The sequence below is a fragment of the Paenibacillus enshidis genome, assembly GCF_042136365.1.
GTDB lineage: Bacteria > Bacillota > Bacilli > Paenibacillales > Paenibacillaceae > Paenibacillus > Paenibacillus enshidis.
On record NZ_JBHHMI010000029.1, the window covers coordinates 1 to 53,728 of the forward strand.

The window sequence follows — 53,728 nt, forward strand, 5'->3', positions numbered from 1 at the left end:
GCAGATACATTCTATATACTACCTTGGATCGGCAGCAAGGGGATGAGAACACTTGAACGAATATTGCGAATGCGATTAGCCAACCAAATGAACCTTGGAAAAATAGCTATGTTATCGCCATACTGGATCAAGGTGTCGGGTAGATTTGAACCAGAAGAACTCTTGGGGCAGATCCGCTCATCCTGTGAGCAACTGCAGGACCCGCTGTCCCTAATTGGAGAGCATGAGATTCTTACGGTGGGGAAGTACGATGAATTCGTCGCACCCAGCCTCTTGAGGCAGGCCTACGCCATCGATGCGCTTGATATGTCCGAGTTGCTGTTACTTAACTGAAGGCTGCATGATTAGATGGAATCACGAAATAAGACCGGCTTCACAAAGGGATCCGTCCCATACATAATTTCCATACTATTGTCATGTGTACTCCAATAATCAAACGCCATCAATAGCGAAGTGCAGAATACCCGAAAGTTATGCTTTCCTTATATAATGCCTTATAATAATTAATAATTTCCAGTGCTAATTGAAAGAAGGGAATCATATGACCAAAATGAGAGTTTACCCAACATGCTTAATTTGTGACAAGCTGGATTCTACCATGACCTCTTGTGCAATCTACGGCCTTTTGTCACCGGGGCAAATAAATGATACTTCGATAGGGAAAAGTTGCAGTGAACAAGGAGACTATATTCGCAGGCTGCATGCTACGCCGAATGAGTTTAATTATCAGACTGGAGCAAAAGAAGAGGAGAGTCTACTTGTATTCAACATTGAAGATGAGGCGCAAAAATTCAGAACTGAACACGGCATAACGATTGAGGAATGGATACAACAAACTTTTAGCCAGCAGCAATCTAACAAGGAGTGATAAAGTTGGTATTATAAAATACCAGTGATAATCGGATTCATGACTTTGATTGGTATAGGTGTTCTATATCTAATCTACTAGTAAATGAGGAAGAAGATGCAGAGGACGAGGAAGAAAAAACTCGTGGTTTTATTAACCAAAGAAATCAAAGTAAGGTTGGTACATTGATGGAAAATGCATTTATATATTAGTAGATTGTGATTATCCGCTTGTTCGTGAATTTGATGACCATGATGACGATTATGACCCATGGGGAGGAAGAAACCATGATTTATTATGTCAAGAGAGAATACGCGCCTAACGTGCTCCTAACGCCAAGCGATAATCTATTTGAAGTTCTGGACCATCTGGTGGCGGCCAGTCATGCCGTTGTCCCACCTTCTGTTGGGGTGAAAAGTTTTTTTGGGTTGAAAGAGCTGCAGTTATTCATGAGAGTATATGCTGATAATCCAAAATATAAGTGTTTCGAGGTAACTCCTTATGGCATAGTCGAAGTGAATGCTCCCACCGCCTGAAGAGACGGGGGATTCTTGTTTCGACGATCGCTGCCTTTCTGTAGGAAAGGTTTGACTGGATCTCCACAAGCGTTCGATGTGGCACGTATCCCGTTCGGGGAAAGCCCTTCCTACGGTATTCGGTCCATCACGCTACGATCTGGACAATGGAAAGAAACGTTTGCCGCCATGGACAAGGGCTTGTCGTACCATGCTTGTGCCACACAGTTTCCAGATCTAAGCAAGTACATCCTTGGTTGAAAATAACAGATAGTTTTGCCCTACAATCGGCTGTTCGGCACGTAGCCGATAGGAATGTCTAATTTCAATCCGTCGGACAGACTCCTAGGTTCCTGTGACGAGTCTCACCCCCCGTACGGAGCTAGGAGCGTGCTGGGCGGAATCGGGGAGGCCTCGCCACATCATGTCCGCTGTGCGTTACTGCGCTTAAGCGGCCTTTCAGGAATCCATTGGCGCGCATCATCGTGCCAGGGGATAGAATCGAAAAAGGAAGGAGAGAACCGGCCAAAAGCCGGTTCTCTTGATGCAAAGCATTTTTCCCTTTGGGGACTCAAGCCAGCATTCGACTTTCGAGCTACCGATGTGTAGCCCTTGCCGAACGCAATGACTCACAAGCATAAAATCGCGTATCTCCGTGCAGTTATGAAAAGAGGCTATAACCGCTCGCAACGGTTATAGCCTCTAAATCGAAACCCTAAATAATTTAAACTGAAGGGGGGTAAGGGGGATGCTTTCTCAACCCTTACACCTCCAGATTATAACATATATTGGATCAAGTCAAGCAGACGTAACGGGAACCTATGCAGTTTGACTGGAAACGACTGAAAGAAATACAGCCATTCGCGATGGCAAACTGCAGGTAAGATGTAGCTTGGTGGTGCCCGCAGCGCCCCGAAAACTTGCTAGTAATATACTTGTTAGCAAGCATATCTACCTGCCTTGGTGCCACTGCTGCAGCTTATCGGCTCATTCACGATATTATCTGCAGTTCTGCCACTGGTTTCTTGCGTTTTTACTCCATACGACGATCACCTGCAGCTCATCCTGAACCTATCGAGAGGGACTTCCCATTTTTCCGAGGGGTTTTTCGCGATCTCACTCTCTCCCACCCAATCTAATTCTGCTACTTGATCCGTGTTAAGTTGCAGAGTACAGTTTTTCTACTGGGTCCGTACTCAGCATAAGAATAGATACGTGTTTAGGTAGAAGAATATTATACATGTTACTAGGAACGTGTTTACAGTGCTGCAGCTTAATTGGAAAAAGGGAGGGATAGAGGATCGTAGCGGCAGTATCGTATATCTTATGCTTGTTAACAAGTGTATTGCTTGCAAGTGTGTGCTATACTTAGAGTAGCAAGAGGCGCTAGGTGACGTTGTTGCTCTCTACGCAACGTAACGCAGCGTTAATTTTCACTGGAGGAGTTGGTCTGGTTGGCCAGGAATGAGTATCCCATTGCTAAAGAGGAATCACTAGGAAATTTGGTTAAGGTTCAACAAATCATTGATGTTATTGTACTGGCCGAGCTGCAGCAGGCCCAGCGCTATGGAAATGAGCTTGAACAGATCATCATCCAGCGACTTGGTGGGTTCACTACTCGAACCGTCGGAGTCAACAACGGCTACCTCTCCACTCGCCTCACCAAACTGGCTGAAGCTGGTCATGTTTTTCGAGCCTGGGAGGGGGATAACCGGTATAACCGTTACTATAAGATCACTGACCAAGGTCTCCTTTATTTCGAGCAACTGATCCGTGAGCTGCCAGAACGTATTGACTTGGTCCTCAGCATTTATACCGGGTTCAAGAAATATCTTGGTACGTTTGATCATCTTCGATAGAAAGGAGGACGAACCTTGGACTACTCAGATATCGTGAAACAACTCAAGGCAAATTTCCCACACGGTACTGTACAATTCAATCACGCTGCAAGGCCCTATATTCCGAATCAGGTTTACACGAATCGAATGGAGACGGTTACTGACAGCTCCTGGAGTTTTGAAATTCGTGAACTTGATATTAATCCAGCTGCCGGCTACATTAAAGCAATCGTCCGTGTCCAGATCGGTAGCATCTACAGAGATGGATATGGAGTCGAAGGTCTAAAAATCAATAGCGAAGGAATTCCGGAGAAGGTTTCAACCAAAGCAGACCAGGTTATCAACGCAGCTTACATCAACGCGCTTGATACCTGGGAGATGGGATGGAAAGACCTTGCTCCACACAAAAAAGAAGATTGGGGAGGGAACCCTGCACTAGCCCACCTGCTGAATCACGTTCCACCAGAACAAAGCGATGCATCCTTCGAAGGTAACAAGAAAATAGATCGTAAGTGTCTGGTATGTAACCAATACCTTACTGCAATCGAGTGGGAGCTGCTTGGCCATATTCCATCACTCAACAGAGAGGTAATGATATACTGCTTTACTCATTTACCCAATCATCTAAGCCGTCGGTTAGATCCGGATGAATATAATCGCTATAAAGAGCGAATTCTTCAGAACTAGGGTCTGTTCGTTAACGTGTTATTCTGCTAATATTCTAATTAGTTATTTAATTTATTGGCGTATTAATACTAAATTATAGGAGGCAAGTTTCCTATGATGGGCAGAACCCATCTTTGTATTGGAATAGGGGTGCAGCCACGTTTTAATAGACCAGGGAGATCAGGGGGATACTGATTGAAGCTTTTACAAGTGAAATTTATAGGATCGTTTGCGATCCACTTTCTATTTTCAGTCTGGATGTTACTCAAAGTGGTATTCTTTGGCCTTACTGAAATCTCAGGAATCTTGAATGTATTGCTTATGGTTTCTACTGCATTGATAGTTGTGGTGTTTCCGCTGGGTATGGTCGCTTATGAAAAAATATCTGGGAGTCATGATAAGAGGTTACTGAGCATCTATTCACGAGCTGCTTTTGCTGCTGTTTGTTAGGAGTAACCTTCTATCTTTTTTTAACTGGTAGTTTGTTTGACTTCCTCATTGAATTAAGGGAGGGAGTAAGAATCGAATAGGGGATCAGAAAGAGCATATTGAGAAACCTGACATTGGCTTTTAAAGTGATTTTGATCTATGGCCAGCTCCTGCAGCTGGCTTGTATTTGTTTGAAAAGCTAACATTAATTGAGGACTATCGTCATAGCCGTCCTCTTTTTGCTTCTACCGGGTATGGCGGTATTCTAGTACTGTTCGTTAACTTGCCCTTCTGCTAATATTCTAACTAGTTATATATTCAATTGGCCTATTAACACTAAATTATAGGAGGTAAATTGCCTATGATGGGCAGAACTCATCTTTGCATTGGAACAGGGGTAGTACTTTCAATAGCTGCGAGCACAGATACCCCCATCACGCTCCCCTTAATTGTTGCTACAGTGATCGGTTCACTGCTCCCAGACATAGACGAGCCCAACTCACTAATCGTCTCAAGATCCTTACCTAAGCCACTCTTAAATAGCATAAGGCTCCTATTAGTCGCTCTTGCAGCTATAATCTATTTCAGTAATTCGATTCCAGCTCCTTTGGCTACACTATTACCCTTAGCGGTCGGTGCAATAGCTTTTATTCCCGCCAGATCACTGCGGAACATATCAATGATCCTCATAGGAGTGGGGTTGCTTGTAACCGGACAGCTTTCAAATTCCTGGGCAACAATTATTGGAGCATGCTTATTGATCTGTGCAGTGGTTCCGCATCGAGGACTCACTCACACCGTATATGGACTGGTTGTTTGGAGCGCTCTTTTGTATTACGCTACATATCAAACATTGGGTCACATGATTTGGATTGCCGGCGGAACTGCTTACCTTCTGCACCTATTAGCCGATGCAGTTACAGACCATGGAATCCGGCCACTGCCTCCGCTTAAGTACAGGCTCCGGTTCAGGTTGATGAGCACTGGTACTCGTAGCGGATCAATAATAGAGGGTGTATGCATACTTATGACTCTAGCATTAGTGGTTTTCGCCTTTTTCATGTGATAAATCGGCTTAAGCGCCGCTTTTACATTGGATGCCGGGCGGCATAGCCCGGACCAACTGGGAATTCAACTTCTGTTGTTTCAACGGTCGGAATGAATTGAGGGAAGTATTCTGCTTGAAATTGAAATTGTATTCGCCAAAGAAATTGATGTGCTCCCATCCGAGTGGAGAAATGTTCGGCATGTAACGGCTTCGGATCGGTTCGTTACAAATTCACTTCGAAATCAATCACGACGAGAAAGTGGTTTACATACGCGATATCGATTCACGCGACGGTACTTACAAATGATGTGAAGGGAGAGAAATAGTTAATGAATTGGCTTGCATTTAATCCATTTACTTACCAAGCGTCTTGGTGGGATATTGCTTTTGGCATTATATTTCTGATAATATTTTGTGGCATAGCATGGAGAATGTGTGTGTTATTATTATTTCTGATTAAAATTCAGTTCTTCGTAATAAGTGAATTTTTTCGGGTATTGATAAAACCGTTATTTTCACGAGAGGAGAAGATGATATGATTCGGCTAATTGTTTTTCTACTCCTTCTACTTAATGTCCAATTAACTGATAGTGGTTGGTTAAAGCTTACTCTTTTAGCAGGGGCGTTCATTCTCTACATAAAGGAAATTGCAATGGTATTAAGTGGGGCGGCGGCAGCTATTTCCTCAATTGTAGGTAAAATCTTGGGGATCGGCATTGTGATCGGAATCTTTGGAATTATTCTATTGCCACTGGCTGCAATCATCAAATATGGTGGAGGGTTGTTCAGATTAAACGTAGCATGGTCTGATGCTTACGCAAACTCCTTTGCAATATTTATTATAGGTTCTTTTGTATGGTTGGCATGGAGCAGCATAAAACGTCACAATAAAATTCAATCTTTATTTCCACTGGAGCAAGCTCCAACAAAGGATGATATTAAGTGGATTCGCTCTGATCTAGATAGAAAGGAACGGAACCTTAAAGAAGCAGTTGAAAGCCATTTAATCAACGGTAGCCGCTACGCGAGTGAATATCGTGACTTGATGGACGCTCTAAGATTCCTAGACGAAACAATCCAGAAGTTTAAAAACCATGATTTAGATGATGATTTATTGAATAGACTGAATGAGATTTATCTGTATGACCGAAAAAAATATGACACCAAGTTACGTATAAGTCTCATCTAATAAAAAGTCGGTTAATCCTTATAGTAGGAAAAACCGGCTTTTCGTTAAAATGTTGGCGGGACCCCATAAAGGAACATCAATGTAATTTATGACTCTAGCGTTAGTGGTTTTCGTCTTTTTTTATGTGATAGATCGGCTAAAACGCCGCCGCTACGGGTGATTGTAATGTAGATTTTCTCCCGAGGTATTTGACAAATTTGAATCATCACGAGAAAAAGAAAGTATTATAATGAATAGAGTGGTGTAATATCTATGAAACACTTTGAATAGGAATGTATATTTATTTGGAGGTTGGAACAGTATGACGGACGAGCAAAGGAAAAAGGTAAACACTGAACGAACAACTGCTAATATGCGACGACAGCAAAAAGCCAAAGAGGAACGTAAGAAGGCCAAAGCACGGCAGGAATTAAATGCTATAAATAACATAGTGGCGCCAAACTCCGCGACTACAACCAAGAAGGAATCCGCACAGAAGGAACGGACTCGCAAAAGCGAAAACGCGAAGTGGAAACATAAGCGATATGAACGTTACCAAAAACGCGTCTGGCCGGGTTGGAGGACGTCGGCAGCACCAGGAAAAATTGTAAAATACAACATCAATGATGCGTCGCCAAACAGGATCGATGAAGAAACTCTATGAAAAGGAGCGTTCTTATGCTACATAAGTAAAGTTCATAACCTCCCCGACCAGCACATCTGGGCGGTGCAGCCGTTACTTTCTCTTCCGGAACGTTCGCGGTATCCAGGAGCACCGCTGCCGCGGCCATGAGTTGAAGGTGAGCAACCGACACGCTGCGCTTCCTCCGATCCGGACAAGATCTACACTAAAAGATATATATTGAATAGGAGAGTGTATTCAAATGAATGATAAGATGAATGATTTGGTAGAAAAGCTCGGAGGTAGAATATTCGAAATTGACCCAAGCAAAAGTACAAAGTTTAATCCTTTCGAGATATCGGCAGATCATCAAATAACTATAAAAGATGTTCTGGATGAAAATGGGGAATTGAAGGCTTTTGAGATCCTGTCAGATGAAATAGGGCTAAGCATGGATATGTATATAAAGGCTGAAGAGATTCTAAGTTTGCTACGCGAAAGCGGCGTGTCTATTAAAGCATTGTAAAGGATAATAGTACCCTGAGGGCGGACTTTATCCTTTTTTTATTTGCTTAGGATTACAGCAGAACGACTAAACCATACTACCGACCGCCTGCAGCTTCCGCCGTAATCGGCGGCGGCAGAATGGTCAGCGCTCTGGGTGGAATCGATCAGTCCGGTCTCCTGGTGTTTGCCTGCGGCTCCAATGATGACACTAGCATGACTGGCCATCCACCCGGTTGCCGCAGCATACGCTTCTCGGAACTCCACGTCGGCTCTTCGACCCTCCTCCAAAGAAACGCCTCTGCGGACCATCTGCCGGATGGCTAGGGGAATCAGCCGTTCCGTCCGGATGAGCTGGCTGCGGTGATAACCGAGCGGAGTAGTCAGGCTTCCAGCGGTACACCTGGATGACCCGGTGCCGGGCACTTTTGACGGCTTGTACGAATCGTCTGGTCGTAGCGGACGGGACGAGATCCGGTCTGTTCGCAGGGTCACCGCCGTCAGCTCATCCGGTCGCCGCCGCCGATGCCCCCATCCTTCCAAAACGTACAGGCACCCAGGAGCGTAGCTGGTGGCCCGGCACACAAGTATTTCTAGAGCATGATCCTGGAGCTTTCTTCGCGCTCTTACCTCCTGGCTGCCGCTAGGTCTGTCATAAGATCCTACTGCAGTTGTCCGTTGTTTTCCAGCTGGACCAACCATTCGTCATCATGCTGGTATAAGCTGCTTCCGAGCTGAAGGGGGTTGCCTGGGAGATGGAAGTGCCGGTACGAAGATCCTGAGTGTAGTCCCCACTCTTTCAGTGTATGGCGGTCACGGAGCTGAAGACGGCAATCCGAAAAACGAGGACGCCTGGTACGTCAGCGTAGTTTGTTCTCGTTCCGGCAGCACCAGGGTACACGACTCGTTATGGCCATCTGATGATCATTAGCGATTACTATGGGAGCTGCTCGATGAGACTGCAGCAGCGTATGAGCGCGGTGGGCGCCGGAGCAGCGACGGTCGCGGGTGGAGCGGTGTGACCAGGATGCACAATGACCGAGACAAACTAGCAACTCTCCTTTCAATCGTAGATAATATTGAAGACAGACTTTTCTACTGGGGGATGTTAATGATGGACAAATTAAGTGATTATAAGTTGAAAATTGATATTAAAACAGATTTTCATGGCCATACTGTGCGCAAAAATATACCAAGATCACTTTGGAATAAAATTAGACTTGCGATCCTCGAAGAGTACAATTATACCTGTTCTGTATGCGGAAATTCTCCACCTGAAGAACAATATAAAACACTTAATGTGCACGAGATAGAAGAGCATATTAATGACGAAATAAGATTATGTGTTTTAAAGGGACTTGATTTATTGTGCTGGGATTGTCATGCGTTTCAGCATATCGGGAGGACGCTAGGTGTTTTAAGTGAAGAGCAGATAAACAAACTAATATTGCACTTTATGAAAGTTAATAACTGCTCGAAATCTGATTATAAGGAATATTACCGATCTATTATGCAGAAAAATGCGGAAATGGTGATGGAGCGAATTTCTAAAATCAGAAAAGGATCAGTCGCAATAGAAAAATCGGTGTTTTATAGAATTGATGCGGAGATCCCATATAAAGAGGATGTCATTAAGCAATTAGCGGATAAAGGAATATATAAATTTTAGGTTGTACGGAGGTATCTGAAGGCCGAATCTCCAAAAGCGTGCGCTGGTGCAAAGGATGCCGGTCGCTCGGCGGGATGTGTAATTCGGACTTTCCATCCGGCCCTCCTGGTGTCTGCCTACAGCTATCGCAGCCACTCAGAGGGTTACCCAGCGCACTTTCAGACCCAACAGGCCGCAGCCAGAGATCCGCGCCGGCGTCCCCGCTGCCGAAATGTCCGTCTTCAGCTCTACGGAGGCCATACACCCGAAGGACCGAGGCGACAACAGGCTTTCCTGATATCTGCTTGTTCCCGCAGTTCCGAAGGCTTTGGACGATCGCCCAGGCCGCGGCCCTGACTATTACGCTGACTTCCTGAGATCCACGGCGGCCCGTCCTGGCCGTTCCCCTGGCTGCTTGCAGCTTCCGCTTCCGCAACCGTGTATGCCCCTTAGGCTCCGTACTGGATCGCCCTAGCCTGCAGCCTTGCATCTGAACATACCTCCGTCCGGAGAGCAGGTGGGATAGAGTGAGGCATTTCTGGAGATCCGTGCCAGTCGGTCCGATCCCCCCGTGTTTGCCTGCAGCTCCGCGACCGCCATTTAACGATGCACTGGACTACTGCACCAGGTTTACTGATGTTTGCAGCACCCGAAGCTCATGGACGTGTCGGCGGCTCTGGCCATCCTGCCGTCCGCTTTCAGCTTCCGCCGCAGGATACGCTTCCGGAGATCCGAGTCCGTCGTCCGGACTCCCGATGTTTGCCTGCTCCGATGACGACACCAGCATGAATGGCCACCGACCGACCGCCTGCAGCCTCCGTCGAAGCTCGCTTCCGGAGTTCGCGATAGAACGTCTGTGTCTGCCAGATAGTCGCCTTCAGTTCAGCGGCCGCCATTCGGAGATTCGTACCAGAATAACCTGTCCCGGCGCCGCAAGCCCTGCAGCCCATGGCCAACACGTAGCGCCAGCTTTCAAGCTCTGTCGTGTCGGCACCGCAGCATGCATCCGGATTCGTTCGGCGCTCGTTGCACGGCTGGAGCACATCGGCCAGTTGGCGGCCGGGGTAGAGTAAACCGGTCGCATTGATCGCGGCCACCTGGATATTGGTAGTTTCAGATTTATTTGAGCGAGCGCTGGATCGACTCGGATGCCTGCAGCAGGGCAGAGCCGACTTACCCATCCTGCAGAGCAGCCTGTACCGGACTGCGCTGCGCTCGCTGGTTGATCCCGCGAGTTATTTTCCGCGCATGATATGCAGTCGCCCGGCCGTGGCCAATGTGTCCGATGGCCGTCATGATCGAAGCGGCGACTTTCACCGGACGGTTGAGTCGCCATGTGGGAGGAAGCGAATCTTCCGCTCGTGAAGCTATATCCTGGCCGCCGTCTAATATGCGGACGGGGAGCGATCTGGGCGCTGAGCACTGCCGTTGCAGAATACCCGCTAGCAGCTCCGCGGCAGAGAACGATCACATTAACGCATCCGAACATCCTGGTGGCTGCCTACAGCTCATGACAGTTCCGACTCCGGACGACGATCGCATCTGCTCGTATTTTCGATGCACTGCAGGTGGCTGTGTCCTTGCAGCTACACACACTGCCTGCCGCCGTCTGCAACGCTGAAGTGCATCTTATTCATCTCGTCTGCTTAATGGAGCATGGGGCTCACCGGTAGTCTGGTTGTCGGGAGCCGAAAAAGTAGGCTTACGCATACCTCCGTGCGGCCTGCAGCTCATCCGTATCTGCTTGGGGACGCTGGCAGCTCCGCGGGTTCCTTCCGGCGCAGGATACACTTCCGGAGATCCACGCCCGTCGTCCGGACTCCTGATGTTTGCCTGCTCCAATGACAACAAATGCATGACTGCCCACTCACCGGCTACCGCAACATACGCTTCCCGGTGCGTTGCCTGCAGCACCCGCAACTCCGACGACTTCGCGATCACACCAGAGGGCGCCAGCTATCCCGCTCGCCACCTACAGTCTCCGCAAATGGGCGTGCTTACGGAGATTAGCGCTGGAACTTACATCTGTCGGCTGGTCGCCTCATCTCCTCAAGCTACGATAGCCCCGTCCCTTGCAGCTTCCGATGTAGCGAACACTTCAGCGAGATTCGCTCCGGAACGCCGCCTGCCAAATAACCGCCTTCAGTTTCGTGGCTGCAATTACTCTGGAGACCCGCGCTGGAACTCCGATCGGCCGCATTTAGGTTTCTATTGACCTCCGTTCAATTGATGGTTATCTTTATAGTATGTACCAAAAATTATCAGGGGTGGTTAATTTGAATACTACAACCACGATTCTCGCAGAGCTAGACGAGTTTAGGGGAAAGAATCATTTAAATACGAATCAGTTGGCTAAACGGAGCGGGCTCAATCCAGGAACCGTTAGCGCGATTCTGAACAATAAAAGAGTTCTTGGCGTAGATCAACTGGATCGTATTACAGTCGCCATGAATCTACCTGAAGGGTATTTTTATGAGCAATATATAGAAGAGTATTTGAATGAGGTTGCACCGAATTGGCGCCGGATCAGACCTTTCTTGTATCGATGCGCAGAGCTGGACAAGCTGCATTGTATTAAATCGGCAGTCGAATTGCTAATGGATAACTTAATCTATTCGCCTTTATTGCTTGAGGTGGCAGAAGACTTGTTTCAGCAGGAAAAACCTATGGCGGCAGAAATTCTGTTTGAAAGTATAGCGATAGGGGAGAGAAATCAGCATTCTGAAAGGTTGGCTTTTTGCCATTATAGATTGTTTTTAATCAGACAAGGTAGCAATCACGAGCAAAATTATCAGTCAGCTTTACAATTCGAACCTTTTGTTGATCGACTCGACGAAATAGAAGTATTGGACGCGTTAAAGGATTTGGCCAATACATATCGATCTTTGCACAGATGGGACAAAGTATATACCACGGCAACAAAATTGCATCATCTTGCCAAAGTTCAATACTCGCTGGTGCATTCAAGAGAAGTGAAAGCAACCAATAAGAAACCAACTCGGCCGTTGTTTTTTTATGTGGCTTATAGCAACTTGCTCATCGGTGGCTTTCATCAAGATGAAGGCAATTATGAGCTCGCAGCGGAAAAAGCTAATGAATATGCAGATTTGGATTGGGTAAAGGAGACGGATGAAGAATCACTGCACTGGAAAGCTCTGTTTATGGAGTGGGCCAAAGCGAATATATTTTTAGCTAAGCTAATGTCGGGCCATACGCATTTGCTTACAGATTATGTTGAATTCATTGGACCGAAAAAAATTGAAATTACTCGCGGCTTGTGGAATATTATGATTGTAGCGAACCGTTACGGGGTTGATGTAGATCATATTCTGGTTAGATTTGACACAGCAATATCGAACTTCCTTGAACAAAAAGGAAATGAGGTATATAACGATCAGAATACATCCGACCAACAGGTTGGTCTACTTTGTGAGTTGGCTCAATATTATTTAAATAGAGACAAGTTTGATATGGGATTTCGATATTTGTTGGAAGGGTTAGAAAAATCAACTATATTAAATGATGAGGGCTCTATGCTTAGGTTAATTCGTCTAATGGAAAGGTTCCGTAGGTTTGCATCAGACGAAACTGAGATAGAGTACCATAATTTAATAGAAATGGGGGAGAAACATGAAGCGAACAATGTCTTGGTTGTATGTAAGTAGTTTAGTTTTATTGGTGACTGCAAATTCCATTATTACGACTACCACCATCCATGGTGGTGGGTAACTTTACAAGTTTATAGTAGTCAATAAAGCGACCAACTTCCTGAATGGGAAATTGGTCGCTTTATTTGTGCGTTGGTGAGAGATCTGGAGGAGCCGACTCCCTCACCCCGGCGAGCAGCATGGGATGCATCCGACCGCTCGGCGGTCGCTGGTTGCTTCGAGAGTGGCCTGCAGCGTTCGTAGCGTCGCAGCCGCCGTACGAACAGCTTCGGTCTTCCCGCGGGCTGCCTGTAGCTTCCACAGCAGCACACATGTCACGTCTGTCAGTTGCTCACACCTCCGGGCGGGCCAAAGGACACTTACGGCACGTGTTGGTCGCTGCCGCGCCGGAGCTGTTACGCGCCCTGAACATGTCCGCTCTGAAGAGTCTGGTCAGCGCCGAAGTTTTCGGACGACGGGGCCACGCGATGGTGGTGCTGGCTCCGCATCCTTTCTGCAGTTTCGGCAGTAGCACCGGTTCAGGGTAGTCCACGCCGGCGATCATGTGCTGTATGGTCACCTGCAGTTTTGCGGCTGCCTGCACTAAGACGTCTCGGGAGAACAAACCAACGAATACTGACAGCCGGATTACAGTGCTTGGACATGACGGCGCCGCAATGCACATTTCGGAGATTCGCAACCGCCACGCTCTGCCCAGTTGAACGCAGCAGCCTGCAGCTGAGCACACGTAAGGATGAGCCCCTGGTCGCCACCATAGTTTCTGCAACGCACGCCTCCGAAGAAGATTCACACCGACGCCCTGTTGCAGAATGCCTGCCAGCAGCTCCCGCTACAGTGAATGATCACATTGGCGCCCCCGATCATCCTGGTGGCTCCGACTCCGGACGATCGCAGCTGCTCGTATTTTTAGTCCGGAAGTGTACCCGCTGCTGAGACTGCGGATCTTCACCGCCAGATCGCTCCCCGTCCGCATATAGGACGGCGGCCAGGATTTAGCGTCACGAGCGGAAGATCCACTTCCTCCCACATGACGGCTCAACCGTTCGGTGGGCCGGGGAATCGTTGGAGGAGCTCGTCAGGCAGCACGTCCAGCTACTCGCGAACCTCAACGTAACAGTCGCTGCCTCGATCAGGATGACCATAGGACACTTTGGTCACGGCCGGGAGGCTGCCGAGCATGTGCGGAAAATTCCTCAACAGCTGGCCCCGGCCATCCCGCCGCAGGGTATACTTCTGAACATCCGCGTCGGCGCGTCTGGACATCATGGTGGTTGCTTGCAGCAGCCGAGCCGCAACTCTGCCGCCTCCGGCGAACTCACCAGCGGCCCGGTCATCCTGCCGACCGCATGCAGACTCCGTCGCAGCGCACGCTTCCGGAGTTTGCGATGGAACGTCTGTGCCCAGGTGTCCAGATAGCCGCCTTTAGTTCAGCGGCCGCCATTCGTAGATTTATACCGGCATAACCTCGGCACCCGCAAGCCCTGCAGCCCCTGGTCAACACGGAGCGCCAGCTTTCAAGCTCTGCCGTGCCGGCACAGAAGCATGCATCCGGATCCGTTCGGTGCTCGATGCACAGCTGGAGCTCATCGGCCACATGACGGCTAGGGGTGGATTGGAAAGAGTCGGTGGGGATAAAGAGCGAAAAGCTTGGTAGCTCCGTGAGTTATCTGCAGCCGCCGCGGCATCTAGCCCCCGTGTGAACCGCTTCGGTCCTTCCGAGGACTTCCTGTAGCTTTCACATCAGCGCACATGCTACCCTAACATCACCCGACGCTTTGAGAGCCCTCACACAGTTTCAATCCAAGCTGCAGATCAGCATCGAATCGCCGCACGTATACGGAGCATTCCGTAGTATCAGTTCTGCCGCCAAGAGACGGTACATCAATATGGATTGTTTACAGGAGCGTTGCGGGGGCACCAGCGTGCCAGGATCGTCTGGTGGCCACGGCCACCCTGATGGTTTGTAATAAGGAAAACAAATTGCCGCTTTAATGGAAAAAGTGATATAATGTCATTAAGAAACGTTCCTCAGGGTAAAATAAGAATAGCCACAATGCGTGAACATTGTGGCTGTGACAAAGGCCGGTGGGCAACCACGGCGAGATTTTTCATAATGCTTGACGAAAAACCACCGGATTGAGGCGGCCAACCTATTCCCGGTGGTTTTTCTTATCTTGCGCTTCTTTCCACGTAATGCACAAGGTAACTACACCTACAGCAATACTCACCAGCTTGTCGCTGATCTCAAGGAAATTCTGCACAAATGTAAGAAGTGACATAGCGCCACCCCCTCTCGGGTTAGCTTCGCCATGTCTTTCCCACCGGTTACTCTGTCCTTCCAATTATACCATTATTTCTAGCAGTTAGGCTGCTTGAATTTAAAAAGAGGCCCTTACAATAAGGACCCCTTCCCGAGGAGCAGTTTTATCAACCTATGACGGTTGATAATAGTTTACTCATTTATAATCTATTTTATTCTCCTCTTTTAACAAGTGGAAGTGGATCGTCACCTGAGTTCTGCCCCAGTGACCTACTGTGGTACGGGCTTTAGAGGGATATTCTGGCCGCCGAATTCCCCCTCGGGTCGTCCGGAGATCCACGCGTGCGCGTGCGGCTGCCCGATGGCAGTTCTCACAGGGTCAATTACATTAGTGGGATCCGCCATGAAAATTACTCAACAGCTGGCCCCAGCCATCCCGCCGCAGGGTATACTTCTGAACATCCGCATCGACGCGTCTGGACATCATGGTGGTTGCTTAACCAACCCAATTTACTCGAACAGCCTACTGGGGAGCGGTCTGGTTTCCTGACACCTGCCTGGAATTATGGATGTCCACCGGCGCGTTTTCTTAATAATGCGCTGCAGGAGAATAACATGCTCTGTTTCCAGCCGTTCTGCCAAGGGGCATCCAGCAGACATACAAAAAGAGGTCCTTATAAAGGACCTCTCCCGAGCAGCTTTAAACCAATACGGTTGGTATTAGTATATTCTAAAATCATCAAATATATTCGGTTTGGCCTGGAAGAGGGTAAAATAAAGAGCGCCGCACAATATCCCAACCCACGCCCGGCGGCGTCCCGCAGGCGAATAAAAGGAATCATACGACGCGAGTAGCTTCATGAGCGCGAATGCCCACTACTCTTGCTTGAGTGAATATTACCACAAAATGATTAGAAGTTTAATAGTTTTTTTGGAATTCGTAGGTCGTGCTGGAATGAATAATATCGTCGGTCTGCATTGAACTGTAACCTTCGTTGATCACAGCATTGACTTCCGCTATTTCTTTATATGCTGTCAGCTGATCGCGACAAGCAGATTTGATTTGATGTTCTGCTTCCGGATACAAGCCGATCAGCCGGCCAGCTCGCAATATGTTAGTTTTATCGTCGATGAGAAATAGATTTACTGCATTACCATCGTGAAAAAATGTGTCCAAGACTTCCTTGTCCCTGCCTACAACCGTTAGGGTAAAGTCGTAGGTCCAGCTGCTGCCTAGATAAGAAATAGCCATAAAAGGGATGTGCTTATAGACAAAAATGTGCAGACGCAGTAAGGAATTTTTAAATGTATTTATTTCCTTGTTTGTGGGTTTGTTGATGTAATACGTCACATCAAAACTCGATCCGACAATCTGGGTTCGAGGGACAGCTACTCCTGGTTCTGGATTGAGCTGCGGAAATAGTGCTCCTACTTCGTACATCATATAACTTGTCCTCCTCTTTCTGAGCGGCCTCATTCTACTATTTTAGCCATTTTCGTTGATCATAATCACCCAGGGGATCCGCTGCTCCTCCCCCGCACGCGGCCCTTTCAACACCTGTTCTACGATTTCATTTTCTACAAAATCATAGTGATACAAGAATTCTCCAATCATTACTTTTTCCTTTGCTGTCAACTCTGCCATTCTTTTGTCCCCTTTTAAATGGATCCAGATTCCGCCGGCATGTAGTTGGCCATAACCCGGACCTGTTCTGCCCCGGCGATCTGCCACTCGTCAGCAGTGGCTAAGTCTACCTTACACTTTCCGGCGAAATCACAATCCAGCCAAAACATCGCGCAAAACCGCCTGTCCACTCCATCGCGTCCATATGCATCGAAGAGCCGATTTCTAGTCGATCTGCTATGTACGGCGCTTTCGGCGGGTTGTTTGGATCGGTCATGAGCGGACCGTCATAATGATTATGCAGCATACGCCATAATGCCCCGTCAGGATCCTGGCGTAAGCCACATGTCGTCAGAATGGGGACACCGCTGGGACCGGAAACAGTCGCTACCGCGCCCTCTGAAAAAACCGTCGTTTTGAAGTGATAACCATCCGGCATCATTACGCCTTCGGGCCTTTGCGAATCGCGATAGATGCGCTGCAGGAAGAAGTATAATTCCTTGTCCACCTCATCCGGTGTTGTAATCACTGAATGTCCGGAGTTCAGTGTAATGTGTTCGAAACCTCCGGAAAGCTTATTGTCGTCCATCTTCTTCCACCTCTCTATAGGCTATGACTTGCTCAATCCGCAGGTTGTACACCTTACAGATCGTCTCGATTATATCTGAACGGACGGGGAACCCGTCTGAAAAGATTTTTGTAATAGTACCGGGGGCAAATCCGCATTCCAATCGCATATCTGTTCTCTTTTTTTTCTGGCGATCATACCAAATGCGGAACGGTTCAAACGTTAGCATCCCATCACTCATCCCATCACTCCTTTATGTCAAAAATACACGATCGAGAACATATTTACAAGATCGCGTTGATTTAATAATCACGATCGTGTATATTTTAACTAGATCGTGTATATGTAATGGACTGTAGGCTCTACAGGGAGCCGGGTATAGCAGTAGGTCAGGAAATGATGCCGATTCATGCGTTGTGTGGATCAGCCGAGTTATATCGTGGAAAGGTTGTTGTATATGGCAAAATATAATATTACTTATCTTTGCGGCCATCCTGGCCGAGTGGATATTGGTGGGAAAGAAAAGGATCGGCAACGTAAAGCCGATTGGATGGCTGAGCGAAAATGCCAGGAATGCTTGGATAAAGACAAGGAGGCCGAACGCCAAAGCGAGAATGCAGCTGCTGCTGCGCGGGCCATGGAACAGGGTCTACCCGCTTTGACCGGTAGTCTTAAGCAGGTGTCCTTTGGGGAGACGTGCCGCCAAACGCTCTTGGACCGGATCACGGTCACTATTAATAACATGAAAAAGGGGATCGCTGCCGGCAAACTGGACGATAGCAAGCTTGCCATGGTAGTTACTGCTCTTAACGATTTGAATACGGTCTATAATTACATTATTCGCAGCAAAAGCGCTGCCGGATGGTGGATTGATGCCAACAAGGAAGTGAGGGACACGAGCTCCCTGCGTGACTTCGTTCAGCGGATGTGCCTGGAGGCGTCTCGATCTTCATCTACTCCACCGCGGCTGGAACCTGCAAAGCCCTCGGGTCAAATTATCCGTCCGGAATCGCCGGTTACGGAGACAGTGGTTATGATCCGGCGCGTCAGCAAGACCATTGAAGCTCATTTTCCCGAAAAACGAGACGATTTTAAAGAACTCGTCAAGGGAATGGGTTACCGGTGGAATGAGGGTCGGTGGGCGCGTATATTGATTACACTCAATGGATCTCCAGAAGACCGCGCGGCGGAGCTGGCCCACCGGCTGCTTGCAGCGGGGTTCGTCATTTCTTGCGATGAGGAAATCGGTCGTAAGGCTGCCACAGCGGATTACAAGCCAGAGCATACCTCGTGGGTTACCAGTGTTGTTGAGCACCATGAGCAATACCCAGGATGGCTGTACATCCTTTGGGCACCTCGGGATGACTTCTACAAGGCTGCGCGACGGATTAAAGGCAGCAAGTATTTAAGACCTGGTGTAGTCGTACCGCCGCGTCATTTTGCGGAAGTGAAGGACTTCGCCCAAATGTATGATTTTAAGTTCACGGCTTCGGCAGCTCAAGTGATTGATCGTGCCAGGCAAGTGCAGGCTGAAGAGCTTCTGGTCCATGTGCCTGCCATTCAGGATAACGGGGCTGTTCAGGCAGACACCATGCCGCCGACACTTGATGTACCGATGGAGGTCGATGTCGATGAGAGCCTTCGGGACCACGACTGACCTGATGCTCCATCAAGTCAAGGGAGTGGACTGGCTGCTCCCCCTGAAAGTAGGGGGAGCATTTATGGACATGGGAACAGGGAAGAGCCGTTTGGCGATCGAGCTTGCCAAGCGACGTGCGCACAAAATTGATAAGGTGGTGTGGCTTTCGCCGGTATCGCTAAAAGCGACCGTCCGGGGGGAAATTCGCAAGCATACGACATGCACAGATCAAGATATATGTGTCTTTGATGACAAGATACACTCTGGATCTATTCCGGCAGCGCAGTGGTATCTGGTCGGCATCGAGTCGGTCAGCGGCAGCGATCGGGTTGCGCTGGCCTTGCACCAACTCATTACTCCGGATTCGTTTGTTATCCTGGATGAGTCGGCCTATTGTAAGTCTCCTCATGCTAAACGGACGGAGCGGATAACGGAGTATGCTAAGGACTCTCGGTACCGGTTAGCTATGACAGGCACACCGGTTTCCCAGGGCGCAGAAGACCTCTATGCCCAGATGCGATTCTTGTCACCCAAAATCCTGGGGTACAACTCCTTCTATTCCTTTGCGGCCAACCATCTGGAGTATTCGGACCGCTTCCCAGGCCAGGTGGTGCGGGCGCATAATGAGGAGTATCTGGCGGCCAAAATGGCCCCGTATGTCTACCAGGTAACCAAGGCGGAGTGTCTCGATCTGCCTAAAAAGATATACGAGACGCACTACGTCGAGATTACCGAGGAGCAAAAAGAGCAGTATCAGTATTATAAAGACCGGTTCGAGCGGATGCTGGATAGGTACGAGCAGATCCCGTCGTATGCCATCTTTAATTTGCTGCTCTCGCTGCAAAAGGTCGTAAGTGGATACTATAAGCGCCGCTCTGGCCAAATCGTTCATCTTAAAAACAATCGTGTGGACGCGCTGCTGGATGTCATAGAGCGTATTCCGGATGACGAGAAAGTGGTCATTTGGGTGAAATTCCACTACGACATCGAGCAGATCGGGGCGCGGCTGGAAGCGCGCTATGGTGCCGGGTCTGTGGCCTATTATCACGGCGGGCTGAACGAAACGCAAAAGGATGCGTCCGTGAGCAGCTTTTATGGGCCGGCCCGCTTTTTCTTGGGGACTCGCAGCACCGGCGGGCACGGTTTAACACTGGTGAATGCCAGTTATTGTATTGACTACAACAAGCAATACAAATATACCGAGCAGCTTCAGGCAGAGGATCGGCTGCATCGTATTGGACAATCCAACCCGGTCACCATCATTGACCTGTACGCGCCGAACACCATTGATAAGCACATCGAGCAGAGCCTGGCTCGCAAGGGGCACTTTGCGAGGACGCTTCAGACCGAGCTGCGATCGGCCGAGAAAGAAAGGAGGAAGGAGTTGATTCAAGCGCTATGAATAGATTCTGTGCGGTATGCGATGCCCCACTTAGCTCAAAAAACAAGTTATACTGCAGTCTTGCTTGTTACAGCAAAGGCAAGCGGCAGGAACATTTCAAAATTTGCAAAGTCTGTGGTAAGCCGTTTCCTGCCATCAAGTCCAGCAAAAAAGTGACTTGTTCGCGGAGCTGCAACAGTGTGAATAGACGCAACATTGCACTCCAGGGAGTGGCTCGTCTTGCCTCAGATCGGGCAGCCGAATTGAACCCTCATAATCCGATCATGGGCAGATTTGAAACCCATGTGAATGCGAAAGAATGGGTGATCAAATCTCCGGACGGGGAAGTGTTCCGGTGCCGAAACCTGATGAATTGGCTCCGGGAACATGAAGATTTACTCGACGGTACAGTTAAAAATGCCTTTACAGGGCTTTGTGCGATCAAACGCTCCATGAGCGGCGCTAGCAAACGAAATAACCGGGTTTGGAAGGGTTGGACCGTGATCGATTGGGGGGACTGATTTTTGAGTAAAGTGTACCGGGATATCCATGTGTACGACGCGCTGCAGGAGCGCCTGGCTTTTATTTTCGAGGAGTTTGACAATATTTATATGAGTTTTTCCGGCGGCAAAGACAGTGGTCTGTTGCTTAACGCTGTGATGGATTATAAGCACAGGCACGGGATCGACAAGCGGATCGGGCTGTTTCACCAGGATTTCGAGGCCCAGTATCAGCTTACAACCGAGTATGTGCAGCGCACGTTCGATACCTATGCGGCCGATATGGACGCTTACTGGGTCTGTTTGCCGATAGCCTGCAAAACCCCGCTGAGTAACTACGAGATTTACTGGCATCCCTGGGATCCGGACAAGCAGGATATCTGGGTCCGGGAAATGCCCAAGGGCAGTTACGTGATCAACCTGGATAATAATCCATTCGATTTCTACACTCGCAATATGGATCAGGAGGACTTATATCGGCAATTTGGCCGCTGGTACCATCAACAATGCGGAGGCGGCAAAACGATCGGCCTGGTCGGACTGCGGGCCGATGAATCGCTGCACCGCTACAGTGCCATCGTCAACAAGCGTGACGGCTATGACGGCCGCAAATGGATTACAAAGCAGTTTTCCGGTGTATGGAGCGCGTCTCCGATATATGACTGGACGGTCCGTGATATTTGGGCCGGGAACGGCAAACACGGGTATGACTACAACCGGCTATATGACCTGTACTACAAGGCTGGCTTATCGCTGGAGGATATGCGGGTGGCCAGCCCCTTTAACGAGTGGGCTAAGACCAGTCTTAACATTTATCGGGTGATTGAGCCGCAGACCTGGGCCAAGCTGGTGGGCCGTGTCCAAGGAGCGAATTTCACGGCCATCTATGGCGGGACCAAGGCGATGGCGTACCGGGAGATTACGCTGCCGCCAGGGCATACGTGGAAAAGCTATACAGAATTTCTGCTAAGCACGCTTCCTCCGGAGATCCGCGACAACTATCTGGCCAAGTTCAAAACATCTCTGGAGTTTTGGGCAAAGACAGGGGGCGGGTTTGCCGAGGAGGTCATTAAAGAAATTGAGGAATGCGGGTACCGGATCCGGCGCAACGGGGTCTCCAATTACACCAAGGACCAGAAGACGCGCATTGTGTTTGATGGGGAGGCACCGGACCATACGGATGACGTGAAAGGTACGATCGACATCCCAAGCTGGAAGCGCATGTGCATCTGCATCCTTAAAAACGATCATATGTGCCGGCATATGGGATTCGGCCCGAACAAGGAGCAGAAGCAGAAAATCGAGTTGTTGCGTCAAAAATATAAAAACATATGAGAGAGAGGTAGGCGCCATGAATGAGGCCATCGTGCAACAAGCAGCGGAGCTGTTCCAGCAGCTCGACCTGTTACCATTCGAAGAACAAGTAGATACAATCAATCAGATCAAGCGTGACCTGAAGAAACACAGTCCGTTTAAAGAAGAACCTGTGGATTGTGTAGTCTGGGTGCCGGCAAATGATGTGTATGCTAACACCTACAACCCGAATGCTGTGGCCCCGCCCGAGATGAAGCTACTTGAAACAAGTATTGTTGAGAGCGGGTATACACAACCCGTTGTGACCGTGGAGGGTATTCCAGCTCCCGGAAAACATGAGGTCATCGACGGGTTCCACAGACACCTTGTCGGTAACAAGTCCAGCAAGGTTATGAAAAGGACCAAAGGATACCTTCCTCTGGCTGTTGCAGGGGATGAGAATATGCCGCTTGAAGAGCGAATGGCGGCAACCATCCGCCACAATCGTGCGCGGGGCAGTCACGACGTTGATCTTATGAGCGGCATCGTAGCGGAGTTGCACACCCTTGGCCGTAGTGATAGCTGGATTGCTAAGCATTTGGGTATGGATGCGGATGAGGTATTGAGGTTGAAGCAGATTACCGGGCTCGCAGCTATGTTCAAGGATCACGATTTTTCAAAATCATGGGAATAGTAGGTTTGAGTGATTCTATGGACGCCGCTGTAGTCGGAAAAACGATCTGCCGATTTTGTTGTGAGGAATTTGTAGAGGGCTCTGATGATGTGGATCCAGGCAGATTGGGTTTCTGGTGCAGTTGCTGCGAAGGGTTTACATACTTTGATGCGGAAAACGACAATAGGAAGTACACCTTGCTCCTGGAAGAGAAGAGCGGTAGCAATGAAAGCAGCATTGGACTCCCTAAAGTCAAGCTCAATAAACGGCTATCCCCGCTCCGCTACCCCGGTGGTAAAAGTAAGATTGCTGACCTGATCCACAGCTATATCAATCCGGAAAAGACGAATATGCTCAGCAGTCCCTTTTTCGGTGGAGGAAGCGTGGAGCTCGCGCTTTTGCATGCCGGTGTGTTTAAGAAATTGGCCATCAACGATTACGATTTTGGTATCTACTCTTTATTCGAGATCATAAAGACGTTTCCGGATGCCCTGACCCTTGAGATTAAGAGCCGTAAACCGACACATGATGACTTTCTCAAGGCCCGGGATATCGTCAAAAAGAAGTATGCAGCCTGTGATATGTTTGAGGCAGCCTGGAGTATCCTCCTGGTTAACCGGTTGGCCTTTTCCGGAATTTATAAAGCTAACCCGCTTGGAGGCATTAAAGGGACCCACAGCAAGCTGTTGGCACGCTGGAATCCAGAGGATTTATGTAAACGGGTTCGGACGATTCATGCCATGAGTGATAGATATACCGTCCATAATCAAGATGCATTGGAATTCATTGAGGAACAGTATTGGGATGATAAATCCACGCTGTTCATCGATCCGCCTTACGTAGAGCAAGGTAAGAACCTATACCTTCACTACTACGAGGAAGGTGATCATATTGATTTACAGTGGCTACTAGACAGCCTATATAAAGAATTTCCTTGTGCGGATCTTATCGTGACTTACGATGACGTGCCGTTTATTGAGGAGATTTATATCCACCCTGATATTAAAAGAATCAAGCGGAAATTTAGTGCTTAACTTATATTTTAATAAAAAAATAGAATATAAGGAGCATTTAAATGGACAAATTTATAAGATTTGATGAAGTTGGTCATTGGAGAGGAGCAGGTCACCGCAGTAGTTTTCAAGGTGATGGTGAAAGAATGGAGGCTGGGATAAGCTGTTATAAAATATGGCCAGGCCAAGAAGCTGAAGCGATAGAAAACCTTTGTGACCACTGGATGGAAAATAACAGTCGAAGAACTCCTGGTGATTATGAAGGGCTTCAGGTAACTATATTTAAAGGCGAAAAACTTCCGGGCATGGGTGCCGACTGGGAAGATGTGGCTGAATGCACATCTACGGTAGCGGAGCTCAATGCAGTTGAGTTCATGACCACATTCTTGGGAACTCAGGAGAGGCTAGAAGACGGGGGAATTAGTATAGAAGAGTACAAGAAGATTATCACCAATCTAATAAAGTTGCCCTTGCCGGGACATCGGTAAAGATTTGAAAAACGACTTCTTTGATCAACCCTATATGGCTTCCACAGGCGTGGGATGGGCCACACCGGCATACGTCAGTCAGGTACCGGGGGCTGAGCAGAAAAGTGAAAGGTTCAGTTCGTAAGGAAGCCTAAAAAATGGTATAATGATAGAGACAAAGTATCCGGTGGGGGGAGACGCGGCGAAGCTAGCCCGAGAGGGGGTGACGCCGTGTCAGTTCTTGAAGTAGTACAGATTTCCCTGGATATCAGCGATAAGCTGGTAAGCATTTCAGTAGGTGTATTGACCTTGTGGGATGCCTGGAAAGCTGTGCGAGACAAGAAAAACCACCGGGAATAGGTTGGGACCCTGATCCGGTGGTTTTTCGCGTTTGTCTGATCTCGCCGTGGTCACCCACTGGCACTTTGTCTGAAGTAGCTGCGATGTTAGCGCATCGCGGCTATTTTTATTTTACCCAAAAGGTGTATCTCTGATGACTATTATAGCATAAATCCCGAAGATATTCATCATGAAGTCCCTCGACGCCAGACGAAAGAGCCAACAGCACCGACGGACTTTTAAATGGTTGACTCCACCCCATGACATTATATGCTTGTCGCATTGCCCAACTGAGGATTCGCGCAAATGGAGCATTAAATTTAACGGCCACAACACCCCCTTGTATCTGCTGGCAATCTTACGGCATTGCATGAACTGGATACCTCGCGGCGTCCCTCGGCGCTGTGAACTGAAGACGGACAGATCCCGGTCTCGATCTAACCATACGGGCATCAGGGAGAACTCTACCCAGGCGGCTATCGTGTTCTGTACGCAGCTGGGGATCTCGTCCGAGTCGGAAGGGGGTATGTCGTCCGAATCAGCCAGCAGTGGCAGCCAAGATGCTCAGATGTCCAGAGACGTTATGGAGGACATGGCCCAGCGGGCAGGAGTAAACGACTGTCTTGAACACACGGCCGCTTCGTGTCGAGGAGGAAACACATGTGTGATCGGGGCTCGGTTGAGGTGTAGGGCAGATCTGATCGGAGGTTGATGCAGACCCTGGCCAATCCGGATGGGTCTTGTAGATAGCTTAGTGGACGCGAGGCATTCCAGCATCAGAGATGACGGCCACTGCCGAAACTGTGACTGGCAGGCATGCTGGTGATGACACCCTTGTGATCAAATGCACATCCGGAATGTCGCCGCTGGCGACTACTCTGCAGCATCCGCGCACACCGGGAGATTCGGCTTAGTGTACCCGTCTGCTGCTTCAGTGAGGACCGTGATGGCACATCTGCTATCCTGATGGCTGCTGATTCCGCTGCAACCCGCAGTAGAGTGCGCTCGCGTGTGCTATTTTTGTGATAAGATAAAACAGAATCATAGAATAGATAGGGAGTGCATTTGGTAATGACTGAAGATCTGGAATTACGTTCTTGTGAAATACCGGCAGTGAGTTTGAAAACACGCGAGTTCATAATTATTGACTCAAAAAACGTTCTCTATTTAGAGAATCGGGACGGAGTACCGGTCGTCCATACGGCTGATGGAGAATATCATCCGGTCTTAACCCTAAACAACATCAACTTTTAATTGGCAGCCGACAGTCCGGAGACATCGATAAAGCTCAAAGGGGAATGCTGGCCGCCGAGGAGCCGGACTGTCACCATCATAGTAGCTGGCGTTTTATGATCGCCCTTACATTAATTGCATTATTCGAACGTTGTGGCGCCGATCAGTGGAGGATCGGCTTTTAAATATGTGAAAATGCCCCACCAACTATATGATTTGCGCTGATTGAGACTGTTGCGTAGGTTTGCCCGGAGTATGGGAACGTGAGAGCAGCTGCTGGAGGGAGGTCATCAGGCAGGTTGTTACCATAGAGATGAAAGATTCGGTGGTCGGGAGATTGAAGATGAGAAATAGTATAGGCATTGTTAGGCTGGTTGATGATATTGGCCGGATCGTCGTACCTTCCGAGTTTCGCCAATCTATAGGAATAGGCAGAGGGGATTCGGTTGAGTTTTTTGTAGATGAACAATCTCAGAGGATCATGATACGTCTTTACCGGGCACAAGAGTGTCTTTTTTGCCAGTCGATGATGAAGCTTTTTTACTATAAGGGTCTCTTCGTTTGTTCTGACTGTTTGGTTGAGCTGCCAGTGGAAGATGCACGCCAGACCGTTAGTCATATGGTGAGCCGGGAAATTGCGGTGACGTTTGAAGATTACACAGAAGTTGAGGTAGCCAAGGAACCACGGCCCCGGCTGAAGCGAAGCGAATCCATCCGTTTGCTAATCGAAGTGATGGCTGCCTTTCCGACAGAAACGCAATCTATGTGGGCAAAGAGGCTTGGAATTACACAGGGAAGGGTAAGTCAGTTACTTTACTTCATGAGAGAAGGCAAACAACCAAGAAATCGCTCCTGATATACACTGGACCGACCGGCACATAAGCAGCCGGTCGCAGCCGAACGCCAGCAGCTGAAGATCAGGATCTGACTGCGGATTGGCAGCAAGTAATAACATGGAGACGGATCAAGACAAGAGCCACCGAACGTGGGTGGCTCTCATGATTTTCATATAATTATTCTTTCGAGAACCGGAAGCCGCATCAGCCCCTTGTCGGTCCAATGACGGAACCTGACACCAATCCGGATGATTGGCTCCACGTAAGCATAATCTCGCGTCTCCCGTACCGTAAGCTTCTTCAAAAGGGGAAAAATGCTCTTTCCGGCCTGACCGGTGATGCCGTGTGTTAGTGTGCCGGCATGAATAATTTTATCTCCGCGCTGCACTCCAATGAGCCAGGCGGCACTTTTCTTCGAGTAACCCGGGAGATGCTTCAGGTTCTTGCCCTTATACACTAAGATATCAAAAGCGACAAAGGTTAGCCCTGGCGTAGCGGCAATAAAGCGTTTGGATAAGAAGCGGCTCATGGTCGCTGCGAAATCCGGAGCACCGGTTTCGGTATTACCGATAAATAATTCACCATCTAAAACCGTGTTTTTCGGAGCAGCTTCAGTAGCAGCTGCTGTGATTTCCTGAAACCGTGAAGTGATTTCATTTCGGTGCCTTGTATATAATCGGGTGGAGACATCAACATCCAGGATGCCGCGGATCCCATCCATTTTTAGCTCAGCGATATGCTGGTCGGACTCAAAAGGGGTACTGCAGTCTACAAGTCGCATCGGGTCAATATACATTCTAATCCCCCCACTGTACCATATCACATCAGATTTTAAAGGTGTACTGGTAACTGGTGGTCCTCGTGGTTAGAAAAACATATATTGAAGTTGCAGGAAAATGTGTGATGGCGGATGACCCAAAGAAATGCGGTTTAGGCAACATATCATTGAGTAAAGCGGGGCTTTGGGGTATAATATAAGCAGGAAATTTTAAAAATCTTCCGAACAAACGGAGGTTTTATCATGAAAAACACAAAACGAGCTGAAGAAGTTATCCGTAATTTCGAAAAAGCTAAACCAAGCATCTGGGAAAAAGCTCGCAAAGAAACAGAAGAAGCTTTGAAAAAAGAACGGGAATTATTCGGGCAGGAGAGAAGGGTTTAATCTGTATCATAATCGGGGAGATGTTTATTGAGTCCTTTTCCCTTACGAAGAAGTTGAAGACTCTAAAATTCGTCCGGGGATAGTATTGGATATTTCTCTGGACGGTATTGAAGTTTTGACCGTTAAGGTAAGTCGATCCCAACATGAACGAGAAACCATAGTAGCCATCAAAGAATGGTTAAAAGCCGGATTGCGTGAACCATCTTTTGCAATTGTCTCTAAAATCAGAGTTCTTAACAAAGAACAGCGATTCGGTGATTACATAGGCAAGCTGGATGATAACGATTTGTTAGACGTTCTCGAGGCAGCTTATTTAAACGGACACCTTTAATAAATAGGCCACCATGTAACTGGTGGCCTATTTATGTTCGGATGAAGAAAAAGTATAAATAATTGATACTACAGTCTAACCTGCTTAATGCTACTAAAAGCAATCTTTTCCGTATACTCATCCTGGTTTAGAACCAGGATACCCGTTAAAGGGTCACAGTGTTTAATTATGCCAGTAGCACTCATCAGACGTTTGTTTTGAAAATAAACCACCTCGATAATTCTTTGCTCTGCCATACTGAACATGACAAGCTCATTGATTTCCTGCAGCTGATCTTCTTCCAATATTGGCATGCTGATGTCATTTTGGGATTGTACCCACCGTTGGATGCGCTCCTTATGCTCCGGAAGCATGAGAGCGGTCCATTTTTTATGCCCGCGGTCATTCATTGGTAGTGCCCCCCAATCTTCTGAGTACGATTGAGGAACGTGCCGGCATCCGTTAAGGAGCATGCCCGGAAGACAGCTGCTCCTCCAAACCGAGCTTGTATAGAGTCAATAGCTGAACCGAGCTGCCGAAGCTTTTCATCTGCAGGTCCGGAAAACAGATCGAGCTGAATGGCGTCATCATTGACCAGGTTGGAGACCCCAACATGAATTGTCCTGATCTTTCCCATAATGTTTGCCTGGCCAACGAGGGCCATACAGGCGTCATATAGTCGCTTGGAGATGTTGGTTGCCTCCGGAAGTGTTCGCGAGCGACTGAAGCCACGCAGGCCCTCATGTTTGCTATATCCAAGGGATAACGACACTGTGCGGCCGGCCGCGTGGATCTCGCGCATGCGGGAGGCTATATGGTCGGTTAGTTCATAAATCACCGTGGGTATTTCATGTGCGGAATAATCACGCATCAGAGTAATGCCGTTGCTAAACCCCTTCCGGATCTCTTCAGCCGGGTCAACAAAAACAGGGGAAAGGTCTACTCCCCAGGCGTGATAATAGATCTGCTCACCCATGACTCCGAATTTCATTTTTAGTCTTGGCAAGGAGTAATTGGCCAAATCACCAAGAACATAAATCCCCAGCATGTTCAAATTGCGTTTCATGCGATAACCGATCCCCCATATATCCTCAACCGGTAGTGGCCAGAGCATCCGGGCGACATCTTCGTATCTGCATTCAGCTATGCCTGACTTTTTGGCATAGTTGTCCAAAACGAGTTTGGCCAATAGTTTATTTGGACCAATCCCGATCGCACTCGGTAATCCCAGTTGAATTCGGATACGTTCCTGGATTTTTAAAGCTACCTGATGAGCATTGCCATACAGTTTTTCCAGGCCATCTGTGACAATCCAAGCTTCATCGACCGAATACGTATGGATGGCTTCCACAGGAGCAAACTCGTTGAGCAGCTGAGTGATAGCCATCGATGTGTCCAGATAGAGTCCCATACGGGCATTGATGATATGAATTCGTGGATCCGGAGGGATCTCATATAGCCGGTTCCCGGTACGGATGCCGAATTCTTTTTTTAAGGCTGGTGAGGCCGCGAGAACGACGCTGCCTGGTCGATCCTTTGCCCCCACGACCGCGATCAGCGCTGTGAGTGGGTCCAATTTACGATTAACAGCCTCTACCGAAGCATAGAAACTCTTCATATCGATGCACAAAACTTGATGCCGGGGAAGCCTCGAATAGTCCACCATGCTACCAACCTCCAAAAATAGAACATATGTTCTTGTTAATATACCACGTAGATGCGGTATTTATTCAAGAGGATATTATTGTATTTTGTAGGCTGCTGTGTGGACGATCATCCTGCAGTCCGTCAGCACTCCGTCTCCCGCAGTAGTTTTGGGCAGTCCTTGCCAGGTTGCAAGTGATGTTCTGTCAAGGGAATTTCAGCGATGTATAGGGCGTGAAGCTTCAGTAGAGTGCGCTGATACAGAAAAGGGATGACATCGACCTGACCGAACCTTTAAACGCAGCAGCCCATCGGAAAGTACCTAGGTGACAAAACTGTTAATGTTCTTGCGTAGGCCCGCCGTCATTAGGACTGCCACGCTCATGCGTAGGCTCCCGACCATGAACTGTCGCTGATCGGGGCAGAACGTTTCGGTAAGCTCCTCTTTCCAAAGCGTATACATGCCGAAATCGCTCTTTTTGGCAAACAAGTCGCATGCTGACTCGGACGATACCTTGTTTTCCAAAATACCGATTCTCAGCCGACTATCTGCTTTTAACTCCAAATTACTTCGCAACGGACACTCTACAAAAATGATTCCATTGCGCTCTGGGTCTCCGGCTATGACAAGCGGTTTGTCCCTCAATTCTGGCTGTTCAGCCTCTTCCACTGATCGTAAAAACTTTGAATATCGGCCAGAAAAGCAACCCGGCTGTATATGTCACCCATTCTGGCCTCCGAGATAGCGGCTCATTCTTTGTGCAACCTCGGCGCGGAGGAAACTGTGCAGCAAAGGGAACTCGGATTGATACCCTCTGCACAAATACTTACATCTGGCCCCGTTCTGGTCACACTTCTCATCAAAGACACGAATACCCCGCCGGCGAAACTCAGATTTAATACCCGCAAGGTCTTTTACGATCCGATCCATCGCTTGTTGAATGTTCTGGTTATAGGGTTCAGGTGTCTTGACGGCAGCAGAAATGATCTTTTGATCTCGCACGAAAACAGACAGGATTATGGGGAGGATCAAAAATTCTTTGATTAGTTGCAACTCTTCCGGTGTTGGCAAAATGCCGCCCGGCTTCTCCATGCACCGTCCCCCTTTTCTTGTGATGAGGGGGCTTTGGTGAATCCCCATGGTAATTAATCTCATCAAACAGAACGCTAGTTCTTATATTATAGTACGAAGATTGCTATTTTATTCAAGGGCTTATATTTCCCAATTTTGTAAGGGACCAAAGGCTAAAAAATCATAATTAAGAGGTTAGATATAGAATTTTTGACTCGAATCAAAGTATTAAAAAAAGGATAAATCGACTTTAACGAGAAGGAATTCTTCTGATTTATCTCTAAACACACAAATGCGCATTACACAACGTAACTGGCACTTCTTTTTAGGGATATTGTGTTATTATGAGAAGATGATCTTAGAAGAAGAGGTGGGTTTATCGTGCATTATCAATTTACCTTTTAATCGGCTCGTTGATTGGTTTCGGAATCATTGTTTACCTATATTGGTGTAATTAAATATGTTTATATGGCCGGTGTCTTGGTGGGAGCCAGAGGTTTTGACTATGAATATACGTCTAGTCAAACGGTTATCGAAACCGTCGTAGGCCAAGGGAATAAAGTTGCTACCTTAGTATTTAAGGTGCTTGATGGTGAGCTAGACAAAATTATTTTTGACCAGGATCTAGACCAGTGGACGTTTAAAGACGATGGAGAAGTTACCTACAAAAAGAACGAAGATGAAAAATGATTTAGTTAGCGGTAGATTTCAAGTCTACCGCTAATATCTAAGGAATTGAGGGTGTAGAATAGTGAAGAATTTTATCATCGGGAATGGATTTGATATGAAGCATGGGTTACCGACTTCTTATTGGGATTTTAGAAGCTACCTAGAATATTTGTATCCGCAGTTTTTATATTCATTTGAGGAGCATTATTCAATCTATCCGAGGACCGGCGAGCAGGCAAAACGGGAGTTGCTATGGAATCAGTTAGAAACAAATCTAGCTAATATAGATGACGTTTCCATAATCGAAAATGCTCTCCACATGGATTTAGGTTTGGAAAGTGGTGATATCGGCATCTATGATACATTGCATACATACTTCAGAGACGAATATAAGTACATTAACGAGCTCGCTAGGTATCTAAAGCAATGGGTAAGAACCATCAAAATCAAAGGTGTGCCGCCTAAAACAACTTTCATTAATAAATCCGATGACGCCATATATATAACCTTTAACTATACGGCCGTACTCGAAACAGTTTACGGGATTAATCCGGGAAAAATAACACATATCCATGGATCTTTACGAGATGCTGACGGTCTTCCTGTGCTGGGACATGGCAATCAACCAAAGATTGATGATATCCATGAGATGCGCCAGGAAGCTGAGCGCGATTTCGATGAAAAGGGAATGAGCATTTACCGAGTCTTAGGGGATTACTACAATCGGACTTTCAAAGATATCAATCTATATAAGCCTAAGCTTCAGCGTTTGAAGGGTAAACCAATTGATGAAATTATAGTCATCGGACACTCTGTCGCCGGTGTGGACCTTCCCTATTTTGAGCATATCGATACATTAACCATGCATAAGGCCAAATGGAAAGTACACTATTTCAGAGACTGGGAAAAGCAACTCATGAATGACAGCTTGATTGAGTGCGGAATACAACCTGAACGCATTGAAATAAGACATGCTGATGATTTTTATAATTTGTAGGAGTAATCATGCACGATATAAAGGTCAGACCAACCATTCAATTCATCATGTAACCCCAAAATGGCAAGTGGTAGATTTATACTGGTGATTCTTTATGAGCATTGTCATTCAGCAGCCGATCGCCCCGATGCTTGTGCAAATGGCGACAGAGATCCCCATGAGTAATCATTTGCACCAATTATTATTAAGTGCAATAAATATCTTATCAATAAAATCAATGATTTTACAATTACAAAGATAGATGGGCAAATCATCAAACAATTCTAGAGTCATCCATAAAATAGGTGGATGACTCTTTGTTCACAAAAAATTAATCTAGGTTTGAGATAGTTACTTTGTTTTGTTGGGTTCGAAGGCCAAATCTACAAAATCGCTTACATCGTGATCTTTCTTTATTTGACGGCTAAGGTAATTATCCTTCGTGATTTTGGGCGAAGAGTGATCATACGTTTCTGAGATCCAATCGATAGGAGCACCGTTTGAGTAAGCCATCTGCGCAAAGTAATGCCTCATAAAGTGGGGCGTGACCCTATTACCATGAATGGTGGTAAGCCCGGCTGCTGCCATATGCTCCGATAAAAAAGTGGATAGGCTCGATAAGCTGTAATACCTGCCAAAACGGTTGGGATAGAAGGGGGAGTTGTCCTCTTCATTCATCTCTGTGCAGACTCCGACCCGCTTCCGATATTCAATTAATACTTCTAAAACGTAATCCTTAATATGTACATGCCGGATCTTATCCCGCTTGGTCCTGGTGACGAGATAATATCGCTTACGGCGCCGGTCATAATACAAATCGCTCCAACCGGGAGTCCTTACCTCGTTCAGCCGCATTCCACTGGACGCTAAGAGCAATAGAAGGGACTGTACCTTCGGATTATCGTTATAAAATTCTATGGCCATCTTAAGATCAGATTCCTCGATATCCCGTTCCGGGATCTCCTCTTTGTTTTTCTTCACCTGCCGCAGTCCGCGCGCTATATTCTTTTTTAGGTAATCTTCCTCAAAGCACCATGTCAAGAAAGAGTGGATAACGATGACTTTTTTGGCTAGGGTGTTTGATTTGGCGTATTTCTGTTCAAGGCGAGTTTGAAGGACCTCCATATCGTACCGGGACAATTCCCTAATGTCGTTCTTGGCGATCGCAGTTACATACTCAAGAAATACTAACAGCGTCCTTACGTAGTCCTCCTTCGTTTTATCTTTCCTCTTTTTCTCCGGGTTGTGTACATAGAGATAAACCATACCTATATTTGAAACTTGTGAGAAATCGTAATTACCTTTTTCGTCCTCGATTGCTGATAGCTTTCCACGAACAAAAGAATAGTGATCTCTATTCATCAATAATTGTACAAGCTGATTATCATTAATATTAATTAATTCATTCTTTAATATAAACATTGATAAATCAGCTGAAGTAATATCTTCATTCAAATGTTATCACCACCTGACAGAATACTAACAAAATATATTATACCAAAATAACTTTTCAAAAACTTTGTTCATATTGATTTTATGCTTATTTTGACTTAAACCTAAAATAACTGTTTATTCTTTTAGATCGAATTTATTTATATAAATCACTATTAACATGAATTTAGATTTCAAAAAATAGTATTCAATAATATCAGCAATGAATGTTATAATACTATATATTCTATTTTTGATTGTATCAATAATATTGAAGTGACATTATAGAACAAAATAAAACCTATTTGATAACTTCAAACTCGATTTAGGAGTGAATACTATATATGAAAAATGCAATCTGTATTATTGATATTAACGAAAATTTCACTTGTACATGTGGTAATACATCAATTGGTGAAGGTTTCTTCCCTTGTGATCGTAACGGTAACTATACTGATCCTAGTTATGACTGGACGGGCTTTTATAAATGTAGAAGCTGTGAACAAATTATAAAGACAATGAAGGAGTATATTAACTTGGTGGATACTGCCAAGTTAATTGGGGTGACGCCCGCTTCCCTTTATAAAATCGTTAATCATGACGATTTGGAAAAGCGACTGGAGCCGATCAACCGAACAACCCATCGCGGTGATGGGGGCTTTCGCTTTCGCCTCAGTGATGTCCAACGTTACATAGAAAAATATGTGAAGAAGGATCTGACTTCTGCAGAAACTGCTCAACGGATCGGTCGCTCCGTTACTTTTGTACACAAGCTTATCCGTGACGGCAGGCTTCCGAGTTATGAGGATGAATACCGTGGTAAGAGAACCTATTTCATCAAACCCAAAGATTTGGAGCAATACATAGATGACAACCCTGACACAGGTAAGGTTCCGACTATATATGACAAACGACTCAGGCTATTTCTGTTCCAGCCCTTCATTAATGATGATAAATTAGCCCGAGTATTCGAACTAAAAAGAGTGAATAATCGCAAGGTTGAAGCCGTTATAATAACGGAAGATGGAGAGCAGCTCAGTTATGAAGCTGCAATTGAGCAGGGCTGGAAACCACAAAAAACCATTGCTGAGAAAAAGCCGATAAATGGCTATGGATATGCTCTTTTTGAATTTCCTCCTACTAAGAGAATTGATTCGATAGTCTATTCGGTCATCGAGACCCTCTTTGAGCATGCAGGGCCGTCTAACATGAGAATTGTGAGAAGTGAAGAGAAGATTATTGTCGAAGTCAGAAAGTGTGTCCTTAAAGGTATTATGCCGGCTACACACCCAGACCTTATCAAAGAACTGGGAGTATTCATGCAGTCTGGTAAAGTAATTCCTAAGTATGATGGAACCGTTATTGATACGGGACTGCTACCAATACAAGCATTTCTTACTGAGGAAGAGAAGCAGGATTTAATCGCTCAAGCAAATGTTCATAACATGTCTCTTCAGGAATGGGTAGAGTATCGATTAACGGAAGATCTCCCTCATAAGAGACGTCGTGATTGAATATTAGTTGAACGTATCGCGATGTCCGAATTAGAATGGGGAGAGAAGTAACATGTCTAGTGAACCAACAACCGCAAATCCATACCCACCCAGTAAACGAGTATCATTATACTGGCGTATTATCATACCGGTTGGCATTTTTCTTTTTACATTATTAATCCTTATTTTGATCCCAGTAGAAGAGAAGAAATATTTACTTCCTTCTAGTCTTGAGCCTGCACAAGAGCTATTTCGTTATAAAAATGAAAGCGGGATCTACATTCCGAGCCTGAAAGAAGAAAAAGTAGACCGTTTGTTCGAACATCTAATTCTAAATGCAATATATGGGGATGAATTACTTCACCAATTTGAAAAGCCAGAAAATCAGGTATCCGTTCTTCAGTTACCTACAATGAATGATTCTCCAGGGCGTGTAGAAATCACTGATAACGAACTACTTAGTAATAGTTTGCTTTATGTTGCACTACCGGCATATATAGCAGGGAGCCATGAAGCAGGGCAACCAGTTGACTTTGGATATGCCTTTGAAATTGTTAGTGTTCCTAACGGGGTCGGACTTGATGATATACTTGGCACTACCGTTATCACAATAAACAGCTTACCTCCCACAATGAAAATGATGAATGAACTGGTCCGTGAAAAGTCCACTCATGAATTTAAGTTAAGAACCTATGAGGGAGATATTGTGACGATGACCGTCTCACTATATGGAGTAAAAGTAAACGCACATTATACCCTTAATGAACTTTGGAAATTCAGTGACATGATGCGTTTTGATCTTGCGAATATAGGAGGTGAATCCGGAGGTGCAGCAACAGCCTACGAAGTCTATTTAAATAAGAAGGGAACCTTCAATAAACACGGAAACCTTGTAATAACTGGAGCAATTGATGTTGATGGGAATATAAGAAGCGTTGGAGGTGTAAAAGCCAAGACGTTTCTGGCCATCAAAAAATCTATACCGATCATGTTCGTGCCTTCTGGCGACAATTACGTAGAAGCGATACAAATGAAAGAAATACTAAATAGCAATATCCGCATATTACCAATTAAAAAACTTGGTGATATTGAGGCATTTTGGAACACCATAAATGAATAGCTTTAAGAAAAAACAAGTTTCATATGTGAAGTCTGGGAAAGGAAGTGATCGGATTGTTGATTTTCCCCCGAGGCATCTGTCAAATTTGCAGATGTACGGATACGAATGCTTGTGTAACAGAGGCCGGCCCCTGTTTTTGGGTGAATGAAGAGCACGATTTGTGTAGCAATTGTTATTCTAAAATGAATGGAGACGATGTAATTAATCTGGAGCTGGATGCAATGATCAATGTTCCTTTACATACCTTTGTTGATTTCCAATATTTTAGCAGATTTGAAGTGCCTATCATTTCGGTTACATACAATACATCTGATTTTCCTTATAAGTATGTAGGGCGATTATTTGATTTGAACCAACCAACTCCTTATCTTGTCATCAAGGATGGTCTGGATGAGCTTCGCCAGGGAATCCCACCGCAATTTTCAATGCTCGAGCGAAATGTTAATGATGACCCAGTAATTGTTGAGATTTGGGTATAGATCCCGAGCTGGAGGTAGTAGAACAATGAGTGATCTAGTAAATCAGGTGTGTGATAGTTGTTACAATGAGTATGATGATAACCTTGAAGGTGGAAAAGTCCAGAGGACTGACGGTGAGCAAATTGATCTTTGCAGTAAGTGTTATGAACGATATCTAAATTTTCAAAAAGAGCATGGTGAAGAAGTAACGGTTCTTGAAATTCAAAGCTTGAAGAAAAACTGGCAGCGCATGATTCAATTAGAGAACAAAGATATCGGTATGGATCGTAGACTGTATTGGACCTCCCAGCGCCTTGAAGTAGAATCACAATTACGTAGACTTGGAGCATCTCCACCCTTCAATCCATAGACACCAAAAAGGTAGACCTCCTTATTTCTGAACGTTTACCTTTTTAATCATTGCAATACTTAACCAATTACAATGCGGGTAGTGTCAGCTTCGCTGGTATTACCCCAGGAACTGAAGACGGCCATTCGGAGACCAAGACATCCCTAGCAAATCTACGAATCTGCGCCGCGGTGGAAACTGCAAGCACGGCGGGAAGACTTGGGCCGCTGGTGTGGTGTTGTTCGTAGTACCCCTGGGTATGTCTACCAACTATTATCTAATTATGATACTCTATATAATGAGACATTAGTAAAGGATGGTGACTTTGATGGGTGTTGAAAGTCGTGAAGGCGACAAAAATTGGGACGTTTATGATGAAAAAATCGAATCAAAGTGTAGTTGTGGGCGTGGCCAAAAAATTGAACACTATAGGACCGCATCCCACGAAAAGGTTCCTCGTATTGAGCGTGATCACATTCGTACTGAAATTCTTTGCAACACATGCAAGCCAGGTTCGGTATAAAAAGGCTGATAAAATAATCAGCTCATCTTGCGTAGCCCATAGAACAAGAACAGGTGACTTAATGGATATATTCGCCCATTGAATCACCTGTTCTTATGGCTTTATATCAAACCCCTTGTATGCGCAGGTTGGATGAACACACATAAGGATAACCACCTGATCGCCACCATAGCTTCTACAGCGCTCGCCTTTGAATATTCTCGCTACGCACTGTTGCAGATGCCCACAAGCAGCTCCCCGGCAGAGAACGATCACATTGGCGTATCCGATCATCCTGGTGGCTCCCTATACTCCTGACAATTCCGACTCCGGATGATCGCAGTTGCTCGTATCTTTAGTCCGGAAGTGTATTTCGCTGCTGAGACTGCGGGTCATAGCCACAGGCTCGCTCCCCGGACGGAGGCCAGGATCTGTGTCACGAGCGAAAGATCCGTCACGGTCGGGGGGCTGCTGCGCATGCGCGGAAAATTCCTCAACAGCTGGCCCCAGCCACACCACCGCAGGGTATACTACTGAAGATTCGCATCGGCGCGTCTGGCCATCCTGGTGGTTGCTTGCAGCAGCCGAGCCGCAACTCTGCCGCCTCCGGCGGACTTACCAGCGGACCCGGGCATCCCGCCGACCTTATGCAGCCTCCGTTGCAGCGCACTCTTCCGGAGTTCGCGATGGATCGTCTGTGTCCAGATAGCGTCAGTTCAGCGGACACCATTCGGAGATTCGTACAGGCACGACATGTCCCCGTGATGGTACTGCAGCCCATGGCCAATATGGAGCGCCAGCTTTCAAGCTCTGGCGGTCATGCCGGCCATGCAGCATGCATCGAGATCCGTTCGACGCTCGCTGGTAGATCCGCGTGTTATCTGCAGATTCCACAACTCACAGCCTCCGTAAGAACCGTACCAGCCATTCCGCCGTCCGCCTGCTTCCGGAGATCTACGTCGGCGCGACCGGTCCTTCTGGTGCTTGTCTGTAGCTCCTCGGCGCCATTTAACGGAGTTCAACCAGGATTACTGGTGTCTTCAGCACCCGCGTCTGGGATGTGTCGGCGGCTCCTGCCGTCCGATTGTATCTTCCACCTCATATACACTACGGGATTCGCCTCGGCATACGATCCTGCACTTGGCGTCCGAATGATCCAGAAGAGGGGGATCGATCCATTGCATCCGCTTGATGCTGTCCGCACCAGGCGGTTGTTGTGGAGCTGGCGGATGAATCGGAGGGGGCGGGCAGGCTGCCGCTTCACTCGCCTGCAGCTCCAGGCTGTGGCCACGCCAGCGGCGCACCTGGAGAAGAAGCGCCAGCACCGTCCGAATGTGTTGGCCGGGCAGCAGTGTGGAACTGTGCGGGGCCACGGCACTGGATACGGAGAATATTCTCTGCGAAGATTCAGGAATCCCAGCAGTGCCAGGATGCCCTACCACCTAAGCCGCAAGCGGTCGACGGGATCGCCCTGATTGGGATATCTGGAAGCGTCCGCGTCGCCGTACTCCGAGGACATCGGTCTATCACGCACCATTGCACGATCATTCACTCGCTCTCATAATCCTGCTGTCCAGCCGCAGTTTCGCCATGCCAGACCTTCATGTCAGCCTGAAGCCCGGTTATACAAGCGGCTGCTGAGATGAGGGGAAAGAACCACGCAGCCTACCGCCTGTCTCCGGATGAGATCCCCGCGGGTGTACCCGATCTGCAGATCCAATAAAGCCAAAAGTATGACTAGCCGTCCACCGGCAACCGCAGCATACGATTTCCGAATCTCCGTGCAGCCGGTCCGCCCCCTCCAGATACTTCTCAGCAGCCCCGACATCCCGCTTTCCGTCTGCAGCTTCGCCGCCACCGCATATGAAGCCAGAATACTGCCTGACGGATTTACTGCTTTCAGGCAAGTCTGGTGCTTTCCCGGACTTACAGCAGCAGACGTACTGTAGTTTATCCAGCGGCACTGTCCATATCGCCCGTAATATCCGTAGGAGCAACGTTTCCAGAGATCACCGGAAGACAGACTCTGAAATTCCGCCAAGCCTTCTTATGGAGTGTACTGTGTTAGTGATTGTTGTCTCCATGCCCCCGTAAGCGCCGTAATAAGAGAAAACCTTTCCAGGCTGATCGATTTTATTGGCTTCAAAAAAATATAAGTGAAAATTCATATATTTTCCTCCCCATCTTAAACATATTACAAAACAAACTTGACATCAATTTCTATGTATAATAAAATAATAAATGTATTCTTCTCCGCTTCGTTAGTAGGGCCGAATACACTTTCGAAAACAACCTTTCTCCGCTTCATTAGTGGAGCTGGGTTTTTTTATTATATACAAGCCTATTTATCGATTAAAATCTCTATAGTCTCCGTTTTGGACCTTTTGGATTCTATACTTAATTTCTTTTAAACACTCCATAAAAATAATTGCTTTTAAAATATCTTCAGCCTCTTTAGAGTCCCTAATATAATGAACATTAAATGTATCTAAGTTTATGGTCTCAGTCTGCGGTTTCCTAAACCAGGCGATACCGAGCCCATAGCGATCCAATCCAGGAATGAATCGACACGGAGCCCATAGTGATAAACATGCTTCATGCAGTTTTCCAGCATTTTATGCACTTCTTCCTACCCGGAAGGAAACATGCTCATTGACACTTCCGGCCAGTCGAGATCTTCCGGAAGTCGGCCAAGATTGTTCACTCGTAGCCATTCATACCATCGGCCATTGATCAAGGTTTCAGTCATTAAGGCAATTCTACGCATCCAGCCGAAACGGTGAGAATCTTCGACTGACTGTGGCGGCTGCACAAAAATAGGACCGCTTGCTCTCGGCGGCCCTCATGTAACGATGGAGCATTTCATCAGCTCCAAATTTCTCGATTAGACGATCAGCATATTCAGCTATCTGATTCGTCTTCATTTTTTTCTTCATAAGTTTTACCGCCTTTATTTTAAAATTAAGTGAGGGAAACATATGATTAATTAATTCAACATTCAGAATTACTATAAAATCCATTAGAAATGAAAGGATCTGTAACGTATGGAATTGAAATATCAAAAAGAACGTCGTCGCAAGGCCCTAATGGATCTTAGACGCCATGCTGGAAAAACCCAAAAAGAAGTCGCATTCATGTTGGAATTAACGCTAAAAGAATATAGGGAGGTTGAAGCGCTAAATCGAACCTTGAATGAACGACGAATAGAAATACTGGCTGAATATATAGAAGTGCCAAAAGAGAAAATAATTGCTTTATTAACTCCAATGGTTAACCGAAAAATGGCTCATCGAACGGAACTTGAGTCCGATTAAGGAGGAAGATATGGAAACCGATTATAGAGACTTGAAGAAATGCGATATTTGCGGTGTTGAACTGCCGGCTTATGAGGCGTACAGTTTCGATATACTTGATAAACACTTTCAGGTTGTTGAGACATACCAAGGACATGAGAAATGTATAGAAGCAACTCATAAAGAACCAGAGTAAGTGAAAGGTTAAAGGAAAAGCTGCAAATTAATCCGCCTGAGTAAATAACCATGGATGTGGAGGAGGGGATTACATGCTCAAAAAAAATTACCAAAAACATTGTTACTAACTTTGATATAATTGTAATAGTTATTGCAGCAGGAGAACCGTCGGCAATATTATATGCGTATGCTTGGTATCAGGTGTAAAATACATTGAAAGTGAGTGAAGGGAATGAAACGATATAATTTCAACTTGGGTTGGGGAGCTTAAACCTCTAAATAAAATGTGACAATATAAATAAGCACAGAAAGAGAGCAGTGTTCATTTTGAAGCTGCTCCTCTTTACATCAGTTTACAGTTCCTTTGAAATAAAAAGAGCTTACCACTATAGGTCTGGGAATGGTTACACCAGCACATGTTCGGCGGGATCAGCTCTAAATAAGTTTAGCACATTTTGATAACCGCTAAAAGCGGTTTTCTTATTATCATTCATTAATGATTGATATGTACATGCACAAGGTTTACATAACATTTATTATGTTCATCTACTTCACAAAAGCTGTATTTTGTACATATGTACATGTCACTAGAAAACCGCCCTTTTGAGCGGCATACTGTTGTACATTGACATAAAGTTCCCTACCAAAAATTAAAACCCCTTGTTTTATAAGGGGAATATTGTTTGGTGACTTTATGTCATTATACATTACTGTGAATCACTTTTCGTTTGCTGATTTTCCAGCCGTTTAATTTCCTCTTCTTCTCTTTTTACCATTTGCTTCGCCAGTTTAAGCATCTGTTTCCTGTGTTCAAGGTTGGTCGAATCATTTCCCCATCCAATAAAATTAAGTGAATTTCCATAGGCTACAAACATCCTTGGATCATCTGCGTGATGGGATTGAGCAACCTGCAACACGTTAGCGTGATTACCAATACCATAGTCATTGATATTATTACGACCGCTTAGGCCAAAACGGTTAAATCCATCCATACCTTCACTAATTTTATTTATAAATTCTTTAGGATATTTCTGAATCTGACTGAAGCCATCATTTAAGATTGTAAGTGTCGTCATGTATCCCATTTCTATGCTCACCTTCCCTTAACACATCTATTAATAATTTTTAATTGCTGCCTTCAACCAATCCAAATTGGCCGTATCATACTTCTCAATAATAAATGCACCATGTTTGTCTTCATGTGAAATTGACAAGTCATACTTTTTGCATACACTTTCAATTTCACTTAGAAAGTCAATCATTTCTTTTGGAACAACTTCGTTTTTTCCTGTTTTTTTTATTCCATATTTTGTTGTTCATCACGTCAACTCCCTATTATATAATTCTATTATACTTCATTTTCAATGAGAAAGGGACCCAGATTTTTTCATCTGAGTCCCATTTTTTAGATTGCATTAATCGTGAACTGTCCTTTTGAAGCAGTTTTGATTTCAAAGAAATACTGTTTATCGTTTTTAAGGCTGCTTAATTGTTTGCTTGTTCCAGGGGAAACCTGAAACTCGTCAATCACAATATTACCTTTATCATCCTTAACTCGCAATTGGGCGTTCCCATCACTGTTTGCATCATTTACGATCTCTTTATCCCAAAAAGCACTGTCAAATTTAATGAAATCCTGACCTTCGAATTTAAGGCTGCTCCATTCGCCAGCTTCATTTTCGACATTAACGCCCGCACTTGTTTTTGGGGAAAAGTAATCGTGAACAGGTTTAGCGTCCAAATACACAAGATAGGAACAAACAAGAATCATGGTTAATGTAACGAAAATCGCACCACTCAAACCAATTTTCTTGAGTTTACTATTAACCATTTCTCTCATTCAACTCCTTAATAAATAGAAATAGAGTATGTTCCAGTTACACTGCCTTTTCCTTGTAGAGTGTAGGTGCCACTATCCCAAGGGATTTGATCAAGTCTTACAGTTTTCCCCGGTGCAATTGTTTTTTCACTCCCTACTATTTGACCAGATTCATTTTTAATCCTTACAGTAACATTTCCTGGACTATCTGCGCCGTTTGTAACTTGTGGAGAATCATTGAACAAGTTGTTAGACGATGTAATATTACTAAAAGCATTTTTTGTCAGATAAGCTGTACCAGACCAGCTTACCATAATGCGGACTTCATCATTGCTATTCTGAGTTTCGCCAGCAGGAGCAGCCGTTACAACACCAGCCGAACTTCCCAACGCCAAAGTCAAAACACTTGCAGCAGACAATAGTGCAGCTTTTTTTGCAAAATTCATACTAAAACACCTCTTCTTTTATTTTTTGAATGTTTTAAGATTATGTAAGGTCTGATAACTATAATATACTAACATACTATATAATGCAATATATTCCTTGTAATTTTTTAGATTTTTCTAGAAATATGTTCCGATTTTAGATTTTTAGCGCCATAGTAAACCCGCCTATGCAGACGGGCTATAGTTCCAGCTTCGCTATATCAACATCAATAAAATATGAAACACCGTAAATTGGTTCATTGGTCAGTCAGCGACTTCCTGATCCGATGTGCGTATGGGTTCGATAGTCAGTTTACCATCAATGTATTTAAGCATTACATCCCCTTCAGCGTTTAATTTCATGTCCTCCCTGACAAGTATCGGGATCACAAATCTCCCATTTTTTGCTATTTTAGCTGCTATAACCAATCGAACATCAGCTTCAGCCATGATTGTACATTGACACAAAGTTCCCTACCAAAATGACACAAAGTACCCTACTTTCATGCATTTATGCCCTTTGTCTTTAATTAACGGAGCAAATTTGGAACTTGGTAAGCAACTTTACGTGTCATTCTCCAGTCTGGTGGGTAACTTTATGTCAATTTTCCAGCCTGGTAGGGAACTTTGTGTCACTAAAAATTGATACAAAGTTCCCTACCAAAAAATAAAAAAACCTTATTCTATAAGGGATTTCATGGTTGGTAACTTTATGTCATTCTACAAAAGTCCTCAAAGTCGAATTCGTTCAATTCGTCCAGCATCTTGTACTCTTCCTCCTTCAGATCCCCAGTCAGAATTTCCGCCGCCTACTCCGCGTGGACGCCCCACAGCTCGCCCAGCGTCTCGGCGATCATCGTCTTCTCATGCGGCGAGAAGGAGCTAAACGCCCGGTGCAGAAAGACGAGCGCCCGCTTGAACTCGTCGTCGTCCAGTGAATTGATGTAATCGTTCAGCTGCTCCCACAAGCTTATGCGCGACAGCAGGGCGTAGCGATTGCGCATGGACAGCCCCTCGAACCAGCCCGCCCCGAGGTCGGACGGAATGCCTGGAGACAGCCGACGGGATACTTCCGGGGCGCACTGCCCCGCGTCCATCTCGCCCCGCTCCAGCAGCAGCGGCACGAGCGGCGCTGTGTCTGCCCGGCGGATGTCGCCGTAGGCGATGATGCGCGACAGCTCCGCAGCGGACGGAGACGCCGATCAGCGCGGATGCCTCCGCGATGGATGTGCACGCTTCCAGCTTCTCGCGCAGCCGGTGCGCGCAAGCGAACTCGATCGTCTCGCCGAGCAGGGTGGACTCGGCCACCCGAATCTCGGCCTCCGGTGTCCATTGGATGATCCAGTCCTCGGCCCAGACCGCACAGTCCCCGCCCTCCGGCCGAGTGCGGACGAACGGAATCTCCAGCACCTCCAGCCGGTGAAACAGGAAGGAACGGTTCAGGACGAGGAACGCGGCCTACCGCGATGAAACCCGGCGGTTCTCCCGCAGGTCAAGCGACAGGTCCACTGCGACCGTGGTCTTGTATTTGGTCAGCTTGAACAGCTTCAGCTCGCGGTTCAGGTCATCCTGCAGCGGCGTCTACCTGACGCCTTCGGCATGGTTGCCGATCTCTGTGCCGATGTAAACACGGGCCGAGGCCTCGGCCACCACTGGCAGCTCACCGCGTCCGAGCAGCGTCGGCGCCGCATCGCGCAGCTCCAGCAGCATCGGCGCACTACCGCCGTGCAGCGAAGCCAGCCCTTCGGCCAGCCGCACCGCCTCGATATCCTCGGCGGTGGAGCGGGGTGTGCCGGACGCCCGCAGCAGCCGGGCCGCCATCGACAGATACAGCCTTGGCAGTTCTCGCTGCCAAAGCTCGCGGCCAGCGCCATGCTGTTGGTCAGCAGCGAGATCACTTCGGCGGTGGAGATGACCCCGCCCTGAGTCTTCAGCTTTTCTTTGCGGTCGAGCGTCATGCCGCTCGCAGCTCGCGAAAAATGGTCACGACCTTCAATAATGCCTCGTCGGCAGGCGGAGCCGCCTGAAGCTGGTACGAAGCGGCAATCTCGCTGACCCGCTTCTTGACGATAGCCAGCTCCGTCTCGAGGTCGGAAGGATCCGGCAGCACGATGATGTTAAAACGCCGCTTGAGCGCCGCAGACATCTCGTTGACACCGCGGTCGCGCGTGTTCGCCGTTGCGATGATCGAGAAGCCCTTGCGCGCTTTCTCGCTGCCGAGCTCCGTCACCGAGACGGTTTTCTCCGACAGAATGGAGATCAGCGCATCCTGCACTTCGGAGGCGCAGCGCGAAATTTCCTCGAACCGGGCGACGCTGCCAGCTTCCATCGCGCGCATGATCGGGCTGCGCACCAGCGCTTCCGGCAGGGGGCCATTTGCAAGCAGCATCGCGTAGTTCCATGAATAGCGGACCTGCCCTTCGCTCGTGCCCGCCGTTCCCTGCACGACGAGACCCGAATTGCCGCAGACCGCAGCGGACAGGTTCTACGATAGCCAGGACTTGGCTGTACCCGGCTCGCCGATCAGCAGCAGCTCGGGTCCGTGACGAGCGTCGTGATCGCCATCTCGACTAGCCGGTTATTGCCTATGCATTTGGGCGTAATATCCATTTTGCTGGCTTTACCTCCGGTAATGTAGGTCAACACAGCCCAGGGCGGCATTTGCCAGCCAGGAGGCTTGTCTTCCTTTTTCAGCGCCTCGATTTCTTCGTGGTAGAGCAGCTCCGCCGGAAGGCGCATGGCGTTCTGCGGCGCCCGTTCCCCTAGCTGGCCCAGCTGCGGCTCTAGCCGCTTCAGACGGAAATCGTCCGCCGCCAGGTCACTGCCCGCAATTTAAAGGCGGCGCAGCTCGCCTTGAAGTTCCTGCAATAATGCCGTGCTCATTCGCTTTTCCTCCCGATTCTCTGTTTTGATTTCAGATGCGATGCGATGCGATGTGATGTGAGGCGCTCAGTACAGCAGCCGGACGACCCGTTCTTCTTGAATCAGCGTCAGCGGCTGAGCAGCGAGACATCCCTTATCCATCTGATGCTCGAACATCACCAGCAAGCAGCTGTCTTCCAGTAGCAAAGGATCGACCAGTGACAGCAGCCGCGTCGATTTCTGAGGCAGCCGATATACGTCATTGAGCTTCAGCGTGTTGCCCGCAGAGTCGACCAGTGCGAAACCACCGGCTTCCGTCCGCACAATACGGGATGCCTTCAGCAGTACGACCGGCGCGCGATCGGCCAGCGGATCCTTGAGCTGGTTCTTGACGGCCTTGACCGCTTCGGGAATCGACGGCCAGGCCGCAGCGCAGGCGGCTTCAAGATCGGCAATTTCCGTCTTGCGCCGACAGCATACCCTCACAGCGTACCCGGGCGTTCATGCGCCCGGATAACGGTACAGCTCGGCAATCTTGGCCACGATTATGCTGCAACAGATGGCCGTCATAGTACATATATATGCACACGTCCATCTTTGAGAGCATCGTTAGCAATATAGAACTTCATAAGGTTCTCATATGAGATCCGAGTTGAATCAGGAAATACCTCGCCTACAATGGCTTTTATATGACCCTTAAAGTAATGTTTTGGAATCTCTTGCAAACTGCGTATATAAGGTTTTTTCCTGCAATCAATGATTATCTTCTTATTAATATTATCAATTATTTGGTTTAGAGTGACACATAACTCTTTTAGCTGGAGAATCATGATGGACCCGTGCCACCGCCTCAAAATTTGCGCTCTGCAGTCATAGATGATCAGATGATTCTCGGAACTTTTGTATCCAATGCTCATGAAGGAAGGAACTTTACCCATTTCGTAAAATAGACGGAGCTTCATGCTGCGATCAGTTTGTTTCTTGAAGGCATAGAGATCTACAGCCAGAATGACTTCTTGATTTAATTTATCCCTGGAGATGGAAAAATAAATGTCTGATGGAGTATCTACATTAGTCATATATTCCTTTACCCATTTAAGAAGTGGAGTATTACCAGAAACATCTGATATTTGAGTAAAGGGGGAAATCTCGATTCTATTCCTAGCTTCGGATGATTCAGGGATTTGGAACGTTTTTGAGGGTTGAAATCCTTCGTTTTTCTTCCATAATGACTTAATCCAGAACGAAAATGATTGCAAATTTAAGACCCCCTAATCAATTTGTACGAGTACCCACATTTACAGCATCGCTCTGCTCTCTGCTGCACTATTAGTTTCACCTTTACAAAATATAATGATAGACAAGGTAAAAAACAGCACTAAGGAAACCGAGAATAATAACAGCTATAGAACATCGAAACATGATACGAAACAAATATTCAGCATCCATAATAAGCACGTCCTTTCAATAAAATTTTTCCAAACGGTGTGTCAGGTGTAGCCACCTAAGCTTTTTCCTCGACTTGTTCATATGTTTAGAGCGCACCGCGCTGTGTCAAACAAGCAGGTTCAGGGACTTCAATATAACTAAAGTCTACTATATCGGAACCATCAATACCTATAGCATCTTGATCTTGTAAAAGTATGAGTATTTTATTCTGAGAAAAACAATCCAGGCGAGTTCTGTTAAAGTATCTATTCAGAGAGGTTCATTTATGCTCGAGCTGCAGATCAATTACCATATGGTAGGGATCAAAAGTTTCGGTTGTAATATAAAATTGGCCGGAAGGCTTAATCAGGTATCCTTCAGAATCCACAACTGGGTAAGCGGAAGGTAATTTAGTAATCTTCGTTTCCTCCTTAAGAATAGAAACTGATCCAGGAATCACCACGAGCACCTTGTTTATGTGCTCTACCTGTACAGCCGCATAAGGTCGACCCAGTTCTCGTGAATGTTTATTTTCCTTTTGCAGTGGATGCATTAAATCAACTCCTTATTCTAATTGAAGTGGTGGCCCTTTTAGAAAACAATCCATCAAATTCGATCTCCCCAATTTGATGGATCGCGTACTCAGCTGCAAGGCTGCCTCATATACTGAAATCTCACGTCCATTACCCTTTTGAGTCGATTCTTCAAGCCAATATATTTCTTGGAAAAAACTGAGGTATAGGCGCTTAAATGTCTCTGATTCCAACATCATTTCTTCCTGAGTTTTGAAGGGTACTTATTTGGTGTCTCCCTGCTCCTCTCCCTTGGGCTTACCCCGTTCCGCCTTCGGCTTCTGCGCTTCAATCTGCTGGCGTTGTTCAGCAGTGAGTAGATGCTGAGCATGCAGCTGCTTCCGGAGTTCACTCGCCTCATCTAGCAGTGCCCGGATCTCTGCTGTGTGTTTACGTTCGGCTGCCGCGAGTGCCTTCTCCTGAGCAATTTCGGCGCGTTCTGCGGCGTTCTGCAAGCGTTCCTCGTAAACGGCCTCTGCCTCTGCGATCTCCCTCGCTTGTCTTTCGGTTAGCTCAGTTAACTCGGTAAACCGTTGTTCTAACGCTACTGCTTGGTTAACCCGATTCGTAGTATCAGAAAGCATTTTTGATAGGCGCTCGATACGTTCCTTGTTCTCAGTGAGGATCTGCTCGTCCTTCGACGACGATTTTTGTAATGCCTCGACGAGCTGTCGCGTCTCCGCGATTTCCTTCTCCTGTTTGTTGATTATTTCTGTTGCTCCTAATAGGGCCTGATTTAGCCTTGTGATTTCGTCTTGCTGTGCCATAATCTCAGCAGCACGGTCCCCAAGCTTCCCCTCGTAATCCTCCGCGATCTGCAAGCGATCTGCAGCTTCCGTCTGAATCAACGAGACAAACATATCAACTACGCTCTTTGTGTGATATTCCAACGTTGAAATTTGTTTCTGATATCCGGCACCCACCCCTGACTTGAGTTGCTGCATCTCGTAAATTGAGGCCATGTGCTCTAAAAAATCGCCTTCATACTCGATTCCGGACTGTTTAAATAGGTCCTCGACCTTTTCCTTAACGTGGTCGAACACTTTATAGGCTTTCGGTCCCCTCTTACCGCTACCCTCGCTCATCCTTGTTCCCCCTATTGGTTTACTTGAAAACATTATAACATCAAGGGTTAACCAAGTAAACTTGGTTAACCACTAATAGAGCCCGGTGTATCCTACCGAGCTCTCCAATTCCGGGGCAATCGGAATTAACCAAACATCCTGCTTCAGGATCTTGTTGTAGATCCGTGTCTCACCCCGGACAGGACCAGCATGGCAAAGTGGCTGGCTGTTTTCACTTCGTCCATCGTTAAAAGGTAGACGGCACCAGCGTGGGCATCGGAAAACAGCCGCCAGCCGGGAACGGCCAAGAGGAGCTGAACGGTAGAAGCAAAAACAGTTCAATCTCCCCACTCAAGTAGCCTCCAGCCTTTCCACTGGTAGCTCTTGTGTTTTTTCTTCCCAAGCATAGAAGCTTTAATTGTCGAAATCCCACCCCAAGCCTGTTTGACGGTACCATCAAGCATTTCTTCATGTCTTCTTCTCTTCTTCTCTAGTCGGCTCTTGGCTCCGTGCGGGGTGTCAAGCGCGGTACAAGAACCTAGAGCGCCTTGGCCGAGGCGATCTGGCACGGCTTAGGCGCTCTGGTTATCGGGCCAAGTAACCCCGCAGCGGTGCGTACCGGCATTTAGGCGGCGTCTTTGGCCGCCTTAGTGCCGGTAGCATCAGCCCCTACACATCTTGAAAATAGACTAAAAAAGGACCCTCCATTGGTAGAAAGTGATATCCGGAATAAACGCTTGACATAGTACACCGTATAATTTATATTGATTTTGTAAACATTTGCTTTCTATACGGAAGCATGGATTGAAATTCACTTTTACAAGCTCAACATTATCGCTCCCGTTGAGGAGCGTGGATTGAATTAACCATTAGTTTAACTGTAACGCCAACCTATGGCGTGGATCAGAATCTCATGAAAAAGGTCTTGGATTACAATATCCTAGACCTTTTTCTATTATTACTAAACGAAAGGAATCTTTGTATGAGACAATCCCCCCCAACGAGTAAGCAACCTCGATCAATTGGGCAACGTTTGGAAAAAGCAAAAAGCCTTGAGAGTAAGAAAAAAATCGCCCTTGATTGGGCTACCAATTGGAAAAACGAACATGAACGCTTAATAAAAGACTTGGAGAGAGCGATCATCGAGGATGACTATGACTTGTTATGCAGAGCTACAGGACAGTTAAAAGTAGTCGGCCAAAAACGGTTTAATGCACTTCCTCGGGTACTATCACATATTTCAGAGGTTCAAACGGTAGCGGATACCGGTCACACTTCTTTTCATCAGTCTTCCCCTGAGATGCTACGAACTGAAACCAAGGAATGATCTAAAAAATTTACACTCCCAAAGCCCGTCAGCAGCCGTCATCATGGGAAATCAATAGGAACGGACATAATGCGGAGAAAACTGGTGAAATCGTTTGTAATCTTGTAGAATCGTTTGTAATCGTGTGGAATTATCCTGTCATACATGGTATACTCTGTTTGTAAGACGAATTGTAAGACAATCAATCCGTTTGACATCGCATAATCGGTAATTTCTTGACAGCAAAAAAACCGCAGCAGGTACAACTGCCACGGTCATTTGTGAGTCAAGTTTCAAAGCAATATCGGTGAGAAAACCCACCGGTGCCATATGCTTATAGACGTAACAGGATCTCTTCCTTCCCAAAGATAGAAGATCCTGTTACTTTTTTATGGACTGAATGTATTTCAACAGCTCGATCATAAACGTACCACCAGAAAACAACAGTGATAGGAGCACTACGGTCTCATTCATCTATCCACCACCTTTCAAAGCAAACTACCGATGGTGAATCCATAACTTGTATTGCATTCGTCCCTTGTCTCTACTGTCTAGTATATCAGGTAATTATTGGACAAGATAGACTGAGAATTAAAAAACTCTAGCAATATAATTATATTGCGCTCACATACAAATGGCAGCCTCCAAGGCTGCCCTTCTTCTCCTACTGCTTGAGAAATGAAACCACTCTGCAGATATACGTTTTTTCCAGTTTCTCGCTCCGTACAAACTCCCACGGTATATACGATATTCCAACGATCTTAAGAATCGGATCGGGTACAAATGGTAGATTCTCTAAATTCCATTCCTTGTAGCCCGGATATGTATCAGGTGTTTTTTGCTGAATAATGTGGCCAATCGCCCAGGTAACCACGTCACCCGACTGCAGGGTAATGTAACCCTTCTCACGTTTCGCAATGCCCAAGGCGGAAGCAATATCTCCGCCCATCGATGGCTTTTCTGCCAAAATAACCTTCAATTTAAGCCCTCCCCAGAACCCTACCAAAGGTTCTACCATTCTTTAGCCATATCAATTTCTTCGTCGAAATGTTCAAGCAACCCTTCAAGCGCTTGATTTACATCCGTGCCCCTGAAGACGTCATACTCGCCAAAGTCGATAAGCATTAACCTCTGAGTCTCTTTATCCCAAAACAAATGTTCCAATTTCATATCCCAATCATACCGCTTACGCTCAATGGCCAGCCTCATTGCCTTCTTATATTGTTCTCTTATTTTCTCCAGCTCTTCTTCAGACAGCATGCCATTTTCCATGAGGCTTTCAATGTCTTGGCCAGGTACTTTTTGCATAATCAAAAACTCTTGCTCTTCATAGGCATACAACACAGGAAAGTATGCAATTCCCTGTAAATCTTTGAGAGCATCGATGTCATAGTCCCTTTTTCCTTTAGGGGTAAACCTCTTAAAAACAAGGTCATACTCTGCAATTTCAAATAGCCAAGCTCTGTTCGCCCGAATAGGCATTGGATCAAGAGAAATTTTATTAAAAAAAAGATTTCTGTCTCCTGTCTCCAGAACAGATCGCAGATCAGAAGGGAGGTTTTTGATAAATTCTGTAGTTTTCATTCGATTCTCCTAACGTATTAATAGTAACTGAATGCAGCGCGTTTGATCCCCTTGAAAGCAGGCTTGAATTATACATGTGACGGCACACTCATTTCCGGATTTTCTACAACTTCCGGAGTCTCTACAAACTTCACTACTTTATTCTGGCCGGTATTCTTGGCCGAATCCAGCGCCCTTCCTGCCCGATTGAGCATTTCTTCTGCGCTCAGTCCTCCTTCATACCTGGCATAACCCATACTGACCGTAACGGCCGTGTTTTTCTCTACAGCGCCGCGTATCCGTTCGGCCAATAAAAAGGGATCCCCATGAACTTGCGTAAACACCGCAGCGATCTCCTCCCGCCCGTATCTGCCAGCAAACCCCTTACTGTGGCATTCATTCTGGATGTATTCAGCCACTTGCCGTAAAGCCTCATCCTCTTGGGAACCACGATAATAATCATCACCACTGCTTTGATCTGACCGGATTCGGCCGCATCGACCGCCTTTTTCATAAATGATTTCTGATTGAATAGACCGGTTAAATCATCATGCATCGAATGGTGAGTTACTCCTTGCAGCACATCCAGGACCCGGTTGAATTGCAGGAGAAAAACAAAAGCGTAAGCAGCCAGCAGAAGGATTGAAGCAATATAGGTCTGCTGAGGCATAAAGCTTTCGATGGCAGCTGCTACGGCATATCCAGCAAAGATAAACATCGATGCAGCATAAACGATCCTGTTTTGCATGGCCGGATAGACATAATAAAAGCAGTACACCGCATGGGCCAGAATGAAAAGAGTAGTCAGAATGATGCTAAGGGATCCATTCACGAAAGAAAATATCGTAGGGAGAACCAGGGCAATAAGTGCCGGCGCCAGGTACTCTTTGAACGGTATTCCTTTCTTCGTGTGGTAATAGCGATAGATGGACATCTGAACCCATAAAAAGGCCCCTGCCGTCACTCCTAAGAGAATGGCAGGGTTCCCCTGATGCTTTGCCTGCAGGAGCCCGATAATCAGATGCACAATGAAAGCAGCTGCGTATGAACCGGCAAGTTGCAAGTAAACTGGATGCCCCCATCGCCGGTACATAACAAGCGCTTGGAGTAGAAGAACAGCAATGAGCGTTTCAACAACCGATATGATCCCCAAATGATTTCATCCTTTGCAATAAATGAGAGCGTTTAAACTTCCGTGTAATTGGTAACAATATCCATAAAGGAGATGTTACCCATGGAAGTGAGCAAAAACGA

General features: G+C 46.6%; 58 protein-coding genes and 4 pseudogenes. 33 read left to right on the plus strand and 29 right to left on the minus strand.

Translation table 11 applies throughout. From position 1 onward, the window contains the following. The 10 genes and pseudogenes from ACE41H_RS21285 to ACE41H_RS21330 form a co-directional block, all read left to right on the plus strand. Positions 1-333 (plus strand): annotated as a pseudogene (locus tag ACE41H_RS21285) (DEAD/DEAH box helicase); the annotation flags it as partial. Positions 334-541: 208 nt separating this feature from the next. Further along, the gene (locus tag ACE41H_RS21290) at positions 542-868 is read left to right on the plus strand and encodes a hypothetical protein (RefSeq protein WP_375357571.1); all 327 of its coding nucleotides are present in this window, start codon (positions 542-544) and stop codon (positions 866-868) included. A 266-nt stretch (positions 869-1,134) separates the two neighbouring features. Then, positions 1,135-1,383: a hypothetical protein gene (locus ACE41H_RS21295; RefSeq protein WP_375357572.1), complete on the plus strand. Its 249-nt coding sequence runs from the start codon at positions 1,135-1,137 to the stop codon at positions 1,381-1,383. Positions 1,384-2,816: 1,433 nt separating this feature from the next. Next, entirely contained in the window at positions 2,817-3,221 is a 405-nt protein-coding gene (locus tag ACE41H_RS21300) for a PadR family transcriptional regulator (protein WP_375357573.1), read from the plus strand. Between the two features lie 15 nt (positions 3,222-3,236). Beyond that, complete coding sequence (locus tag ACE41H_RS21305) at positions 3,237-3,887, plus strand: hypothetical protein (RefSeq protein WP_375357574.1); 651 nt, start codon at positions 3,237-3,239, stop codon at positions 3,885-3,887. A gap of 174 nt (positions 3,888-4,061) precedes the next feature. After that, complete coding sequence (locus tag ACE41H_RS21310) at positions 4,062-4,316, plus strand: hypothetical protein (protein ID WP_375357575.1); 255 nt, start codon at positions 4,062-4,064, stop codon at positions 4,314-4,316. A gap of 340 nt (positions 4,317-4,656) precedes the next feature. Then, positions 4,657-5,361 carry a metal-dependent hydrolase gene (locus ACE41H_RS21315; protein WP_375357576.1) on the plus strand — a complete coding sequence of 235 codons (705 nt, stop codon included), beginning with the start codon at positions 4,657-4,659 and terminating at the stop codon, positions 5,359-5,361. Between the two features lie 517 nt (positions 5,362-5,878). After that, complete coding sequence (locus ACE41H_RS21320) at positions 5,879-6,532, plus strand: hypothetical protein (RefSeq protein ID WP_375357577.1); 654 nt, start codon at positions 5,879-5,881, stop codon at positions 6,530-6,532. Positions 6,533-6,833: 301 nt separating this feature from the next. Beyond that, positions 6,834-7,175 carry a hypothetical protein gene (locus tag ACE41H_RS21325; protein WP_375357578.1) on the plus strand — a complete coding sequence of 114 codons (342 nt, stop codon included), beginning with the start codon at positions 6,834-6,836 and terminating at the stop codon, positions 7,173-7,175. A 220-nt stretch (positions 7,176-7,395) separates the two neighbouring features. Next, positions 7,396-7,659, plus strand: a complete 264-nt coding sequence (locus ACE41H_RS21330; RefSeq protein ID WP_375357579.1) for a hypothetical protein — start codon at positions 7,396-7,398, stop codon at positions 7,657-7,659. Between the two features lie 38 nt (positions 7,660-7,697). On the opposite strand, the gene ACE41H_RS21335 is transcribed toward ACE41H_RS21330, so the two are convergent. Next, positions 7,698-8,180, minus strand: a complete 483-nt coding sequence (locus ACE41H_RS21335; protein WP_375357580.1) for a hypothetical protein — start codon at positions 8,178-8,180, stop codon at positions 7,698-7,700. A gap of 568 nt (positions 8,181-8,748) precedes the next feature. Between ACE41H_RS21335 and ACE41H_RS21340 the strand changes: the two genes are divergently transcribed. Further along, on the plus strand, positions 8,749-9,306 hold the full coding sequence (locus ACE41H_RS21340; RefSeq protein ID WP_375357581.1) for a hypothetical protein: 558 nt from the start codon (positions 8,749-8,751) through the stop codon (positions 9,304-9,306). Between the two features lie 677 nt (positions 9,307-9,983). Here the strand turns inward: ACE41H_RS21340 and ACE41H_RS21345 are convergent. After that, entirely contained in the window at positions 9,984-10,466 is a 483-nt protein-coding gene (locus tag ACE41H_RS21345) for a hypothetical protein (RefSeq protein ID WP_375357582.1), read from the minus strand. Positions 10,467-10,619: 153 nt separating this feature from the next. Between ACE41H_RS21345 and ACE41H_RS21350 the strand changes: the two genes are divergently transcribed. After that, a complete protein-coding gene (locus ACE41H_RS21350) occupies positions 10,620-10,799 on the plus strand; it encodes a hypothetical protein (protein WP_375357583.1) in 180 nt (59 codons plus the stop codon). Positions 10,800-10,914: 115 nt separating this feature from the next. Here the strand turns inward: ACE41H_RS21350 and ACE41H_RS21355 are convergent, their stop codons facing one another. Continuing rightward, on the minus strand, positions 10,915-11,226 hold the full coding sequence (locus tag ACE41H_RS21355; RefSeq protein ID WP_375357584.1) for a hypothetical protein: 312 nt from the start codon (positions 11,224-11,226) through the stop codon (positions 10,915-10,917). 335 nt (positions 11,227-11,561) lie between these two features. On the opposite strand from ACE41H_RS21355, the gene ACE41H_RS21360 reads away from it, so the two are divergent. Next, positions 11,562-12,950: a helix-turn-helix domain-containing protein gene (locus ACE41H_RS21360; RefSeq protein WP_375357585.1), complete on the plus strand. Its 1,389-nt coding sequence runs from the start codon at positions 11,562-11,564 to the stop codon at positions 12,948-12,950. Between the two features lie 1,095 nt (positions 12,951-14,045). Here ACE41H_RS21360 and ACE41H_RS21365 read toward each other — a convergent pair. The 6 genes from ACE41H_RS21365 to ACE41H_RS21390 form a co-directional block, all read right to left on the minus strand. Next, positions 14,046-14,219, minus strand: coding sequence for a hypothetical protein (locus ACE41H_RS21365; protein WP_375357586.1), 174 nt, complete (start codon positions 14,217-14,219; stop codon positions 14,046-14,048). A gap of 884 nt (positions 14,220-15,103) precedes the next feature. Further along, the gene (locus tag ACE41H_RS21370) at positions 15,104-15,232 is read right to left on the minus strand and encodes a hypothetical protein (protein ID WP_375357587.1); all 129 of its coding nucleotides are present in this window, start codon (positions 15,230-15,232) and stop codon (positions 15,104-15,106) included. Positions 15,233-16,132: 900 nt separating this feature from the next. Next, positions 16,133-16,657 carry a hypothetical protein gene (locus ACE41H_RS21375; RefSeq protein WP_375357588.1) on the minus strand — a complete coding sequence of 175 codons (525 nt, stop codon included), beginning with the start codon at positions 16,655-16,657 and terminating at the stop codon, positions 16,133-16,135. A gap of 42 nt (positions 16,658-16,699) precedes the next feature. Then, entirely contained in the window at positions 16,700-16,858 is a 159-nt protein-coding gene (locus ACE41H_RS21380) for a hypothetical protein (RefSeq protein WP_375357589.1), read from the minus strand. Between the two features lie 106 nt (positions 16,859-16,964). Beyond that, positions 16,965-17,426, minus strand: a complete 462-nt coding sequence (locus tag ACE41H_RS21385; protein ID WP_375357590.1) for a hypothetical protein — start codon at positions 17,424-17,426, stop codon at positions 16,965-16,967. Next, positions 17,413-17,646: a helix-turn-helix domain-containing protein gene (locus tag ACE41H_RS21390; RefSeq protein ID WP_375357591.1), complete on the minus strand. Its 234-nt coding sequence runs from the start codon at positions 17,644-17,646 to the stop codon at positions 17,413-17,415. The genes ACE41H_RS21385 and ACE41H_RS21390 overlap by 14 nt, the downstream gene beginning before the upstream one ends. A gap of 216 nt (positions 17,647-17,862) precedes the next feature. Between ACE41H_RS21390 and ACE41H_RS21395 the strand changes: the two genes are divergently transcribed. From ACE41H_RS21395 to ACE41H_RS21435, 9 genes are all read left to right on the plus strand, one after another. Next, positions 17,863-19,062 carry a hypothetical protein gene (locus tag ACE41H_RS21395; RefSeq protein ID WP_375357592.1) on the plus strand — a complete coding sequence of 400 codons (1,200 nt, stop codon included), beginning with the start codon at positions 17,863-17,865 and terminating at the stop codon, positions 19,060-19,062. Continuing rightward, positions 19,037-20,446 carry a DEAD/DEAH box helicase gene (locus tag ACE41H_RS21400; RefSeq protein WP_375357593.1) on the plus strand — a complete coding sequence of 470 codons (1,410 nt, stop codon included), beginning with the start codon at positions 19,037-19,039 and terminating at the stop codon, positions 20,444-20,446. The genes ACE41H_RS21395 and ACE41H_RS21400 overlap by 26 nt, the downstream gene beginning before the upstream one ends. A 179-nt stretch (positions 20,447-20,625) precedes the next feature. Then, a complete protein-coding gene (locus ACE41H_RS21405) occupies positions 20,626-20,946 on the plus strand; it encodes a nucleoside triphosphate pyrophosphohydrolase family protein (RefSeq protein WP_375357594.1) in 321 nt (106 codons plus the stop codon). Between the two features lie 12 nt (positions 20,947-20,958). Further along, positions 20,959-22,260 (plus strand): DUF3440 domain-containing protein, encoded by a 1,302-nt coding sequence (locus ACE41H_RS21410; protein ID WP_375357628.1) that lies wholly within the window; start codon positions 20,959-20,961, stop codon positions 22,258-22,260. A 16-nt stretch (positions 22,261-22,276) separates the two neighbouring features. Then, complete coding sequence (locus ACE41H_RS21415; protein WP_375357595.1) at positions 22,277-22,912, plus strand: IbrB-like domain-containing protein; 636 nt, start codon at positions 22,277-22,279, stop codon at positions 22,910-22,912. Between the two features lie 5 nt (positions 22,913-22,917). Continuing rightward, positions 22,918-23,925 (plus strand): DNA adenine methylase, encoded by a 1,008-nt coding sequence (locus tag ACE41H_RS21420; RefSeq protein WP_375357596.1) that lies wholly within the window; start codon positions 22,918-22,920, stop codon positions 23,923-23,925. Positions 23,926-23,966: 41 nt separating this feature from the next. Beyond that, positions 23,967-24,392: a hypothetical protein gene (locus ACE41H_RS21425; RefSeq protein WP_375357597.1), complete on the plus strand. Its 426-nt coding sequence runs from the start codon at positions 23,967-23,969 to the stop codon at positions 24,390-24,392. Positions 24,393-24,602: 210 nt separating this feature from the next. Continuing rightward, positions 24,603-24,731: a hypothetical protein gene (locus ACE41H_RS21430; protein WP_375357598.1), complete on the plus strand. Its 129-nt coding sequence runs from the start codon at positions 24,603-24,605 to the stop codon at positions 24,729-24,731. Between the two features lie 1,555 nt (positions 24,732-26,286). Continuing rightward, positions 26,287-26,799: an AbrB/MazE/SpoVT family DNA-binding domain-containing protein gene (locus ACE41H_RS21435; protein WP_375357599.1), complete on the plus strand. Its 513-nt coding sequence runs from the start codon at positions 26,287-26,289 to the stop codon at positions 26,797-26,799. Between the two features lie 149 nt (positions 26,800-26,948). Here the strand turns inward: ACE41H_RS21435 and ACE41H_RS21440 are convergent, their stop codons facing one another. Next, entirely contained in the window at positions 26,949-27,575 is a 627-nt protein-coding gene (locus ACE41H_RS21440) for an ATP-dependent DNA ligase (protein WP_375357600.1), read from the minus strand. 225 nt (positions 27,576-27,800) lie between these two features. On the opposite strand from ACE41H_RS21440, the gene ACE41H_RS21445 reads away from it, so the two are divergent. Next, positions 27,801-27,941 carry a hypothetical protein gene (locus tag ACE41H_RS21445; RefSeq protein ID WP_375357601.1) on the plus strand — a complete coding sequence of 47 codons (141 nt, stop codon included), beginning with the start codon at positions 27,801-27,803 and terminating at the stop codon, positions 27,939-27,941. 58 nt (positions 27,942-27,999) lie between these two features. Beyond that, positions 28,000-28,272, plus strand: a pseudogene (locus tag ACE41H_RS21450) (type II toxin-antitoxin system PemK/MazF family toxin); the annotation flags it as partial. 68 nt (positions 28,273-28,340) lie between these two features. On the opposite strand, the gene ACE41H_RS21455 reads toward ACE41H_RS21450, so the two are convergent. From ACE41H_RS21455 to ACE41H_RS21465, 3 genes are all read right to left on the minus strand, one after another. After that, on the minus strand, positions 28,341-28,661 hold the full coding sequence (locus ACE41H_RS21455) for a YolD-like family protein (protein WP_375357602.1): 321 nt from the start codon (positions 28,659-28,661) through the stop codon (positions 28,341-28,343). After that, positions 28,658-29,917 (minus strand): Y-family DNA polymerase, encoded by a 1,260-nt coding sequence (locus ACE41H_RS21460; protein ID WP_375357603.1) that lies wholly within the window; start codon positions 29,915-29,917, stop codon positions 28,658-28,660. Before ACE41H_RS21460 ends, ACE41H_RS21455 begins: the two co-directional genes overlap by 4 nt. Positions 29,918-30,616: 699 nt before the next feature. Beyond that, positions 30,617-30,988: a YhjD family protein gene (locus ACE41H_RS21465; protein ID WP_375357604.1), complete on the minus strand. Its 372-nt coding sequence runs from the start codon at positions 30,986-30,988 to the stop codon at positions 30,617-30,619. Between the two features lie 411 nt (positions 30,989-31,399). Here ACE41H_RS21465 and ACE41H_RS21470 point away from each other — a divergent pair, with 411 nt between their 5' ends. Together ACE41H_RS21470 and ACE41H_RS21475 are read left to right on the plus strand one after the other, a co-directional pair. Continuing rightward, complete coding sequence (locus ACE41H_RS21470; RefSeq protein ID WP_375357605.1) at positions 31,400-31,657, plus strand: hypothetical protein; 258 nt, start codon at positions 31,400-31,402, stop codon at positions 31,655-31,657. A 61-nt stretch (positions 31,658-31,718) separates the two neighbouring features. After that, a complete protein-coding gene (locus tag ACE41H_RS21475) occupies positions 31,719-32,633 on the plus strand; it encodes a bacteriophage abortive infection AbiH family protein (protein ID WP_375357606.1) in 915 nt (304 codons plus the stop codon). Positions 32,634-32,963: 330 nt separating this feature from the next. Here ACE41H_RS21475 and ACE41H_RS21480 read toward each other — a convergent pair whose 3' ends face one another. Continuing rightward, positions 32,964-34,067: a tyrosine-type recombinase/integrase gene (locus tag ACE41H_RS21480; RefSeq protein WP_375357607.1), complete on the minus strand. Its 1,104-nt coding sequence runs from the start codon at positions 34,065-34,067 to the stop codon at positions 32,964-32,966. Between the two features lie 320 nt (positions 34,068-34,387). Here ACE41H_RS21480 and ACE41H_RS21485 point away from each other — a divergent pair, with 320 nt between their 5' ends. From ACE41H_RS21485 to ACE41H_RS21500, 4 genes are all read left to right on the plus strand, one after another. Further along, complete coding sequence (locus ACE41H_RS21485) at positions 34,388-35,557, plus strand: helix-turn-helix domain-containing protein (protein WP_375357608.1); 1,170 nt, start codon at positions 34,388-34,390, stop codon at positions 35,555-35,557. A 52-nt stretch (positions 35,558-35,609) separates the two neighbouring features. Next, positions 35,610-36,656 (plus strand): S16 family serine protease, encoded by a 1,047-nt coding sequence (locus ACE41H_RS21490; RefSeq protein ID WP_375357609.1) that lies wholly within the window; start codon positions 35,610-35,612, stop codon positions 36,654-36,656. A 221-nt stretch (positions 36,657-36,877) separates the two neighbouring features. Next, positions 36,878-37,135, plus strand: coding sequence for a hypothetical protein (locus ACE41H_RS21495; RefSeq protein WP_375357610.1), 258 nt, complete (start codon positions 36,878-36,880; stop codon positions 37,133-37,135). A 25-nt stretch (positions 37,136-37,160) separates the two neighbouring features. Beyond that, the gene (locus ACE41H_RS21500) at positions 37,161-37,484 is read left to right on the plus strand and encodes a hypothetical protein (RefSeq protein ID WP_375357611.1); all 324 of its coding nucleotides are present in this window, start codon (positions 37,161-37,163) and stop codon (positions 37,482-37,484) included. Positions 37,485-39,005: 1,521 nt separating this feature from the next. Here ACE41H_RS21500 and ACE41H_RS21505 read toward each other — a convergent pair. The 3 genes from ACE41H_RS21505 to ACE41H_RS21515 all read right to left on the minus strand — a co-directional run bounded on the left by ACE41H_RS21505 (position 39,006) and on the right by ACE41H_RS21515 (position 40,901). Then, positions 39,006-39,407, minus strand: a complete 402-nt coding sequence (locus ACE41H_RS21505) for a hypothetical protein (protein WP_375357612.1) — start codon at positions 39,405-39,407, stop codon at positions 39,006-39,008. 164 nt (positions 39,408-39,571) lie between these two features. Continuing rightward, positions 39,572-40,006, minus strand: coding sequence for a hypothetical protein (locus tag ACE41H_RS21510; RefSeq protein ID WP_375357613.1), 435 nt, complete (start codon positions 40,004-40,006; stop codon positions 39,572-39,574). 718 nt (positions 40,007-40,724) lie between these two features. Next, complete coding sequence (locus tag ACE41H_RS21515; RefSeq protein WP_375357614.1) at positions 40,725-40,901, minus strand: hypothetical protein; 177 nt, start codon at positions 40,899-40,901, stop codon at positions 40,725-40,727. Between the two features lie 108 nt (positions 40,902-41,009). Between ACE41H_RS21515 and ACE41H_RS21520 the strand changes: the two genes are divergently transcribed. After that, positions 41,010-41,279 carry a hypothetical protein gene (locus ACE41H_RS21520; protein ID WP_375357615.1) on the plus strand — a complete coding sequence of 90 codons (270 nt, stop codon included), beginning with the start codon at positions 41,010-41,012 and terminating at the stop codon, positions 41,277-41,279. A gap of 10 nt (positions 41,280-41,289) precedes the next feature. Further along, on the plus strand, positions 41,290-41,454 hold the full coding sequence (locus tag ACE41H_RS21525; protein ID WP_375357616.1) for a hypothetical protein: 165 nt from the start codon (positions 41,290-41,292) through the stop codon (positions 41,452-41,454). A 688-nt stretch (positions 41,455-42,142) separates the two neighbouring features. Here ACE41H_RS21525 and ACE41H_RS21530 read toward each other — a convergent pair. The 9 genes and pseudogenes from ACE41H_RS21530 to ACE41H_RS21570 form a co-directional block, all read right to left on the minus strand. Then, positions 42,143-42,520 (minus strand): hypothetical protein, encoded by a 378-nt coding sequence (locus ACE41H_RS21530; protein ID WP_375357617.1) that lies wholly within the window; start codon positions 42,518-42,520, stop codon positions 42,143-42,145. Between the two features lie 320 nt (positions 42,521-42,840). Then, the gene (locus ACE41H_RS21535) at positions 42,841-43,266 is read right to left on the minus strand and encodes a hypothetical protein (RefSeq protein WP_375357618.1); all 426 of its coding nucleotides are present in this window, start codon (positions 43,264-43,266) and stop codon (positions 42,841-42,843) included. Between the two features lie 17 nt (positions 43,267-43,283). Further along, complete coding sequence (locus ACE41H_RS21540; RefSeq protein WP_375357619.1) at positions 43,284-43,700, minus strand: hypothetical protein; 417 nt, start codon at positions 43,698-43,700, stop codon at positions 43,284-43,286. A 689-nt stretch (positions 43,701-44,389) separates the two neighbouring features. Then, positions 44,390-45,524 (minus strand): annotated as a pseudogene (locus tag ACE41H_RS21545) (DUF5682 family protein); the annotation flags it as partial. A gap of 2 nt (positions 45,525-45,526) precedes the next feature. Next, a pseudogene (locus tag ACE41H_RS21550) lies at positions 45,527-46,418 on the minus strand (ATP-binding protein); the annotation flags it as partial. Between the two features lie 210 nt (positions 46,419-46,628). Next, complete coding sequence (locus tag ACE41H_RS21555; RefSeq protein WP_375357620.1) at positions 46,629-47,027, minus strand: hypothetical protein; 399 nt, start codon at positions 47,025-47,027, stop codon at positions 46,629-46,631. Positions 47,028-47,107: 80 nt separating this feature from the next. Further along, positions 47,108-47,800, minus strand: coding sequence for a hypothetical protein (locus tag ACE41H_RS21560; RefSeq protein WP_375357621.1), 693 nt, complete (start codon positions 47,798-47,800; stop codon positions 47,108-47,110). Positions 47,801-48,249: 449 nt separating this feature from the next. Beyond that, a complete protein-coding gene (locus tag ACE41H_RS21565) occupies positions 48,250-48,522 on the minus strand; it encodes a hypothetical protein (RefSeq protein ID WP_375357622.1) in 273 nt (90 codons plus the stop codon). A 243-nt stretch (positions 48,523-48,765) separates the two neighbouring features. Continuing rightward, positions 48,766-49,626, minus strand: a complete 861-nt coding sequence (locus ACE41H_RS21570; protein WP_375357623.1) for a hypothetical protein — start codon at positions 49,624-49,626, stop codon at positions 48,766-48,768. A gap of 892 nt (positions 49,627-50,518) precedes the next feature. On the opposite strand from ACE41H_RS21570, the gene ACE41H_RS21575 reads away from it, so the two are divergent. Further along, positions 50,519-50,932: a hypothetical protein gene (locus ACE41H_RS21575; RefSeq protein ID WP_375357624.1), complete on the plus strand. Its 414-nt coding sequence runs from the start codon at positions 50,519-50,521 to the stop codon at positions 50,930-50,932. A gap of 643 nt (positions 50,933-51,575) precedes the next feature. Here ACE41H_RS21575 and ACE41H_RS21580 read toward each other — a convergent pair. From ACE41H_RS21580 to ACE41H_RS21590, 3 genes are all read right to left on the minus strand, one after another. After that, positions 51,576-51,890 carry a hypothetical protein gene (locus ACE41H_RS21580; protein ID WP_375357625.1) on the minus strand — a complete coding sequence of 105 codons (315 nt, stop codon included), beginning with the start codon at positions 51,888-51,890 and terminating at the stop codon, positions 51,576-51,578. Positions 51,891-51,922: 32 nt separating this feature from the next. Next, the gene (locus tag ACE41H_RS21585) at positions 51,923-52,495 is read right to left on the minus strand and encodes a protein kinase family protein (protein WP_375357626.1); all 573 of its coding nucleotides are present in this window, start codon (positions 52,493-52,495) and stop codon (positions 51,923-51,925) included. Positions 52,496-52,563: 68 nt separating this feature from the next. Next, the gene (locus ACE41H_RS21590; RefSeq protein WP_375357627.1) at positions 52,564-52,893 is read right to left on the minus strand and encodes a diguanylate cyclase domain-containing protein; all 330 of its coding nucleotides are present in this window, start codon (positions 52,891-52,893) and stop codon (positions 52,564-52,566) included. Between the last annotated feature and the right edge of the window lie 835 nt (positions 52,894-53,728).

What these genes read in the sequence shown, in the direction of transcription:
- ACE41H_RS21390 (WP_375357591.1), bottom strand. Translation starts at nt 17,646, where the DNA reads ATGAGTGATGGGATGCTAACGTTTGAACCGTTCCGCATTTGGTATGAT.
- ACE41H_RS21500 (WP_375357611.1), top strand. Translation starts at nt 37,161, where the DNA reads ATGAGTGATCTAGTAAATCAGGTGTGTGATAGTTGTTACAATGAGTAT.
- ACE41H_RS21570 (WP_375357623.1), bottom strand. Translation starts at nt 49,626, where the DNA reads ATGAGCGAGGGTAGCGGTAAGAGGGGACCGAAAGCCTATAAAGTGTTC.
- ACE41H_RS21540 (WP_375357619.1), bottom strand. Translation starts at nt 43,700, where the DNA reads ATGAATTTTGCAAAAAAAGCTGCACTATTGTCTGCTGCAAGTGTTTTG.
- ACE41H_RS21435 (WP_375357599.1), top strand. Translation starts at nt 26,287, where the DNA reads ATGAGAAATAGTATAGGCATTGTTAGGCTGGTTGATGATATTGGCCGG.
- ACE41H_RS21320 (WP_375357577.1), top strand. Translation starts at nt 5,879, where the DNA reads ATGATTCGGCTAATTGTTTTTCTACTCCTTCTACTTAATGTCCAATTA.
- ACE41H_RS21340 (WP_375357581.1), top strand. Translation starts at nt 8,749, where the DNA reads ATGATGGACAAATTAAGTGATTATAAGTTGAAAATTGATATTAAAACA.
- ACE41H_RS21565 (WP_375357622.1), bottom strand. Translation starts at nt 48,522, where the DNA reads ATGCATCCACTGCAAAAGGAAAATAAACATTCACGAGAACTGGGTCGA.
- ACE41H_RS21290 (WP_375357571.1), top strand. Translation starts at nt 542, where the DNA reads ATGACCAAAATGAGAGTTTACCCAACATGCTTAATTTGTGACAAGCTG.
- ACE41H_RS21395 (WP_375357592.1), top strand. Translation starts at nt 17,863, where the DNA reads ATGGCAAAATATAATATTACTTATCTTTGCGGCCATCCTGGCCGAGTG.
- ACE41H_RS21365 (WP_375357586.1), bottom strand. Translation starts at nt 14,219, where the DNA reads ATGATGTCCAGACGCGCCGACGCGGATGTTCAGAAGTATACCCTGCGG.
- ACE41H_RS21515 (WP_375357614.1), bottom strand. Translation starts at nt 40,901, where the DNA reads ATGAAGAAAAAAATGAAGACGAATCAGATAGCTGAATATGCTGATCGT.
- ACE41H_RS21425 (WP_375357597.1), top strand. Translation starts at nt 23,967, where the DNA reads ATGGACAAATTTATAAGATTTGATGAAGTTGGTCATTGGAGAGGAGCA.
- ACE41H_RS21455 (WP_375357602.1), bottom strand. Translation starts at nt 28,661, where the DNA reads ATGAATGACCGCGGGCATAAAAAATGGACCGCTCTCATGCTTCCGGAG.
- ACE41H_RS21520 (WP_375357615.1), top strand. Translation starts at nt 41,010, where the DNA reads ATGGAATTGAAATATCAAAAAGAACGTCGTCGCAAGGCCCTAATGGAT.
- ACE41H_RS21525 (WP_375357616.1), top strand. Translation starts at nt 41,290, where the DNA reads ATGGAAACCGATTATAGAGACTTGAAGAAATGCGATATTTGCGGTGTT.
- ACE41H_RS21415 (WP_375357595.1), top strand. Translation starts at nt 22,277, where the DNA reads ATGAATGAGGCCATCGTGCAACAAGCAGCGGAGCTGTTCCAGCAGCTC.
- ACE41H_RS21445 (WP_375357601.1), top strand. Translation starts at nt 27,801, where the DNA reads ATGAAAAACACAAAACGAGCTGAAGAAGTTATCCGTAATTTCGAAAAA.
- ACE41H_RS21485 (WP_375357608.1), top strand. Translation starts at nt 34,388, where the DNA reads ATGAAAAATGCAATCTGTATTATTGATATTAACGAAAATTTCACTTGT.
- ACE41H_RS21330 (WP_375357579.1), top strand. Translation starts at nt 7,396, where the DNA reads ATGAATGATAAGATGAATGATTTGGTAGAAAAGCTCGGAGGTAGAATA.
- ACE41H_RS21460 (WP_375357603.1), bottom strand. Translation starts at nt 29,917, where the DNA reads ATGGTGGACTATTCGAGGCTTCCCCGGCATCAAGTTTTGTGCATCGAT.
- ACE41H_RS21315 (WP_375357576.1), top strand. Translation starts at nt 4,657, where the DNA reads ATGATGGGCAGAACTCATCTTTGCATTGGAACAGGGGTAGTACTTTCA.
- ACE41H_RS21575 (WP_375357624.1), top strand. Translation starts at nt 50,519, where the DNA reads ATGAAAAAGGTCTTGGATTACAATATCCTAGACCTTTTTCTATTATTA.
- ACE41H_RS21350 (WP_375357583.1), top strand. Translation starts at nt 10,620, where the DNA reads ATGTGGGAGGAAGCGAATCTTCCGCTCGTGAAGCTATATCCTGGCCGC.
- ACE41H_RS21345 (WP_375357582.1), bottom strand. Translation starts at nt 10,466, where the DNA reads ATGGGTAAGTCGGCTCTGCCCTGCTGCAGGCATCCGAGTCGATCCAGC.
- ACE41H_RS21490 (WP_375357609.1), top strand. Translation starts at nt 35,610, where the DNA reads ATGTCTAGTGAACCAACAACCGCAAATCCATACCCACCCAGTAAACGA.
- ACE41H_RS21370 (WP_375357587.1), bottom strand. Translation starts at nt 15,232, where the DNA reads ATGTCACTTCTTACATTTGTGCAGAATTTCCTTGAGATCAGCGACAAG.
- ACE41H_RS21380 (WP_375357589.1), bottom strand. Translation starts at nt 16,858, where the DNA reads ATGGCAGAGTTGACAGCAAAGGAAAAAGTAATGATTGGAGAATTCTTG.
- ACE41H_RS21400 (WP_375357593.1), top strand. Translation starts at nt 19,037, where the DNA reads ATGAGAGCCTTCGGGACCACGACTGACCTGATGCTCCATCAAGTCAAG.
- ACE41H_RS21295 (WP_375357572.1), top strand. Translation starts at nt 1,135, where the DNA reads ATGATTTATTATGTCAAGAGAGAATACGCGCCTAACGTGCTCCTAACG.
- ACE41H_RS21585 (WP_375357626.1), bottom strand. Translation starts at nt 52,495, where the DNA reads ATGAAAACTACAGAATTTATCAAAAACCTCCCTTCTGATCTGCGATCT.
- ACE41H_RS21535 (WP_375357618.1), bottom strand. Translation starts at nt 43,266, where the DNA reads ATGGTTAATAGTAAACTCAAGAAAATTGGTTTGAGTGGTGCGATTTTC.
- ACE41H_RS21325 (WP_375357578.1), top strand. Translation starts at nt 6,834, where the DNA reads ATGACGGACGAGCAAAGGAAAAAGGTAAACACTGAACGAACAACTGCT.
- ACE41H_RS21375 (WP_375357588.1), bottom strand. Translation starts at nt 16,657, where the DNA reads ATGATGTACGAAGTAGGAGCACTATTTCCGCAGCTCAATCCAGAACCA.
- ACE41H_RS21440 (WP_375357600.1), bottom strand. Translation starts at nt 27,575, where the DNA reads ATGTATATTGACCCGATGCGACTTGTAGACTGCAGTACCCCTTTTGAG.
- ACE41H_RS21495 (WP_375357610.1), top strand. Translation starts at nt 36,878, where the DNA reads ATGATCAATGTTCCTTTACATACCTTTGTTGATTTCCAATATTTTAGC.
- ACE41H_RS21385 (WP_375357590.1), bottom strand. Translation starts at nt 17,426, where the DNA reads ATGGACGACAATAAGCTTTCCGGAGGTTTCGAACACATTACACTGAAC.
- ACE41H_RS21465 (WP_375357604.1), bottom strand. Translation starts at nt 30,988, where the DNA reads ATGGAGAAGCCGGGCGGCATTTTGCCAACACCGGAAGAGTTGCAACTA.
- ACE41H_RS21530 (WP_375357617.1), bottom strand. Translation starts at nt 42,520, where the DNA reads ATGGGATACATGACGACACTTACAATCTTAAATGATGGCTTCAGTCAG.